The sequence below is a fragment of the Thiohalocapsa halophila genome (assembly GCF_016583825.1).
Taxonomy (GTDB): domain Bacteria; phylum Pseudomonadota; class Gammaproteobacteria; order Chromatiales; family Chromatiaceae; genus Thiohalocapsa; species Thiohalocapsa halophila.
Genome location: NZ_NRRV01000022.1, coordinates 1 through 56,283 on the forward strand (window position 1 = coordinate 1; position 56,283 = coordinate 56,283).

Sequence of the window (56,283 nt, forward strand, 5' to 3'; positions counted from 1 at the left end):
GGCGAGGGGCGAAGGGGTAGCGTCCGTGCCTCGACCCTCGCCACTCGTCACTCGTCACTTCCTCAGGCGACAGCCTGCACCGCCCCCGACAAAGCGGCGGCATCAGCATGCGGCAACGGGAGATAGACCGCACCCATCTCGTGGGCGAGCTTCTCGGCGTCGGGGCGCGGGCGGGGTGACATGTCCACCACCAGGGCCTTGAGCTCGGCGGTGCGGAAGGCGCGGGCCGAGGCCAGCGCGTCCTCGGCGGCCTGGGCGCGGCCGCCGATGCCCTCGCGGGTGACATTGGCGCGACCGTCGGTCAGCAGCACGACCACCGGCGTCCCGCCGCGGCGCTGCACACCGTCGGCCAGCTCCACGGCGGCGTCGATGCCCGCGGCGAGCGGTGTGCCGCCGCCCCCCGGCAGCCCGGCGAGGCTGCGCTTGGCCCGCACCAGGGAGCGCGTCGGCGGCAGCAGCAGCTCGGCGCCCGGGCCGCGGAAGGCGACCATGGCCACCCGGTCCCGGCGCACGTAGCAGTCCGCCAGCAGCAGCTCCACGGCGCCCTTGGCCTCGGCGAGGCGGTGCAGGGCCGCGGAGCCGGAGGCGTCGACGACGAAGATGGTGGTGGTCTCGGAGCGCTGCTTGTAGCGGGTGATGCGGAAGTCGTCCTGGCGGACTTCCACCAGGACATCGCCCCCGCCTGATCCCAACCGGGCCTGCTGCTCGCGCTCCTGGCGCCGCAGCCGCTGCCAGGGGGCCGCCGCGCGCAGGGTGTCGATGACGGCGAGGCGGCTGCCGGCGCCCGGCTCGCCGCGGCGGGTGCCGGCGGGGCGCCCGCGCAGGGAGCCGCTCTGGCTCGCGCCGGACTTGCCGCTGCTGTTCGAGCGGGTGCGCAGCGCGCCCATCTTGAGCATGGCCAGCAGGTTGTCCGGGATGGCCGCCTCGGCGGACTCCAGCACCACGTCCTCCAGCGGCTTGTCGATGTCCTGCTCCGGGGTCTGGTCGTCCTGCTGCTCGTCGTCCTGGTTTTCTTCCGGGGGCGGCGGCTCTTCGGGCTGCTGGTCCTCGGGCGTATCCGGCATGGGCAGCCGGGTGGCGCGGGGGGCGAAGACCAGCCGGGCGGCGGTGCTGACGTCGTCCGTCTCGACGGCGTCGCGGCCGTCCAGCGCCGCGGCGGCGCAGGCGATGCGCTGGGCGAAGAGGCTGGCGCGCAGGGAGTCGACGCCGAGCGCCAGGGCCGTGGCGCAGATGGCCTCCAGTATGTCCGCGGGCACCGTGACGCCGGGCAGGCGCCGGCGGGCGCGCTGGATGCTGCCTGCGTCCTGATCCGGCGGCATGGCCGCGTTGTAGGGGATGTCGTTTAAGTCCAGCAGGACGGCGAAGCGGTCCTTGAGCGTGGTCGGCACCTGCTCTTCGTCGTTGGCGCCTTCGTCCAGGGCGACGACGCCGAAGCGCGTGGGCGTGCGGGCGGTGATGCCGTCGCGCTCCACCAGGACCTCTTGGGTGTCCAGCACGGCGCTCAGGTGCGCGGCCGTGGAGCGGGCGACGCGCTCGGCCATGGCCAGCATCACCACGCCGCCGTCGGCCTCCGCCAGCAGGCCGCGCTCGGCGACGGGGCGCCCGGCGTGCAGCGTGGCGGCGAGGTCCAGCCCGCCCAGCAGGCGGCCGTCGGCGATGTGCAGGGGCACGCGGCGGAAAGGCTCGTCCGCCGGCAGCAGCTCGCGCAGGAATTCCAGCCAGAGGTCGCGCACGGGACCGGGCAGGGCGCGGACATTGATGCCGCCGGCGGCCACCGGGTCCACGGCGAAGAGCGCCGCGGCGAGGCAGGCGTCGTCCCAGCGGGCGGCGAGCTGCGCCCGGCGCTGCGCCTCGGCCTGCTCGGCCTGCTCGACTTCGGCCGGTGGGGCGGCGGGCGTCGCGGCCGCGTCTGCCGGCGGCTGCCCGGGCGGCAGCTGCCCCGGCGCCGGGGCGGTGGCGCTCATGCCCCGAACAGCTCCTCCACCGCCCGGTTGACGCGGGTGGTGGAGCCGGCGTCGTCGAGCACGTTGCGGCGCAGCCGGTGGCGCAGCGCCGGCGGGGCCACGTGCTTGAGGTGCTTGTCCTCGACGCTCTCGTCGCCCTCCAGCGCGGCATAGGCGCGGGCGGCGCGGATCAGGGTCAGCTCGCCGCGCAGCCCGTCGGTGCCGAGCTTCATGCACAGCTGCGATGCGCGCTCCAGGGTGGCGTCCGGCACCTCCACCTGATCCAGCGTGTCCTTGGCCTTGAGGATCTGGCGGCGGATCTTGCCGTCCTTGCGCTTGTGCTTCTCGATGAAGGCGGCGGGGTCGCGCTCGAACTCGTCGCGCAGGCGCACCACCTGCATGCGGCTTTTGAGATCCTGCGGCGTTGACACCTCTACCGACAGGCCGAAGCGGTCCAGCAGCTGCGGGCGCAGCTCGCCCTCCTCGGGGTTGCCGCTGCCCACCAGCACGAAGCGCGCCGGGTGGCGCACGCTCAGGCCCTCGCGCTCGACCACGTTCTCGCCGCTGGCGGCCACGTCCAGCAGGGCGTCCACCAGGTGGTCCTCCAGCAGGTTGGCCTCGTCGATATACAGAAAGCCGCGGTGGGCGCGGGCCAGCAGGCCGGGCTCGAAGCGCTTCTCGCCGCGGGTGAGCGCGGATTCCAGGTCCAGGGCGCCGATGACGCGGTCTTCGGTGGCGCCGAGCGGCAGGTCCACCACCGGCACCGGCGCCTTGCGCACCTTGAGCTTGCCGCCGTTGGCACGCGTGTCCCGGCAGGCGTCGCAGAGCGCGGCCTCGGGTGCTTCAGGATCGCAGTTGTAGGCGCACTTCTCGACCACCCGCATGGGCGGCAGCAGCGCCGCCAGCGCCCGGATGGCCGTGGACTTGCCGGTGCCGCGGTCGCCGAACACCAAGACACCGCCGATGCTCTGGTCCGTCGCCGCGATCAGAATCGCGAGCTTCATCTCGTCTTGGGCGACTATGGCGGAGAACGGGAAGGCGGCCGGCATAGGGATGGTCCTGGGTGAGCGTCCGGGGGCTGGTCCGGGGCGTTGATGCGGAGAGTTGTTCCGAGCTTGGGCTGCACTGGCACCGGCTGCGGCGAGCCCGCGGCCGACGCGGACCAGACAGCGCGTCTGGTGACAGCAACGCTGGAACCTATCCCGCAGCTTTTTTCCGGTCAAGCGGGCGGCGGGTTTTGCTTGCGTTGGCGCAGTCGGGGCAGCCACCGCCCAGCCGGCGGGGCGACCAGCGGCGCCGGCTCGGGCCGGAGCAGTGCCAACGGGCAATGCGCGCCCCTTATCCTGATTGATTGCTTGCTTGTCCGACAGCTTGCAGGCCGCACGCCGATGCGGACATACTCCGCCAGCGCCCGCGCCGCCCGCCGCGGTTTGCGACTACGGCCGATGCCTGCGCCGCCGCCGAGCCCGCCCCTCAAACACCTGCCCAGCCCCCGCCACTGGCGCCCCAGCCGCTGGAGCCCCGGCCGCTGGAGCCGGCCGCGGCCGCACGGCTGCGGCCGGTCTGTCGGGGTCTGAGCGGTGCAGTCTGTGACCCTGCACATCGCCCGTGGGGCGCCGGCGCTGGCACAGCTGGCGGCGGCGGCAGCCGTGCTGGATGCAGACGAGCAGGCCCGGGCGGCGCGCTTTCGCCTCGATGCCGACCGCGAGGCCTATCGAGCGGCCCATGTGCTGCTGCGCTATGCGCTGTCGCGGGAGGCGGCCCCGGCGCCGGGGCATTGGCGCTTTCGCCGCGGCGCCCATGGGCGCCCGGAGATCGACACGGCCGCCTGCCCGGATGCCGGGGCGCTGCGCTTCAACCTCAGCCACACCCGCGGGCTGGTGTGCTGCGCGCTGACCCGGCATCAGCCCTTGGGCGTCGATGCCGAATGCGCGCGCGCACTGCCGGATGCGCAGGCCATCGCCGAGCGTTTCTTCACTCCCGACGAGGCCGCTGCCATCGCCGCCGCAGGCCCGCCGGGCTCCGACGCGCAAGCGCTGGCCTTTCGATCCGTCTGGACACTGAAAGAGGCCTATGTCAAGGCCCACGGGCTCGGGCTCGCCATGGGCCTTGCGAGCTTCGGCTTCCGGCTCGTTGGCGCAGCGCCCGCGCGGATTCGGCTGCGCCACGCTGAGGCAGCACAGAAAGACCCGCCCGCGGCGCACTGGCGCTGCCTGCTGCTGCATCTCGACGGGCGCCGCTGCGCCCTGGCGGCGGCGGTGCCGGCGGCGGGCGGGGCGCGGTTTCGGGTCTTGCTGCACGGCGCCGATGCCGAGCCGGAGGTCGGGCTCGCCGCCTGTACCCCGGGGACAGTGCTGCTGCCGGTGGAGCGCGTCACCGACGCGGCGCGCATCCCCTGACGACAGCCCTCACGGGCCGCGGCCGCCGGCATGGGTGCGAATGGCGCTGATCAGGTCCTCCGGCGGGCCGCCCTTGGTGAGATAGGCGGCGGCACCAGCGGCGAGCATGGCGTCGGCGACATCCCGGTCCACGTGCATGGACAGGCCGATTACCGTGATCTTCGGCGCCGCGGCAAGCACTCGGCGTGTGGCCTCGATGCCATCCATGCCGGTGCCCAGGTTGATGTCCATGATGATGACATCGGGCTTCAGCTCTGCAGCCAGGGCAAGGGCCTGCGCACCGGTTTCCGCTTCGCCCGCCACCTCGATGTCCGCCTCTACCCGCAGCAGACCGGCGATACCTTCTCGGACGATGCGATGGTCGTCGACGATCAGCACCCGCCAGCGCGGCGCTTGCTGGTGCACGGCGTAGGCACCGGCCCCCGTGCGGCTTGCGCTTGCTTGCAGGTCCGCCGCGGCCGGGAGCCTGTCACCCCCGGGCACGAAGAGCGTCACGGAGGCCCCGAGTCCGGGGGCGGTGACGAGGCCGCGCTCCTGCAATACGGGTGGACTCAGCTCCACGGTCAGCGAGCGCGACGCGGCGAGCGCCTCCGCCAATGTCTCCCCGACAGCCTGGGCGGCCGCACGCAGGGCCTCGGTGCCGGCGGTGCGGGCCAGCTGGCCCGTCTGTATCTGCGCCGCGACGATGAGCTGCTGAATATGATCGTGCAGGATGGTGGCGAGGCGCTTGCGCTCGCGCTGCTCGGTCTGGGTCAGCTCGGTGGCCAGCGCCCGCAACTGCGTCGCTTGGCGTTGGACCTCGGCGGTGCGCTCGGCGACGCGGGCCTCCAGCGTGCGGTTCAGCTCGGCCACGGCCTGCTCCGCCACTTTGCGTCGGGTGATGTCCAGCACGGTGGCGATGACACCGCGGGCCGGCTCTTTCGGGTCGACCAGCGCCAGACACAGGGCCACGTCCAGGATGTGGCCGTCCTTGCGCTTGAGCTGTGCGTCCACGCGCACCACGGGCTCCTCACAGAGCCGCGGATAGACGGTTTCGCCGATGGCCTCGAAGGCGGCAGCGGACGGATGCAGCATGCGCAGGGACTGGCCGATCAGCTCCTCCCGCGCATAGCCAGTCATTGCGCAGAGCCGGTCGTTGACCTCGCGCAGCTCCCGGTCCACCGAGAAGCCAATGCCCATGGGCGAGGCGTGGAACAGGACTTCGAAGCCGAGCGTATCCACGAGGGCGCCCCCCGGCTCGCTCAGGCTCGGCCGCGCCGCCGAGAGCGCTGCTGGATCGGCGTCTGGGCCGGTGTCACGGCCTTGCCGAAGCGACGGCTCGGGGCTGACGGATTGTTGCGGCTCGATGCTCCCGCCGCGGCGGCTGTCCTGGCTGCTCATTGGGCTCTGGGTGCCGGCAGTATCGGGATAGAGCATAACCCCAACGCGCGTCTCTGGATAGCCGGCTCGGCAGCCTTGCGGGTCTGCTCCTGAGGAGGGACCGCCTTATTGGCCATCGCCAAAAACCGGACCGAGCCGGCTCGGAAAATCCGTTGTCTGCGGACAATGATTCCGTTGTTGCAATGAGCGCAGCGGCCGCACTTCACCGCACGCCGACGGCGACATAGCGCGAAGTACCGACGCACCGCGCTCCCGGCGCGCTCCCGGCTGTCGGCGCCAGACCCTGACAACGATAAGCCCCGGAGTGGAGAGGAGCCATCCCAATGCCAAGACGATCTGCCCTTGCTGCCGGCATGGCAGCGACCCTGACCCTGCCGGTACTCGCCGGCGACCTGCGCGCGCCGGAGGACGTGCTGCAGACGCTGATCGACGACAACGAATCAGCCTATCTGACCCAGAGCGAGCAGAACATCATGATGATGCCGGACAACGCCGCGCTCTGGACCGCCGAGGAGGGCAAAGAGCTCTTCTTCGAGGCGCGGGGGCCGAACAACGAATCTCTCGAGACCTGCGACCTGGGCAAGGGGCCGGGCGTCGTGGACGGCGCCTATGTGGAGCTGCCCCGCTTCTTCGAGGACACCGGCCGCGTCATGGACCTGGAGAGCCGGCTGGTCTACTGCATGACCAGCATCCAGGGCTTCGCGCCCGACGACCCCGAGGTCAAGCAGCGCCATGGCTCGGACTCGGACATGATGAAGCTCCAGACCTTCATCGCCAGCCGCTCCAGCGGCCTGCCCTGGAATCCGCCCATGGATCATCCGCTGGAGCAGGCCATGCGCGATGCCGGCGAGGTGCTGTTCTACCGCCGCGCCGGGACCTCCGACTTCAGTTGCAGCACCTGCCACACCAACACCGGCAACCGCATCCGCGCCTCGGTGCTGCCGAGCATCAACCAGCCGCACGAATGGACCAAGGCCATCTCCTGGCCCGCCTTCCGCGTTGGCCATCAACAGGTGCGCAGCAGCAACCACCGCATCCGCGGCTGCTATTGGCAGATGCGCCAGCCGCAGAGTATCCCGGGCTCCGAAGCAGCCATCGCGCTGATGTCCTTCTGGACCGACGCGGCCCGCGGCGCGCCGGCGATCCTGCCGGACAAGAAGCGTTGAGCACCGGTAACAGCCAGGAGATCCCAGCGATGACCAACCGACACCTCGCACTGACCGCCACCGCGGCGCTGCTCTTCATGCTCGCCACCGCCACCACGGCGGCACCGCCGGCACCAGAGGCCGCCTACACCGCCATGAGCCCGGAAGAGCTCGCCGACTACCTGATCTTTGAGGCCGGCGGCTTCGACCTCGACGCCCAGACCCAGGACGGCGGCACCGCCCGCGAGCGCATGACCCAAGACCGCACGCAGAAGGTCTGCTCCGCCATCGCCCGCAGCGGCAAGGACCTCGACCGCGCCACCGCGGCCAAGATCAGCGCCCTCGCCGACGACTCCATCGAGTATCCCGACGGCGGCGTCGAGCTCGGCGACTGGAAGCGCGGCGAGGAGATCGCCCGCTCCGGCTACGGCTACCGCATCGGCCACCGCGTGGACGACCACGACAGCCGCACCCCCGGTGGCAACTGCTACGCCTGCCACCAGCTCGACCCCAACGAGATCGCCTACGGCACCGTCGGCCCGAGCCTCACCGGCTACGGCCGACTGCGCGGCGCCAGCGACGCGATGCTCAAGCACACCTACCAGATCCTCTACAACCCGAACCTGTTCTTTCCGTGCACGACCATGCCGCGCTTCGGGCATCACGGGACCTTGACCCAGGCCCAGATCGCGGACGTCATGGCCTATCTGCTCGACCCGGAATCTCCGGTGAACCAGGAGCCGCCGAAGACGGCGGACGCAGAGCAGGCGGCGGCGGACTGAGCCCCTACCGCCCACGCACGCGGCCCACGCACGCCGCTCACCGACGCGGCTCACCAAGCCGGCGCCCGCGTCGCTACGCAGGCGCCGGCTCGGCTTTCGCGTGGGGCGGGCTGCAACGGGCGTGTCCACCCGCGTAGCCGCGCCGGGCCGGCTTGACGCGGGCGCTCGCGCGTGTCCGAATCGCGCGCACGCCGAGCGCAGCGGAACAAGCGGAGACGATGGACAAGCTCTGGAAGCAGATCACCCCCTCCGACTACGCGTGGGAGCAGGCCGGCCTGGACTTCCTGCGGCGTCAGCTCCCGGACCATGAGCCCTACCGAGCCTGGGCCAACTTCGAATTCATCGCCCAGGATGGCTCCATCAACGAGGTGGACGCCCTGGTGCTGACCCCTAAGGGTCTGTACCTGGTCGAGATCAAGTCCCATCCCGGCGAGATCAGCGGCGACGCCGGCAGCTGGCTCTGGACCTTCCAGGATCGTCGGCGCGTGCTCGACAACCCGCGCCTGCTCGCCGACCGCAAGGCGAAGAAGCTGGCCTCGCTGCTCAAGACGCAGCGCGCCGCACTGGCCGGCAGCGGCAGAGCACGCATCCCGTTTATCACCTCCCTGGTGTTTCTGTCTGCGCACGACGTCGTCAACCGGCTTCAGGGGCCGGCTCGGCTCCAGGTCTGTACGCGCAAGAATCTCCTCAACACCCTGACCCATCTCGACGGCAACGGCCGCGACAAGAACATCGACCGGCCCACGTCCAAGCTCGTCGCCCGGGCGTTGGAGGAGGCCGGCATCAAGGAGTCCCAGCGTGCCCGGCGGGTCGGGCTCTACGAGCTGGGAGAGCTGCTCGACGAGGCCGACCACTTTCAGGACTGGCTCGCGACCCATGCCGAGACCGGTCTCAAGCGCCGCATTCGCATCTATCTGACCCGCGGCAAGCCCGAGTCCGAGGCCCAAACCTTACAGAAGGCGGCCCGACTGGAATTCCGCCTGATCGAGGGGCTGGAGCATCCCGGCATTCTGCGGGCGCGCGAATACCAGCAGCACGACCAGGGGCCGGCCCTGGTCTACGAGCACGACCCGGCCGCCGAGCGGCTGGACCACTATCTGCTCCGGCTCGGTCCCGAGCGGCGGCTCGACGCAGCCGATGCCCTGGCGCTGATGCGCCGCCTGGCCGAGGCCGTGCACTTCGCCCATGCCCATCGTCTCTATCACCGGGCGCTGAGCCCGCAGAGCATCTATGTTCGGCCCGAGCCCGACGGCAGCCTGAGTGCCAAGATCGCCAACTGGGCCACGGCGCAACGGGCCGCCGAGCGCGAGAGCGTCCAGCAGTCGGTGCTCAGCCACATGAGCCAGATCATCCAGGAAGAGGCTGGCCCCTACCTCGCGCTGGAAGCCCACTCGGCCATCGACCAAATCGGCGCCGGTGCTGGCTGCGGTGCTGGCTCCGGTGGTGGCTCCGGTGGTGGCTCCGACGCCGGAGTCGACGGCGTCTATCTGGATGTGTTCTCCCTCGGCGCCATCGCCTATCTGCTGTTCACCGGCAAGGCGCCGGCCGGCAACGACCTGGAGCTCCAGGACAAGCTCGGCCGCGGTACCGGGCTGCAGGTGACCGACGTGCTGAACGGGGCCTCGCAAGAGCTTCAGGACCTGGTTCAGTACGCCACCCATCCGGACCTCGGCGCCCGCATCGGCACCATCGACGAATTTCTGCGCTTCCTGGATGACGTCGAGAAGGAGCTGACCCGCCCCGACAGCGAGCGGCGCGAAGACCCGGCCGGCGCCGGCCCCGGCGACACCTTCCCGGGCGGCATCGAGGTCAAGCGGCGTCTCGGCCGCGGCGCCAGTGCCGTCACCTTCGTCGTTCAGCAGCTCGGTGCGCAGCGGGGCGAGCAGCGCGTGCTCAAGCTCGCCGCAGACCCGGAGCACAACCCCAGTCTGCGCCACGAGGGCGAAACCCTCGCCAAGCTCCGCCACCAGGCCGTCATCGCATTGCACGACAGCCGCGAGCTGCTCGGTCACCAGGCGCTGATCATCGACTACGCGGCCGAAGGCTCGCTGGAGCACCGGCTGCGACACGAGGGCGCCTTCCAGCTCGAGCTGCTGCAACGCCTGGGCGACGACCTGCTGAGCGCCCTCTGCCATCTCGAAGAGCGCGGCATCGCCCACCGTGACATCAAGCCCGGCAACATCGGCCTGACGATGCAAGGCAATCGCCTGCACCTGGTGCTGTTCGACTTCTCCCTGTCCCGGGTCGGCGACGCCAACATCACCGCCGGCACCGCTGCCTACCTGGACCCCTTCATCCGCGATCCGGGCCGCCGGCGCTGGGACGACTACGCCGAGCGCTTTGCCGCGGCACTGACCCTCTATGAGATGGCCACCGGCACGCTGCCCGCTTGGGCCGCCCAAGAGGGCCTGCCGCGGCTCATCGACGGCGCGCTGGAGATCGATCCCAATCTGTTCGATCCCGGCATCCGCGACGCCATGGCCGTCTTCTTCGCCAAGGCCCTGGCGCGCGATGTCAAGGACCGCTTCGGCAATGCCGAAGACATGCGCCACGCCTGGAGCCGGGTCTTCCTGCCCGCGCAGCAGCAGACCACCCGCCATCCCGCGGCCGCCGCGGACGCGCACGCGTGCGAGCCGGCGTGCTCGACTGCCGAGGCCCAGCCCGACACCCAAATCGGCCTGCTGCCCCTGTCCGCGCAGGCGCTGGACACCCTGAGCCGCCTCAACGTCAACACCGTGCGCGACCTGCTCGCCCTGCCCCGCAACGAGCTGGTGCGCATGACCGGCGTCGGCATCCAGACCCGCCGCGAGCTCTCGCAGCTGATCGCCCAGCTCCGCGACAGCTTGGGACAGCCACTTGATGCGGCGCCGCCGCCCGCCGACAGCGGCAAAGCAGCCGGCGACGCCGCCGCGGCCGGCCATCCGGCGAGCGTCGATCAGCTCTTCCGAGCCATCCTGCCGCCGGCGTCCAAGGCCGGCGACGCCGAGCGCCGCCGCTTCCTGAGCGAGTACCTGGGGCGGCTCGACAGCGACCGTCAGCCGTCGGACCTCGGCGTCCACTGGCCGACGCTGGTCACCCTGGCCGCCGAGACGGGTCTCGAGCCGGGCCGGGTGCGGGAGCTGCAATCCCGCGCCGTCGCCCTGTGGGCTAAGCACAAGCGCATCACCGAGCTGCGCCACGACATCGCCGCACTGCTGGACGATCACGGCGGCGTCATGACCGCGATGGAGCTGGCCGAGGCCGTGCTGTTGCGCCGCGGCTGCGTGCAGGCCGCGCCGCTGCGCGAGCGCTGGGCCCAGGCCGTGGTCCGCGCCGCCGTCGAAACCGAGCTGGAGCGCCAAGCATCCCGCTGGATCATTCGCCGTGCCGGCCGCCGCATTCTGGTGGCCGACAACCGCGAGCTGCGCGGCGAGGAGCTGGCCGACTATGCGCAGGCCCTCGGCGAGCTGGCCGACGAGTGCGCCGATAAAGACCCGCTGCTGTCGCCGGTGCGGACCCTGGAGCTGATTCGGGCGGTACCGCCCCCGGTCTCCGATCAGCACGCATTGGCCGGGCTCAGCAACCACCGCCTGCTGCGCCTGGCCGCGGCCGCCTCCCAGCACGCGGCGCTGTCCAGCCGCGCCGAGCTCTATCCGCGCGGGCTCGGCGCCGAGCGCGCCATCGAGCTGGCCCAGGGCGCCCTGCTCGGGACCCGCGCCCTGTCCGTTGCCGAGGTGCACAACCGCGTGCAGGGCCGCTATCCCGACGCGCAGCCGCTGCCGGGGCGCCCGGGGCTCGATACCCTGATGCGCGGGCTCGATCTCGGCTTCGAGTGGAACGGCGCCTTCACCTTTCCCGACGGCACCCGCGGCGCCTACTGCCTGCCCCACGCCGGTCTCACCGCCGTGACCAGCCTGTACGACCCGAGCCGCGTCGGGACCGTGCTGTCCGGCTCGTCCGCGGGGCTGGACCCCACCGGGGCCGAAGCGGCGCTCGTCGCGCAGCGCCACCAAGAGCAGTTCGACGCCACCCTGCGCACGGCCCTCGCCGAGCATCGCTTCCTGGCCCTGACCGTGCGCCCGTCCAGGGCGCGGCTCGCGGCCGAGCAGCTGGTGGCGCGCTTCGGGCTCGAGCGCATCAGCTTCGATGCGCTGCTGCTGCGCCACCTGCACCAGCTCTGCGACGGCATGGCCCGACCGCCGGACTGGCAGGTCGTGCTCCGGGCGGACGCGGCGGACCCGGGCAGCGTGGACCGCGCCCGCCTGCTGGGCCTGGTAGGCCGCGTGCTGCCGGCCCTCACCAACGAGATCCTGGGGCCCGACGGCGCCGCCGCCGGCCCGGTGCTGCTCACCGACACCGGCCTCATCGGCCGCTACGGTCTCGTGGACGACTGGCTCGCCGAGATCCGCCGGCGCCTCGCCGACGGCGAGATCCCGCACGCGCTGCTGCTGCTGATCGCAAGCGACAGCACCGGCCCCGGCGCCAGCCTCGAGGGCGTCAGCGTGCCGGACGGCCCCGGCCGCCGCGAGCATGCGGCGATTCCGAGCCAATGGCTGCGGGCGGTATCCGCTGATGTTGCCGCTGGGTCCGCGTGACGGGCATCGGCGCCCAGATCGGCTCACACGGCGCGGATCGGGCCGGAATAGCGGGCCACCAGCGCGTCGCTGGTCAACAACAGGATGCCCTCGACCACAGCCTGAGCGACCAGGATGCGATCAAAGGGATCCTTGTGGATGGGCGGGAGATCGTTCACTGCGACGGCATGCCGGCTGTCGATGGGCAGTTCCTGGTAGCCATTGTCGAGCAGGCCGCGCCGCAGCAGCCGTGGATCGACGCAAAAATCCGCCCGGCCGAGCCCGCGTTTGATGGCGATCTCCCATAGGCTTGCGGCACTGAACAGCGGCTGGTTGTCAACGTCTTCCATCAGCGCCCGCGCCTGCGCAGACAACCGTTCAGGCTGCCCCGCGGCCCACAGGAGTAGATGGGTGTCGAGCAAGAGGTTCACGGCTCGGCATCGCCACCGAACAGGGCCTCGATCTCCGGCCCGCCCATGCGGTCGAAATCGTCGGGAACGCTGATATCCCCGCGCAGGAAGCCCAGCCGTCGCTCCTGTTGCGGTGCCGGCGATTGCAGCGACACCACCTTCACCAAAGGCTTGCCGGCCTTCGCGATGATGAATGGCTCGCCCCGGGCCGCCTGCTCGACCAGACGGGACAAATGCGTCTTGGCCTCATGGATGTTGATTTGCTGCATGTCCGTACCTGTTGAACTAGACCCTATAAGTCTAGTCCGTCTGCACGGGTGCAGCGAGCCTTGTCTCGCGCCGAGGCTCTGCCTCGGCACGCCGTCCGGCGGCTCTGCCACCCGGGGCCGGCGCGTGGAGCGGCTGCGCTGAGCGGCGACGAGCCTGCGCGCATCGAGGCGCGGCCGGGCAGGGCCGACCCATCCCGGTCGCCGTGAAGCGGCTTTTCCTGGACGCGAATGTGCTGTTTGCCGCGATGCCGGAAACGCCCGACCGCGCGTGACATCCAGCGTCTGGCCTTCTAAGATGACTATAAAAATGACCATCAGGGAACCGTGATGTCCGAAACCTCCATCGCCGAGGCCAAGGCGCAACTGACGCGCCTCATCCACCGCGCAGAACAGGGTGAGACCGTGCACATCACCCGGCGCGGCAAGCCCGTCGCCGTCCTGTTGGCCAGGGACGAATACGTGCGTTTGCTCGAAGGACACGGGCAGCGGAGCTTCTGGGCGCTCGTCACGGAGATGCGGGAAGATCCCGAGTTCGAGCCGGTCGATTGGCCCAAGGAGACCGTGGATGCCTGGCGTGATCGTCGCCCGGCGCCGGTATTGGAATGGCCCGAGTGAGCTATCTGCTCGACACCAATATCCTGTCCGAGCCGGTCGTCGCGCGTCCCAACGTATCGGTGATGGGCAAGCTCGAGGCCAATGACGGATTGCTCGCGATCTCCGCCGTGACCTGGCAGGAGGTCCTCTACGGCATGCACCTGCTGCCCGCGGGCAAGCGCCGGGATCAGGTCCAGGACTATCTGTTCCGGCGCATCCGGCCCACGTTGCCGATCATCGGTTTCGATGAGAACGCCGCCCAATGGCAGGCGGAGCAACGCGCACGGCTTCGGCAAGAGGGCAGGATGCCATCCTGCCCGGACTCGCAAATCGCCGCGATCGCCGCCGTGAACGACCTAGTGCTGATCACGCGCAATGTCGACGACTTTGCCGCTTTCCAGGGGCTTCGCATGGAGAACTGGTTCGTCGGCGCCTGACGTTTGCGCGCCCTGCGGTCTTCACGTTGTTTCTGACCTGTTACTTGTCCCCGTCGGCACTCGAATACAGGTAACCCAGTACAGCCAGGCGCCGCCAATAAGATCTGCCGCATCTGAATCAAACATGTCGAGGACCAAGCATTCATGAGCATCGAGATCCAACTCCCTGATCCCGCCGCCGAGACTGCGGGACGCGTGGCTTCACGACTGGGCATATCGATCGCCGACCTATGCGCGCTCGCGGTCCAGGAATACGCCGAACGTCACGACCCGCAGTCCATCACGGATCGGCTTGATGCCGTCGTAGCCGACGCTGGCGCCACCGAGCCGGCCTTCGCCCAGCGCGCGGCGCGCCGCCTCGCCGATCACGTCGAGTGGTGAACGCACAGGGGGCGTGATGGTTCCCTCGCTCCAGCGAGGGAACCCATCGCCCGACGCTCCAGCGTCGCCCGCGCAGACGGGCCGCCGGAGCGGCCCGGGACGCATTCCGCCGCTGGAGCGGCGGAACGAGAAGGCTGAAGGAGAGACCGCAGCATGATCGACCCCCAGCGCCTCCTCGCCGACCTCCAGGGCCTGCTGCCCCGGCTGGAGCAGGACATCCTGGACTTCACGCAGGCGGACCCGGCGCGGGAAGCGGCGCTGCGGGAGGAATACCGCCAGGCCAAGACCGCGGCGCGCACCGCCGAGCACTTCACGGACTGGCGCGCGGCCCAGATCACCCAGGCCGCCGCGGCCTGGGTGCTGACCTGCGTGTTCGTGCGCTTTCTGGAGGACAACGGGCTGCTGGACGCGCCCTACCTGTCCGGCCCCACCGACGGCGCCGAGCTTGGTCACACAGGGGGCGGGCTGGCCCAGGCGCGGGACCGGCTCACCGTCTACTTCGACGCCCATCCCACCCATGCCGAGCGGGACTATCTGCTCTGGGTGTTCGAGTCGCTGGCGCCGCTGCCGGCCATGGCCGAGCTGCTGGACCGCGCCCACAACCCGCTGTGGAACCTCCCCGTCTCGGCGGACGGCGCCAAGGCCCTAATCGACTTCTTCCAGCGCCTGGACCCGGAGACCGGCGCCATTGCCCACGACTTCACCAGCGCGGACTGGGACACCCGCTTCCTCGGCGACCTCTACCAGGACCTCTCCGAGTCCGTGCGCAAGCGCTATGCGCTGTTGCAGACGCCGGAGTTCGTCGAGTCCTTTATCTTGGACTACACCCTGACCCCGGCCCTGGCCGCCTTCGGCCTGCCCGCGGTGCGGCTCATCGACCCCACCTGCGGCTCCGGGCACTTTCTGCTGACGGCGTTCCGGCGCCTGTTCGACGCCTGGCAGCGCCGCGAGCCCGCCACCAATGCCCGCGCCCTGGCCCAGCGCGCGCTGGACGCCGTGCACGGCGTCGACATCAACCCCTATGCCGTCGCCATCGCCCGCTTTCGCCTGCTGATCGCGGCCATGCAGGCGAGCGGTGCGAGTCAGCTCAAGGACGCCCCGGACTTCCAGCTCCACCTCGCCGTCGGCGACGCCCTGCTGCACGGCCCGCGGCACGAGTGGCAGGGGCAGGGCATTCAGCGCAACGCCTTCGACGACGGGCTGGAGCATCATTTTCAGGTGGAGGACAAGGCCCGGCTCGACGCCATCCTCGGCCGCCGGCACCACGTGGTGGTCGGCAACCCGCCCTACATCACCGTCAAGGACAGGGCGCTGAATCAGGCCTACCGGGACAAGTACCCCACCTGCCACATGAAGTACTCGCTCGGTGTGCCCTTCACCGAGCGCTTCTTCGACCTGTGCCTCTCAGGGGGTGATGGCTCCCACGCGGAAGCCGGGGAGCCCAGCCCGCGACGCTCCGGCCTCGCGTCCGCGGAAACGGGCCGCGGGAGCGGCCCGGGACGCGTTCCCACGCCGGAGCGTGGGAACGATCAGCCATCTGCCAGACCCGCCGGCTTCGTCGGCCTGATCACCGCCAACAGCTTCATGAAGCGGGAGTTCGGCAAGAAGCTCATCGAGGACTATCTTCCGGCCAAGGCCCTCACCCACGTCATCGACACGGCCGGCGCCTACATTCCCGGCCACGGCACGCCGACGGTCATCCTGCTCGCCCGCAACGAGCGGCCCACCGGCGGCGACATCCGCGCCGTGCTCGGCATCCGCGGCGAGCCGAGCACGCCGGACGATGCGGCGCAGGGCCAGGTCTGGCGGTCCATCGTCGAATTGCTGGAGAGGCCGGGGAGTGAGAACGAGTATGTGAGCGTCGTGGACCAACCACGGGAGTCCTACGGAAGTCATCCATGGAGTTTGGGGGGCGGTGGCGCCACGGACTTGAAGCAGGTGGTTCAAGCCGCGGCCGAAACCATTATCGGCGCCACCGCAGAGCACGTCGGCATCAGCGCGGTTACCGGCGAAGACGAGCTGTTCATCGTCGGAAGCGCCAGCAACGCACGGCGTTTGGATATCGAGCATGTTCGCGGTTTGGTCGTCGGCGACGGCATCCGCGATTGGGAGCGCAGCGCTGAGCAAGCGGTATGGCTCTACGATGAGGGGCTGGACCTCATCCCCATCCGATCATTGCCGAACACACTTCGCCACTTCTGGCCCTACCGAGCGGCGATCTCGAAGCGCAAGCGTTTCGGGACACCGATGCTGGAGCGGGGCCTTACATGGTACGAATACCAGGAGCTCTACAGCGACAAGCTCCGAACGCCGCTGACCATCACCTTCGCCTTCGTCGCCACCCACAACCATTTCGTCCTGGACCGCGGCGGCAAGGTCTTCAAGCAGTCCGCGCCGGTGATCAAGCTGCCGGCGGTTGCGAGCGAGGCGGATCACCTGGCGTTGCTGGGGTTGCTGAACAGCTCCACGGGATGCTTCTGGATGAAGCAGGTACTGCATGACAAGGGCGGTGGCGGCATTGGCGGCGGTCTGGCGAGCGAGGAATGGGAAAAATTCTATGAGCACACCGGCACCGGCCTAAAGCACTTCCCGATCGCACCGGACCCCAGCCACCAAGCCCGCAACCTCGCCACCACCCTCGACCAGCTCGCCCAGGACCTCGCGAAGCTGGACCCGGCCGAGGTCCTGGCGGCGAGCCCGGCGGACGCCGCCATCGACATCAGGTCCGCGCTGGCCGCCGCGGAGCGCGACGCAGACGGCATCCGGCGCCGGATGATCGCGCTCCAGGAGGAGCTGGACTGGTGCTGCTACCGGCTCTACGGCCTCACCGACGAGGACCTGTGCCATGCAGGCGAGCCGCCCGAAGTCGCCTTGGGCGAGCGCCCCTTTGAGATCCAGCTCGCCCGCCGCATCGCGGCGGGCGAGCAGCAGACCACCTGGTTCGAGCGCCACCGAAGCCAACCCATCACCGAGCCGCCCGAACACTGGCCCGCGGACTACCTGGACCTGACCCGGCGCCGGCTCCAGGCCATCGCAGACAACAAGTGGATCAGGCTGGTCGAGCAGCCCGAGTACAAGCGCCGCTGGAACCGCGAGCCCTGGGCCAAGCGCCAGCAGCGGGCGCTGCGGGACTGGCTGCTGGACCACCTGGAGCAGGCCGCCCGCAACGCCGGCCCGGCGCTTCTGACCTGCGCCCAGCTCACGGACCGGGCCCTCGCTCCCACGCTGTTCCAGCAGATCGCGGCCCTCTACACCGGCAGCGACACCTTCGACCCCCAAGCCCTGGTCGTCGAGCTGGTGGCGTCGGAGAGCGTGCCGCAGATGGCCGCGGCGCGCCTGAAGCCCAAGGCCATGCCGAAGTTCCGCGCCTGGCAGGAGACCTGGGACAAGCAGCGCTTGGAGGACCCCCTCGACGCCCGCACCGCACTGCCCGAGACCGACCCCGACCACCTGACGCCGGAGCACGCGGCCAAGCTCAAGGCGGAGCAGGTGGGCGACATCCCGCTGCCGCCGAAGTACGCCAGCGGCGACTTCCGCAAACCGAGCTACTGGGGCCTGCGCGGCAAGCTGGACGTGCCCAAGGAGCGCTTCTTCTCACTGCCCGGCTGCGAGAAGCCCGGCGACACCACGCCCGTCATCGGCTGGGCCGGCCTGGATCACCTGGAGCGCGCCCAGGCCATCGCCGCCTGGTACGTGGAGCGCAAGGAGCGCGACGGCTGGGACGCGGATCAGCTCATGCCCATGCTGGTGGCCATCGACGAGCTGGTGCCCTGGCTCAAGCAATGGCACAACGCCCTGGACCCCACCTACGGCACCCGCATGGGCGACTACTTCGAGGGCTTCCTGCAGGAGGAGCTGCGCGGCCTGGAGCGCCCGCGCAGTGATCTCACCGACTGGCAGCCCCCGGCCGCCACCCGCGGCCGCCGACATTGACCGCTTTTTTAATGCTTCGTGCTGAGGTATCTACAGAATTGGCCGCGCAGCTACCTTCGAACGGCCCGGAGTGAGCCATGCCTTCGATCTTCGAGCAAACAGGTCAACCCACACAACACTCGCTGGCTGACCGCGAGCTTGACCTATTCCAGAATCGCGACACAGTAATTCGTCATTTTCTTGGTGCGATCCACGAGGCTGATCCGAGACCGAAGATTATCTTCCTCGCCGGCTCGGGGGGATCCGGAAAGTCGCTTCTGCAACGCTTTCTCTTGCGCAACTGTTGCATGCGGATAGCACCTGACGAATGGAATGCGGCGTGCGCCCAGACTACTGATGCGAAAGCGTTGGTCTCGTACCTTTCTCAGACCGGGAAGCCGGTTCCCGCCGCACAGATCGATTTCGGCCAGGAGCCTAGGGAGGAAAATCGTCCAAAGGAATGCCATTCTGCCTTGCTAATGCTTAAGCGCCAGCTTGCTGGGTACGGCATTCGATTTCCCCGCTTCGACTTCGGTGCCATTTGCTATCTGAAGAAATCTGGTCTTAATTTCGGAAACAGGTTGCACGAGCTGTTCCCGGAGAACGAACTGGGCCTTGCCTCGGATATCGCCGACTTTCTGTTCGACCTCCCAATTCTAAAAACCGGCAGGGCCGTTTTTGACCTAATCGACAGACGCACAGACCAACTCCTTTCTGAAAAATTATTCGCTCGGAGGCTGGCTAAGGACGAAGCCCTTGCAATACTCGAGATGCCGGCCGAGCCGCAACTGGCAAACATGCTGCCCAAGCTTTTCGCTGAGGACGTCAATCAAGCACTGCATGACGTGGAGGAGCAACAGCGCATCGTGCTGATGTTCGATACCCACGAATCCTTCTGGGAAGGAACTGCACGCGTTTACGGTACACGGCTCGCGGGCCGCTACCTGGCCCAGGATTCCTGGCTACGAAGACTGCTAGGGCACTTGGACTTGCACGCCGGGTGTCTACCGATTGTTTCTGGGCGGGATCGGCCATTATGGGCCGACGCCGCAGACGCGCGGATTCCGGACAGCTTCCTCAAAGTTTTTACAGTTGGCAATCTCTCGGACGATGACGCGGACGTCTATCTTCAAAGCTCGGGCGTGCTAGAGGCGCCCCTGCGCAGGGCTATCGCCGAATACGCATCGGTCTGTCCCGGTCAGGTTCACCCACAGTTTTTGGCGTTATGTGCAGATGCTGCCGGTGCCGCACAACGTCACAGTAAACACCTGGACTGCGACGCCTTCGCGCGTCTTCCTTCTCTGGCCGAGCGGGAAATGGCCATGGTTCGTCGGTTTCTTTATTGGATCGAGCCCAACGTGGAGAAGGCGGTTGTCTTCCTTGCGGCCGCGCGGACGTTCGATCTCCCTCTCTATCAGCATCTAGCCGCAGACTTGTGCTTTGCCGGCACCACCCTCGACTTTGAGAGGGTCATCCCGTACTCGTTTATCGCGTGCCGCTCCCCTCCAAGTGAACTTGCCGGAGGTCGACCGGTTTACGAGATGCATCGGCTACTGAGGCGGATACTATCCAAAGTCCGCAGAGCCGAAGTCCAAGAAGCACACACGTCCCTCATTGGCTACTACAACAGAAAAGCTAAGCTTGGTGATTACTTAGCGCGCCTTGAGGCGGTTTATCACGTGAACCAGATTGCGCCTGTGAAAGGCTTGCGACAGTTGGTGTCAGCGCTTCGTTCGGAAGTAGAGATTCACCGGTATGATCGGTGCCGCACGATCATTGCACTTCTCACGGACATCCAGATCCCAGAGACGTATGACAGAGGTGACCTGTGGTACTTGTTGGCGCGCGCGAATCTCGGTTTAGGTAACCTTCAGGAGGTAGAGGAAACGCGCGAACGCTTGCCGACAGGCTCGGCTTGCCGTGCTCTAATTGAGTCGGAGCTCTTGTTGGTCAAAGGCCAGCTACAAGAGGCGGAACGCTTAACCTTCCAAGCATTGCGTTCGGCGAGCCCCGAGGATCAGGGCGATCTACTGTATCGGCTATCGGAGATAAAGCTATATCTGGGCAAATTCCGCGAGGGCGTGAAGCTCTCGCTAACTGGCAAGGCTTTGTCACGAGCCAGCACCAGTGCGCCGGATTCTGTGCGCTGGCGTAATGTTCTTGGGGAGTTTCTGTTCTATGGTGGCGACGTCGAGCAAGCAGCGCGCGAGTTCACCGGCGCACTTCAAGACTCAGAGGCTTCCGCGCTGCCGACGGATCTCGCACTGAAGGCGCGTCTCTTGTCGCATTTAGCGGGACTCATACGGGAGACACAGCATCAATGGGCAGCCGCTTTGGCTCTGCACCAGAAGGCGGCAGATCTGCGAAGGGCGACGGGCGACATCCGAGGCGAAATATGCTCGCTGCATGGGATTGGGAAGGCTTATCGGGGTTTGAAGCAATATGAGGAGGCGTTGGGTTGGCTCGGAAAGGCCGAGCGCTTCGCATCCACGCTTGGAGAGTTGGTGCTCTTGGGCAAGGTCTATTTGACGCAAGCTGAATGTTTGATCGGGAAACGGCAGTATTTCGATGCCCTGATAAGGCTCCGTCGTGCTCTCAGCCTTTTTCGGCACTGCGATACGCCCTATGACATTGCGCATACGATGCTGGTTTTGGCGGAGTATTGGCGACAGCGTGGACGACACTTGCGATGGCACGTGTTTCTGGAGGAAGCCCGGCGTATGATTGAAGCGGGGCAATTCTATGCACTCTACAAAATGTTCCCTGCTGCAAGGCTAATACAGCCGGAGGTAATCGCCACGGGTATTAGGTATTACGCACTAGGAGATGCACTAGGAGTACCCTGGGAAGGGTGTTCTCGCCGTGATGTTAACTCGAAAGAAATTGGCATGTTCCCCCGGAGAGAAGACTGGGAGAGTGGGGCAACGTCCGATGATACTGCGCAGCTGCTGGTCCTTGCAGAGCTGCTGGCAGAATCCGGCTGTGAGGTGACCGCGCGGGAATTCGTAGTTCTCCTGGCGAGGGAATTGCCGAACATGCGAGGGGTTGGGCCCAGCACACGTGCGGCAGTCCAGGCGTTTATCGATACGGGCCGCGTGGGCGCAAATGGAGGATGCACCAACGGGGCTGCGATGCGCGCGTTGCCAATAGGGTGGATTGTTCCATGTCATAAGGCGAGCCTGCGAAGGGAGGTGGTATATCGGCTTTCTAAGGTAACCCATGGCGATATGCATGCTGTCGCGAGCGCATGCGTTATCGCTGCGATGGCTAGCTTGTCGGTTGAAAGTGCTTCACGTGACGCAGTTGTTGCCGCAGGCCGAGGAGAGAGTCGATGGTTACGCAGGCATGGGTGGCTTAGTGAGCAAGCCGAAAGGGCAATTCTGAGTGGCAGGCGTTCTCTGTATGAAACGATTTCCGAGAATTCCGAGCTGGATCCAGTGCGAATGGTGAGCGAAGTGATCCGGATAATTGTGGGGGCGCGCTCACTGGAGGATGCCTTACTGGAAAGCGTGCAGAACGGTGGTGATACGGATACTAGGGCAGCATTGGTTGGCGGCATCCTCGCCCCGATCTACGGCCCGACTCCTGGGGTCTTGGCATGGCAAGAAAAAGCGAGGCTGCCAGATGCGGAGCGAATCGCTACGGTCGCGCAAAGACTGTGCGCGGAGCGTTGTGGACACTACCGGTAGAGTGTGGGTCGTGGGCTCCATCGGATGGGACAGGGTGTACGCAGTTGATGCGGTGCCAGCGAGAGGGGGTTTTGCAGAAGCCAGGAGTTTCGAGGTTAGGCCTGGGGGAACTGGGCTCAACACGGCAGTCGGGCTTGCCAGTGCGGACGTTGACACCCTACTGGTAGGTTACGTTGGGCGGGATGGAACGGGAGATTCCTTACTACAGTGGCTGGAGACATTGGGTCTCGAGACATCCTACATTCAAAGGTGGCAGGTGCCGACGGCAGAAGTAGCAATACTAGTGGATTCCGAGGGCGAGCGTACCATGGTGGGCGCACATGAGGACGCACTGGGGTCGCTTAATTTCCCGTGCGCGAGAGTTAGCAGGGGGGACATTGTATTTTTTTCCGCTGCTGCTCCCGCAAAGCCGTCGGTCCTGGAGGAGCTACGGAATTCCGGAGCAGTCGTAGTGTCCGTGCCAAGTGGCGTTGAGGCGCTGGAGGCAGCTGACTATCTGCTGGGCTCTGAAGAACAGTTTGAAGAAAATGGGGGCATTTCGAGCTACGCAGCCGCAATGCGAAATGCGGTTGCCTGTAAGGAGGTGATCGTGACTCATGGAGAGGAGGGCGTTCGAATGCTCTCACGAAAAGGTGAAGTACATATACCGGCCGAATCGGTTTCTGTAAAAGACGCGACCGGTGCAGGAGATGCTTTTGCTGCCGGCATGCTGGCGGGTTTGGTCAGAGGCGAGAGTATCGAGCAAAGTGTACGGCTCGGTAACAGATGGGGCGCAAGCGCGGTTGCGAGAGAAGGGTCAACACCTCCGGAATGGGCCGATGTGTTCGGAGAAGAGATTCGATGAATTTGGCGACCTGTCCAGCAATGGTAGAGGAGTTGTGGCTGCGGAGAAACGTGGTGAAGTGGCTCAGTGTGTCAGCCTGACTGACTGGGCGGTGGCTTCAGCGGCCGGTTCCGCGGAGCGAACGTCGGAGCCAGCCGAGACATGTTCCGGCACAGCGCGGCGCTGTATACCGGCAGCGACACCTTCGACCCGCAGGCCCTGGTGGTGGAGCTGGTGGCGGAGGACAGCGTGCCGCAGATGGCCGCGGCGCGCCTGAAGCCCAAAGCGATGCCCAAATTCCGCGCCTGGCAGGAGACCTGGGACAAGCAGCGCTTGGAGGACGCCATCGACGCCCGCACCGCGCTGCCGGACACCGACCCCGACCACCTGACCCCGGAGCAGGCGGCGCAGCTCAAGGCCGAGCAGATCGGCGACATCCCGCTGCCGCCGAAGTACGCCAGCGGCGACTTCCGCAAACCGAGCTGGTGGGGCCTGCGCGGCAAGCTGGACGTGCCCAAGGAGCGCTTCTTCTCACTGCCCGGCTGCGAGAAGCCCGGCGACACCACGCCCGTCATCGGCTGGGCCGGCCTGGATCACCTGGAGCGCGCCCAGGCCATCGCCGCCTGGTACGTGGAGCGCAAGGAGCGCGATGGCTGGGACGCCGATCAGCTCACGCCCATGCTGGTGGCCATCGACGAGCTGGTGCCCTGGCTCAAGCAATGGCACAACGCCCTGGACCCCACCTACGGCACCCGCATGGGCGACTACTTTGACGGCTTCCTGCTGGAGGAGCTGCGCAGCCTGGAGCGCCCGCGCAGTGATCTCACCGACTGGCAGCCCCCGGGCGCCACCCGCGGCCGCCGGCGCAGATGAGCGTGCGCCCGGGCTGATCGTTCCCACGCTCCCGCGTGGGAACGCGTCCCTGGCCGCTCCAGCGGCCCGTGTGAAGGAAGGAGGACATTGATGGGCCGCAGTCGCTACGTCATCACTGAGCCGGACAAGCCGCATTTCCTGCGCGAAGCTGATCGCCCTGCTCGAGCAGCATCGGGTCGTGCGACTCCTGGAACGGCTCCGCTTCGCCAAGAAGCGCCACACGACGGACCGGGAGTACCAGTTCCGGCAAGAGGGCTCACATGACGAGGTGATCTTGCGGAAGAAATCCGAGAATCTACGCGCCGCGCTCGAGCTCGCCTGAGCTGGCTTGCGACGTGCGTCTGCTCAGCTCGGCTGCCAAAGCGATTTCAAATAAGGTTGCAGGGAATCGGCTTGCGCCTCGGGCAGGACGGTCGAATTTCGGATTTGCCAGGCGGCGGTCTCGTGGCTCACTTCGAACCTTTGTGCGAGATCATCCAGCGCGGCCTCTATCGCGGCTTGGCGAGTCTCCTCGGTATCAGCAGACTCGAGCTGTTTTCTGGTGATCTCGCGGGCTCGTGACCGTGGGAGCAGCAATTCGGCGGCAAAGGCATTGGCACGCTTTTCGACGTCCTGCGGCACGCGACCACCGAGCACCTCGACCGCGGGCAGTGCTCCTTGGGTATCGATCAAGAGATGGCATAGCTCATGGGCAAGGCTCACGCGGCGCCCCGTCGGGAACCTTGAGCGCAGTCCCCGAGTGTTGATGAAGACCATCGGCTGGTGCTCTTGGCTCAAGACGGCGATTGCGTCGAGCGCTTCAGTCGGCAGGTGAATGTCTTTGACAGTGACCTGCCAGGACCCAAGCAATCCCTCGGGATCGGCCCGGTCGTCTCCCAAGTTGAGCTTCTCGCGCAGATAACCGGCGAGCCGGTAACCCTGCACATAGGGCTCATCCGCTTCGTGTGTCGCCATGACCTCTGCGGCCAAGCGTCGCGGGTGCGAGAGCCCCCGTGCTGCACCGGCGGGGACCTGCGCCAATTCGGCAAGTAAGGCGCGCAGGGCGTCTTCGGTGAGATACGGCCCTGCCATCCTCGCCGCGGCCTTCAGCCGATAGGGGACATTGGCATCAGTGATTGCACCTGGCCAGACCTGTTCCAGGGTTTCTTGATCCAAGCCGGTGGCGGCCTCCAGGCGTGATAGGGTCTGGAGCTGATCACGCGCCTGCCAGCGTTCCAGCGCGAGCTTGGACCGAGTATCATCGAGGTCGGACAGTCGATACGCGATCCGTTCACTCAGAGCCTCAAGCGTGCTCATGCTGTCCGCATAGCGCAAGGCCCATTCCTTCTCCCTGGTTGCGGCCCGCATTTGATGTCCGTGCCGCAACAGCAAGAGACTCGGTGGGTATGCGCCCTTGAGGGCTTGACCCAAGTCGTGAGCCAGCAGAAAGTCGTCGAGCTGTTCTTCCTCTTCTTCGACCTGTTCTTCCGGTAGGCTGCGCCAGCGCAGCCTGGCTCTGCCGCGGAGCTCGCCGAGATGTTTTGGGGCCTCGAAGAGAGTCGCGAAATCGATGGGGTGGGTCTCTTCTTCTTCGAGATAAGGCCAGGCGATTGCAAGATATTCGAGGAGATCGATCCAGCTCCAGCGGATGCCTTGCGGTCGCCCTCCGTTGCCCGCGGGATTCCCCCAGATCAGCGTATCCCGCACCCAGAGCTGAAGGTCGCCCCAGGTACGCGCGACGGGACCGTTGGTGCCGTAGTCGTCAAGCCAGCTGAGCACACACCGGAGCCCATCGGCGCCGCCGATGACGAGTGGGTCGTTTAGAACTTGCGGTTCAGCCATCGCTTCAGCTCTTTGCTATCGCCGCGGGATTGTGCGCGCTCTGTGAGTTGGCGCTCAATCTTCAGTGGAATGTGCTTTGCCTGCACCGGCCAGCCGTGCCAGGTCAGACCGCCGTCCGACGTGCGTGCCTGGTACACGGCACCTGCGTAGTAGCTCCAAAGCCGAAAGGGCTGGTCAGGTTGCCGCTTCTTGTATTCCGGGATGGCGTCCTCGAGCAGGGCGGCGGCCTGCTCCAGCGAAAAGCCCCTCGGGCACTTGCCGACTTCCAGCCCGTTCTCCCATGTTCGTGGATCTGCGGCCCTCCCGACTCCTTCCCGCGCTCACCCCGCTAGGGGGGCCGGCCACCGACCTCCCCAACCGAACACCACCCAAGCGCTCTTCACCGTCCTCAATGGCGATCTACCGCGCTGTTCACCGAAGATGCGCGGGTGTGGACCGCCATCGACAGCGTGCGCCCATCCCGGGCCTGGCCGCCGAAAGCTGGCGCAGCGTCTGGACGGCCTGCGCGCAATACCGGCTTCTGCTAGCCTCTGCCCCCAGCGGTACCGAGTCCAGCGCGGAACGCACACGGACAACCCCATGACGACCCTGATCAAAGACCTGATCCCGATCCCGGAGCGGGTGCAGCGCAACGACTTCGTGCTGAACCTGGCCCATGGCCTGGAGCCGGAGGCTGTGGCGCAGACGCTGGCCGACTATGTAGTGACGCCGCAGCTGGCGCGCTGCTTCGAGGATGCGCTGGGGTTCATCAAAGACGCCATCGGCGAGGGCCCGGGCGGGACTCAGCCCCGCAACAAGGGCGCCTACACGCACGGCAGCTTCGGCAGCGGCAAGACGCACTTCATGGCGGTGCTGGACTTGCTGCTGCAAGGCAACCCGCAGGCCCGGGCCATCCCCGAGCTGGCGCCGGCGGTGGCCAAGCACAGCGACTGGATGCAGCGCTACAACATCCTGCTGGTGCCCTACCACATGATCAACGCCCCGAGCATGGAGGCGGGGGTGCTCGGCGGCTATGCGCGATGGGTGGCGCGGCATCATCCAGAGGCGCCGGCGCCGGGCTTCTACGTGGCCGACCGGCTGTTTGCGGATGCCGAGAGCCTGCGCGGCCATATGGGCGACACGACCTTTTTCGCCGCGCTGAGCGCGGCGCGCGCCGACCCTGGTCTGGGCGATGCCGCCGGCGGCTGGGGTGACGCCGCCGGCGGCTGGGGTGACGCGAGCTTCGACGCCGTCGTGCGCGGCGAGGCCAGTGACGACGACCGAGCCGCGCTGGTCTCGGCCCTGGTGGGCACGCTGTTCAAGTCTTATGCCGATGTGGCAGCCAGCCGGGGTGCGGGCTACGTGGACTTCGACGAGGGGCTGCGCATCCTCACGCGCCACGCCAAGGCCCTGGGCTACGACGCGGTGATCCTGTTCCTGGACGAGCTCATCCTGTGGCTGGCGACGCGGCTGTCGGACCAGAGCTTCATCAGCCGCGAGATTCAGAAGATCGTGAAGCTGGTGGAGGCGAGCCTCCCGCGGGAGCTGCCGATGGTGAGCTTCATCGCCCGTCAGCGGGATCTGCGGGAATTCGTCGGCGACCAATACAGCGGCATGCAGCAGGAAATCCTGAGCGATGCCCTGCAGTATTGGGAGGGTCGCTTCCACACCATCACGCTGGAGGACCGCAATCTGCCGGTGATCGCCGAGCGCCGCCTGCTGGCGCCCGTGGATGCGGCTGCGAAGGCACAGATCGACGCCGCCTTCGCGCAGACCGAGCGCATGCGCGAGGAGGCGTTCAACCTGCTGCTGACCAGCCAGGGCGACCGCGAGATGTTCCGCAGGCTCTATCCCTTCAGCCCGGCGCTGGTGCAGGCCCTGGTGGCGCTGTCGTCGGCGTTGCAGCGCGAGCGCACGGCGCTGAAGGTAATGCTGATGCTGCTGGTGGAGCAGCGCGATCGGCTCGCCCTGGGCCAGGTCATCCCGGTGGGGGACCTCTACGACGTCATTGCCTCCGAGGCGGAGCCCTTCTCTTCGCTGATGCGCGCGCACTTCGACAACGCCAAGCGGCTGTTCGAGCGCAAGCTGGTGCCGATGCTGGAGGGCGAGCACCAGGTGCGCTTTGCGGAGCTGACCGACCTGCCAGCGGACGACGCCCGGCGCATGGCGTTCACGAATGACCTGCGGCTGCTGAAGACCCTGGTGCTGGCGGCCCTGGCGCCGGAGGTGGAGAGCTTCAAGCAGCTCACGGCGACCAAGCTGGCGGCGCTGAACCACGGCACCATCCGCTCGCCGGTGCCGGGGCGCGAGGCGCAGACGGTGCTCACCAAGTGCCGCAAGTGGGCCGGGCAGGTGGGCGAGATCAAGATTGCCGACGATGTAAGCCCGACCATCGGTCTGGCCCTGTCCGGCGTGGACACCGAGGGCATCCTGGAGCAGGCCCGCATCAACGACAACGACGGCAACCGCCGCCGGCTGATGCGCGAGATGGTGTTCGACGCCTTCGGCATCCGCGACGATGGCCAGCTCTTCGTGGAGCACGAATTCCTGTGGCGGGGCACGCGCCGGCGCGTGGAGGTGGTGTTCCAGAACGTCATCGAGATTACGGACGACAGCGTGCTCGAGGCCCGCGGCGAGCAGTGGAAGCTGATCATCGACTTCCCGTTCGATGCCGGCGGGCATACCCCCTCCGACGATCAGGCGCGGGTGCGCGAGTACGAGGCCGCGGGCGGGCAGTCCCTGACCCTGTGCTGGCTGCCGTATTTCTTCAGTGAGCCCATGCAGAAGAGCCTGGGCAAGCTCGTGGTGCTGGAGCAGGTGCTCAAAAGCGACGACAGCTTCAGCCGCTACAGCGGTCATCTCAGCCCGCAGGACCGGGCCAGCGCGCGCACGCTGCTGGACAACCAGCGCAGCCAGCTGCGGGCGCAGCTGAAGGACACCCTGATCGGCGCCTACGGCGTGGCGGAGCCGGCGCCGGGGTCGCTGGCAAACGTGGGCTTGCTGGAGACGCAGATCATGTCCCTACAGCCGGGCTTCAGCCCGCGCCCGCCCCGGGGGACGACCATGGCCCAGGCACTGGAGCAGCTGCTGGGGCAGGCACTGGCGTTTCAGTATCCGGATCATCCGGAATTCGAAGAGGAGGTGCGCACGACGGAGCTGGGCCGGGTCTTCGGCGAGCTGCGCCGGGCCTTCCATGCCGCCAATGGTCGCATCGAGGTGGACAGCCCACTGCGGCCGCTGATGCGCCGCATCGCCCAGCCCTTGGGCCTCGGTGAGATGCACGAGCGCCACTTCATCTTCAAGCCGGACTGGCCGCAGCACCTGAGCCGCGAGGTGGCGAAGGGCGCTGGCCAGACTGGGGGCGACAACGGCGGCGACATCACCGTGGCGCGGCTGCGCCGCGCGATGGACCAGCCGCGGCCGCGGGGCCTGCCGGTGCCGGTGCAGAACCTGCTGATCATGGTCTTTGCCGAGCAGGGGCAGTATGCCTTCACCCTGCATGGCGGGCCCTTCGAGCAGGTGACCCTGAAGGAGATCCGCGACGACCTGGTGCTGGTGAAGCAGGCGCTGGCAGACCCGGCGCGCTGGCAGCAAGGGCTGGCGAATGCCGGGGCACTGTTCGGCGTAACCGTGAATCCGCTGCGCACGGCCAACAACCAGAACGCACTTCACAACGAGGTGCGCGACGCGGTCGCGACCAGGCTGCCGCCGTGTCGGACCCTGGTGGATGACCTACAGACGCAGCTCGGCGCCTTGGGCCTGCCGCAGGATGGCAACCGGCTCGCCAACGCCCGGCTCGCGGTGCAGGTGCTGGAGGGGCTTCAGGGCAAGGAAGGGCCGGCGCTGGTGGAGGCGCTGGCCGACATCCAGCCGGTCACCAGCATGCAGGCCCTGGCCAAGGGCATTGCCTCGGCGAGCCGGGTCAGCCATACCCTGGCGGACAACAACTGGGCGCTCCTCACCAAGGTCTGGAGCGGAGACCATCCCGACGGCCATCGCATCAAGCAGTCGGTGGCCGCGGCGCTTTCGGCCGATGAGCTGGTCACCGAGCTGGCCGCGGCACTGAAGCGGGCACAGGCGGAGGCGACGCGTCTGTTGACGGCGCCGCCGCCGGAGCCGGAGCCGGAGCCGCCGGTCGTGCCGCCGCCGAAGCCAGCGGTGGACCCACCCGCGGGCAAGAAGGTCGTCAAGGAAGGTGTCGAGAGCGGTCTCTCGGCGAACGAGGCGAAGCGGGTGCTGGATGAGATCGCGCCGCTGCTCCGCGACGGCGTGACGGTGGATCTGAGCTATCGGATCGTCGGCGACGACTGAGGCGACCCTGATGGTTCTAGGCGGTTCTAGGCGGCTCCAGGCTCCAGCCCGAGAGCCCGGCCCGCGCAGCTCCGGCCTCGCGTGGCCCGGGCCGCGGGAGCGGCCGGGGATGTACTCTCATGCTGGGGCGTGGGAGCGATCATTCTTCCACCCGTTTCGGACGCTGCTGCACAACGCCCGCTCACCCTCGTTGCGAAGCTCTGCTTCGCAACGTTCGGACGCCCGCCGGCCGTCAGGTTTCGGCCCGCGCTTCCCGCACCGCATCGAGGATGTCCTGCGTACTTGCGTCCGTGCGAATGCCGGGAACATCGAACGGTGATGCGGCAGGTCGCTGCTTGACGGACAGTGAGAACACAGTGCCGTCGCGGCGGCGGATCTCGATCTCTTCCTCCTGTGCCAAATCGAGGATCTTCGCCAGATTCTGCCTTGCTTCGGAGTAGGTGAATGCCTTCATGGTCGCGATCTCCAGCCCGTGGCTAGTCGAGCAGCGTGATCTTCAGTTGCGCGGCAACCTGCTCCATCCCATCGAGGCCGCGGTCGGAGCGGGCGGACACCTGGCGGTCTGGACACTGAGTGAAACCGCGGGTGACCGGGGCGGATTGCTCGATCCGGCTGGTTAGGTGTATAAGCGCATAAACATCTAGCTGGGACGCCTCCATGACCCGTTGGAACCTTGCCATCTCACCGGAAACCGACCAGGCCGTGCGGCTGTTCCTGGCGCGCCACGGCCGAGCGCGTAAGGGTGATCTGTCCCGCTTTATCGAAGAGGCGGTGCAGGCGCGTATCCTGGAGATCTCCACGCAGGAGGCCAAGGCCGAGAACGCCGCTGTGGACCCCGCCGAGCTGGAAGCGATGGTTCAAGAGGCCCTCGACTGGGCCAAGCGCTGACGATGCATGTCGTGCTGGACACCAATGTGCTGTTCAGTGCGCTGATCTCGTCGCACGGGTGTCCGCATGCGATCTATCGCGCCTGGCGTTCCGGCCGCTTCTGATAGCGATGGCGGAAGCCGGCGATGTGGATTACCTCGTCACCGGCGATCGCCGCGCAGGCCTGTTGGAGCGCGGCCATGTCGGGCGAGCCCGGATCATCGAGCCAGCGGCATTCTGCCAGACGGTGCTCTGAAGGAGGCTGGCGTTGATGCACCTGGACGATGCGGCCCTCCCGAAGCCCATCCTGGCCCAGGTCCGCGCCATCCTGAGCCGGGATGCGGACGCGGACCGGATGGCGCTGGTGTGGCCGCACCCGATCCGGCCTGCCGATGCGCTGCAGCGGGTCGACGGCACCGAGCTGCGTGTCGTCTGGTGCGCCTCGCAGCTGGCGATCCGGGAGCTGCTGGTTGCCCATGAGCGGGAGCAGGCATCGGGCGAGCGGCGCCTGGTGCTGCTGTCGCCCTTCGACGAGCGCGGCCTGGCCCAGGACGTGCTCGCGCGGCTGTGGGGACATGCCCCGAAGCGGATCAGTGCCTGGCGCACCCTTCAGCAGCTGCTGCACCTGCGGGAGATCGACCCGCGCCTGACCACGAAGGACTATCGCTGGATCGGCGACTGTCTGCTCGACAAATACGAGTGCTACCGCGACCGGGTCCCTATCGGCGACGTACTGGACTTCGACCTCGCGTGGCGGGCGCTGGCGACGGCGCTGCTGGACCTCGACTGCGAGAGCGTGGATTTGGACGTGCTGCTGGATTGGTCACGGCGGGCGGACGCGGCGGCGCTGGTCGCGGCACTTCCGGAACCGGTGGAGCGGCACCTGGAGGACTGGCTGCGCCCGCGGCTCGGACCGCAGGTGGATGTGATCCTGGCCCTGTGGCGCAACGGACAGGCCGGCGAGATGCTCGCCAGCGGCTTGGTTTGCGCACTGCTGTATGCCCAAGAGCGCCGACCGGGCCGGCAGGCGATGGATGCGCTGCTGCTGGCGCGCGGGCGATTCAGCGAGCGCTTGCTGGGTGGGGCCGCGATTGCCGAAGCGACCTTGGCGGCGTTCGGGTCGGCAGCAGTGGCGCACCTGGAGCGCTCGCTGGCCGCGAATCCGCGGCTCGACATCGGCCCGGTGCTCGACGCCGCCGAGCACCTGCTGGCCAGCCTCGACCTGACGCACCTGGCCGCGGACTCCGACCTGCTGCCCAAGGGCTACGACCTGCGCGTGGCGGCCTTTACCCAGGCCCTGAAGCGCTTGCTGGACCAGCCCCGGGAACAGGTCCTGGAACAGGCTGCGCAGCAGCCCCCGAAGCAAAACGGGCACGCCAAGGCCATGGCGGCGAGCTTAGACGCGCTGGCGCGGCTCGAGCGTCATCGGCTTGCCGATCAGCGCGGTGGGGTTCGGGCGCAGCAAGTGCTGACGGCGCGCATGGCCCTGCGCGCCTGCCAATGGCTGGCAACGGACACCCCGGGCGATGCAACGCCGGCGGCGGCCATCCAGGACTACGTAGCCAACGGCGGCTGGCTGGATTGGGCCCGCAGCAAGCTCTGGCGCGGCGATGCCCACGCGCCTTTGAGCCGCCTCTATCAGCGCCTGTCGGCGCGGCTCGCGCAGCGGCGGGAGGCCTTCAACCAGGGCTTCGCACGGCACCTGCCCGCCATCGCCCGCGGCGAGCGCATCGCCGACGGGATCGTGCCCATCGAAGATACGCTGTCGGAGCTGATCGCACCGCTGGCGGGCGAGCGCCCGGTGCTGCTGGTGGTGCTCGACGGCATGAGCCAGGCGGTCTACCGGGAGCTGGCGGAGGATCTGCTGCGCCACTCCTGGCTGGAGATGCAGCCCGCCGAGGCCGCTGCGGATATTTGCCTGCTGGCCGCGCTGCCCACCATCACTAAGCTCTCCCGCTATGCGCTCCTGTCCGGCAACCTCGGCGCGGGTGTGCAAACCGACGAGAAGCAGGCTTTTGCGGCCCATGCGGCGCTCAAGCAGGTCTCGAGCCCCAAGGCACCGCCGCGGCTCTTCCACAAGGCGGATCTCACGGAGCCGGGTACCGGGGCGCTGGCGGGTGGCGTGCGGGCGGCCATCGCCGCTGAGCAGCCGCGGGTCATTGGTGTCGTGGTGAACGTGATCGACGACCAGCTGAGCAGCAATGCCCAGCTGGGCGTGCCCTGGTCCCTGGCCTCCGTTGCGGTGCTGCGGCAGATGCTGGAGGCGGCGAAGGAGTCCGGGCGCCTGGTGGTGCTGACCAGCGACCACGGCCATGTGCTGGACCACGACATGCGTCTGGTCCAGACCGCCACGGAGGCGGAGCGCTACCGGTCCCCAACGGAGCTGCCACCGGGCGCCGAGCCGGCGTCGGAGGAAGTCCTGATCCAGGGGCGGCGCGTGGCTTTGCCGGATCACAGCGTGATGCTGCCTTGGTCGGAGCGGCTGCGCTATGGGGCGCAGAAGATGGGCTACCACGGCGGCGGCGCCCCGCAGGAGGTGCTGGTGCCCTTCGGCGTCTTCCGCAGCGTCGAGGATTTGCAGCCGGTGGCGGGCTGGCAGGAGATGCCGCGCCGGCAGCCGCACTGGTGGGCGCTCGATGCCGGGGTGTCCATCGCCGAGCCCGCGGTCACGGCGGCGGCGCCGTCGACCAAGGACACCAAGGGCACCGGGGCGCCCGCGGCCGGTCAGCTCGCGCTGGATTTCGCCGGCGACAAGCCCGCAGCCCCCGCCGACGAGACCGGCGCTGCCGTGTGGATCGACGCGCTGCTCGCCTCGCCTGTCTATGCGCGCATGAAGCGCCGCAGCGGGCGCGTGCCGATCACCGACGAGCAGTTGCGCCGCCTGCTCGGGCTGCTGGCACAGGGCGGCGGGCAGCAGATGATGGAGGCGCTGGCGCAGGGGCTCGGCATTCCGGGCATCCGCCTGCCGGGCCTCCTTGCCGGGGTGCAAAAGCTGCTGAACCTGGACGGCTATCCGGTGCTGTCCGTGGACAGGGCGGCGAAAACCGTGAAGCTCGACATCGCGTCGCTGCGGGTCCAGTTCGAGCTCGACTGATGGCCATCAGCAGTCAGCGCCGGGCCGATATCATCGATGCGCTGCGGCGCGGTACGGTGCCCGAGTACGGGCTGGACGCCCTGGCGGTGGGCCTGGACCCCTTCGCAGCGGCCTTCGATGCCGAGCTGGAGCGGGCCAGCCGGGGCCGCGGCCAGTTCAAGGCCGTGCGCGGCGAGTACGGCAGCGGCAAGACCTTTCTCGCCCGCTGGCTGCGCGAGCGCGCCCATGAGCAGGGCTTCGCCTGCGCCGAGGTACAGATCTCCGAGACCGAGACCCCGCTGCACCGGCTGGAGACCGTCTACCGCCGCCTGATGGAGCGCCTGACTACGGCGGACACGCCCTCCGGGGCCTTTCGCAATGTCATCGAGTCCTGGTTCTTCACGCTGGAAGAAGACGTGCTGACCCAGGACGACCTGGACCCGGACGATGCCGAGGCGCTGATCGCGGCCACCGACGCACTGATGGAGAAGCGCTTAGGCTCCGTGGTGCGCTCGGCGCCGGCCTTTGCCCTGACCCTGCGCGCCTACCGCCGGGCGCTGCTCGAAGGCGCCGACGACATCGCCGACGGCCTGCTGGCCTGGATGGCGGGCCAGCCCAATGTGGCCGCCAAGGTGAAGCGCTATGCGCAGATCAAGGGCGACATCGACCACTTCGGGGCCCTGAGCTTCCTACAGGGCGTGCTGACCATCCTGAAAGATTCCGGCCATCCCGGCCTGCTGCTGGTGCTGGACGAGGTCGAGACCCTGCAGCGCATGCGCGCGGACGTGCGCGACAAGAGCCTGAACGCGCTGCGCCAGCTGATGGACGAGATCGACAGCGGCCGCTTCCCCGGGCTGTACCTGCTGATCACGGGCACCACGGCCTTCTTCGACGGGCCCATGGGCGTGCAGCGCCTGCCGCCGCTGGCGCAGCGACTGGCCGTGGATTTCAACACCGATGCGCGCTTCGACAACCCCCGGGCGGTGCAGATTCGCCTGAAGGGCTTCGATGTTCAGTCACTGTGCGAGGTGGGCTGCAAGGTGCGGGACCTGTACGCAGCCGGCTGTGGGTCGGCACGGGTCGGGCAGGTCGTCGATGACGCGCTGGTGGCCTCCCTGGCCGCCGCCGTCACCGGCCAGCTCGGCGGCAAGGTCGGCATCGCCCCGCGCGTGTTCCTGAAAAAGCTGGTTGGCGACGTGCTCGACCGCGTGGACCAGTTCCACGACTTCGACCCGCGGCAGCACTATGCGCTGACCCTGGACGAGCGGGAGCTGACGCCGGTGGAGCGTGCGGCAGGGTCCGCCGGCGGTGTGGACGATATCGAGCTGGATCTTTGAACCGCGGTGGATGCTCGTGGATGCGTCGAGGTCGGGCACCGTGGCGTCCAGGACCATCTCGCCAGGAGAATCAGGTCAACGACGTGGGTCCGGCACCGGCCCGCAGTGCATGCAGCCAATCGAAGATCCGCTTCGCTGCGCCGCGGGCTGGACGCGCGCCGTCAGCATGTCCACCCGGGCACCAATGGCACTGTATCAGGGTCGGGTCGGCGGCTCTGGCTACGGCCTCACCCACAGGCGCTCGAAGGCCTGCCCATCGGCGGTGCGCAGCATGTCGAAGTCCCGCCGATCCGTGGTCAGCACTTGCCGGGTGCCCTCGACACCGGCCAGCCAGACCAGTGTGGCATCGGCGAGGTCGATATCGTGCTCCGCGAAACGCTCGATCACCGCGGCAATGGTCATCAGGTCGGTTCTGTCGATCTGGCGCAGCCGCAGCGCACCCCGCTCGATCCACTGCAGCAGCGCCCGCTTGCCGCGCGGATTCAGAAAGAAGCAGGTCTCGACAACCGTTGGCCAGACGCTGACCAGTGTCGTGCGACGCCCGCACGTCAGCCCCGCCAGCGTGGTCTTCGCGCTGTCGTGCAGTGTATCGGTCTGGTCGAAGAGCGCGACCAGAAAGCCGGTATCAACCAGGACGGTACTTCTCATGCAATCGCTCCCAGATCTGACGACGCAGCGGGTCCGTCGGCGGCTCCGCCGCCGCGCCCTGATCGAACAGATCCTCCCCCAGGTCAAAGGCATCGGGCGCGGGCTCGAAGCCACGAAGCCATTGCTCCAGGCTTTGCTTAACGGCCTCGCTCTTGGTGAGGCCAAGCCGGCCACAGACGCTCTGCAAACGGTCTTCGGTGTCCTTATCGAGACGGACGGACAGCATGATCAGATCCTCGCGGGGTGGCTTCTATGTATGACTGTCATACGAACATAACGATTGCGAGCGCGCAACCCCCGGGCTTGATGGTGTTCGGATATGCGGGTCGGTCGGCTGGGCCGGTCTGTGCTGATGGCTCCCACGCTGCAAAGATCGGGCAACTATTCGCCGTCAAGCCTATCAGGTAGTCTCGTCGACGGTGGGGCCGAACTGAGATGAGCACATTCGACCAGCTGCATCCGGCGCTGCAGCACCACATCGTCAACACCCTGGGCTGGCGCTCGCTGCGGCCGCTGCAGGCGGCGGCCATCGCACCGATCCTGGCCGGCGAGCACGCGCTCCTGTTGGCACCGACGGCCGGCGGCAAGACCGAGGCGGCCATCCTGCCGGTGCTGTCGCGGAGCTTGAGCGAGCACTGGCAGGGTCTCGGCGTCTTGTACCTCTGTCCGATCAAGGCGCTGCTGAACAACCTGGAGCCACGCCTGGCCCACTATGCCGGACTCCTCGGGCGCCGTGCGGCGCTGTGGCACGGGGATGTCGGGGCGTCCCGCAAGGGTGGGCTGCTGCGCGAGCCGCCCGATATCCTGCTGACGACGCCGGAGTCGCTGGAGGGGATGCTGGTCTCCCGCCGCGTGGATCATCGGCGGCTGTTCGGCGGACTGCACACGGTCGTCATCGACGAGCTGCATGCCTTCGCCGGCGATGATCGGGGCTGGCATCTGTTGTACCTGCTGGAGCGCCTGAGCCGCATCGCCGGCCGGGAGCTCCAGCGCCTGGGCCTTTCGGCCACCGTCGGCAATCCCCAGTCGCTGTGCGATTGGCTCGCCGGCGGCTGCGAGCGACCGCGGCGGGTGCTCGATCCGCCGGCCGAGGCCAACGGGGTCACGGCCGGCGGCGGCGCAGCCGACAGCGACGTGGCGCTGGATTGGGTCGGCAGCCTGGAGAATGCCGCGCTAGTGATCTCGCGGCTGCACCGGGGCGAGAAGCGCCTGGTCTTCTGCGACAGCCGGGCGCGGGTCGAGCAGCTGGCACTGGCGCTGCGGGCGCTCGAGGTGCAGACCTTCGTCTCCCATAGCTGCCTCAGCCTTACGGAGCGCCGGGCGGCGGAGGCGGCCTTTGCTGCCGGCAGCGATTGCGTCATCGTCGCCACCAGCACGCTGGAGCTCGGCATCGATGTCGGCGACCTCGACCGCGTGATCCAGATCGACGCGCCGGCGACCGTGGCGTCCTTCCTGCAACGCATCGGCCGCACCGGGCGGCGGGCGGGGAGCCGACGCAATTGCCTGTTCCTGGTGACGCGGGAAGACGCCTTCCTGCATGCGGCAGCCCTGCTGCAGCTTTGGACCGAAGGCTATTTGGAGCCCGTGACGCCGCCGCCGCTGCCGCTGCACATCTTCGCCCAGCAGATCATGGCGCTGGCTCTGCAGGAGGGCGGCATCACGGCCGCCGACTGGCCGTACTGGCTGGGGCGGCTGCCGGGGCTGGCGGAGGTGGAGGCCGGTCAGCTCGCTGCCCTGCTCGCGTATATGCTCGACACGGGCATCCTGCATGGAGACCAGGGCCTGCTCGGCATGGGCGCCGAGGGCGAGCGGCGCTTTGGCCGCAAGCATTTCCTGGAGCTGTTGTCGGTGTTCCTGAGCCCGCCGCTGGTGCGCGTTTGTCACGGTCGCCAGGAGATCGGTGAGGTTCACCAGTCCACGTTCATGGTGAAGCAGGACGCTCCGACAGTGCTGACCCTGGGCGGGCGCGCGTGGCGCGCAAAGCACGTGGATTGGCCGCGCCGCAACGCTTATGTGGAGCCCACGGACGAGCCCGGCCGCTCGCGCTGGCAGAGCGTCGGGCAGCCCCTGCACTTTGCGCTGTGTCAGGCGATGATGCGGGTCCTGGCGAGGGACGGTGAGCCAGTGCGGCTCTCGCGACGGGCGCTCGATTTCATGCAGCGCTTGCGCGAGCGCTACGCCTGGGTGGCGCCGGAACAAACGGTGCTGATCCGCCACGACGATGGCGCGGTGCGTTGGTGGACCTTCGCCGGCAAGCTCGTCAATGCCGCGCTGGCCCATGCTCTAAGGGAGCAGGCGGCGACCGTGCGGCCCGATAACCTCTCCATCGGCTTCGACGGCGGCGTCGACGTCGCCGAGCTGCGCACTGTGATCGCGCGGGTCTTGAGCGCGCCGCTCGACGGGGTCGCGGTGCCCCTGGACGAGGCCTTCATCGCCGAGCTGAAATTCGCCGCCTGCCTGCCGCCCGCTGCGCGCGAGCAGGTGCTTGCCGCAAGATACGACCTCCGGGGCCATCTCGAAGCCCTGTCAGCCTACCCCGTGTCAGTGGCCCGGCTCAGCGGCTGAGCCGGACACCGGCGCTTTTACCTGGCTCCGCGGCCGCGAGCCTGGCGGCGGGAGGGTTGCTCACCGCCGCTCAGGTCTGATCCCACATGACGTTCTTCTCTTCCCGTGCGGCGGCCTCCAGCAGCTCGAGCAGCGGCAGGGCACGCTTGGCCAGGCTCACGCTCTCGCTGCGGGCGGCGTCCTCGTCGTCGTCGTCCCGGTGGGGATTGAGCGGCGCATTGGGGTTGTGAGCCACGGCTGCGCGGAGCGTCTCCAGGGCCTTGGGCACGTCTTCGGCGAGGATGGCACCGGGGATGGTGCCGCTGTGGCCCATCATTTTGATCAATGCCTTGGCGACGTCGCCGAACATGGTGATGTCCGCATAGGCGGGGGTCTTGAAGGTGATGAGCATGGCGTTTCTCGTGAAGTCGGTGGCGCGGCGCGGGCGAGGTATCAGGGCATCAGCATAGCGCCCGGCGGGCGGGCATGCTGGCGTCGGTGGGCGGGCATGCTGGCGTCGGTGGGCAGCCTTGTGCAGCACGGGCGGTCGGCGGCCCTGCGCGGCTGCCGAGCGGAAAAACCGCTGCGCGCATGGGGCATGGGCGCAGCGCGGCGGTACACTGCCCGGGCCGAATCGCCCGCGCCACTGCCGAGGAGCCCAGCATGCAAACAGGCCCGCGCCAGCTCGTCACGCCCTTTCGCCCCATCCCGCTGGAGGTGCCGGAGGGCATGGCCCCCAACGAATTCTTCAACAGCGCCGAGAACCTAAACGACCTGGTGCACAACAATGGTCTGCTGAGCAATCCCGAGCACCTGCTGCTGTACCGCAAGGCCCTCGGCCATTCCGGCACCTTCGACTGCTCCATCATCTACAACACCGCCCGGGAGATTCTGAACCCGCTCGGCCGGCCGGTGCGCCGCACCCAGGTGCCGGAGCGGGTGCGCCGGGTCTGGAACCGCATGAACGCCGTCATCATCGGCTACATGCTGGAGCAGTGGCCGGAGCCGGCGGAGGCCCTGGTGCTGGCGGGCGAGGCGAGCCTGGACGCCACCTGGCCGCTGACAGCGCCCGGCGTGCCCAGTATTCGCATGCTGCACAATCATTTCATGGTCTTTCCGCAGGCGGATCTGCGCAGCGCCGAGCCCGCCGACCCCAGCAACCCCAACCTCACCGACGGCGGCCAGCACAGCCTTTTTCAGGCGCACATGCGCGATGTCTACCGGGCCTTTTTCGCCACGGCGCTGGAGCTGGAGCTGCTGTGCCCGGCGGGCGGCGAGGATTCGGCGCTGGCCCTGACCGGCTATCCCCAGGGCCTGCCCTGCTGGGAGATCCGCGGCGGCGCCGCCGCCCTGCGCGACATGCGCTTCTGGCACGAGTACGATGCCCTGCTGATGGGGTTCCTGGACTTCTACCGCAGCTTCTTCAGCCAGGTATCCAGCCGCAATGCGGACCTGCTGCCGGACCTGTACTTCCCGGCCGCCGTCGAGCGCATCCTGCTGGCCAACGACGCCTTCATGGGCACGGCCAAGACGATCCGCGAGCGCTGCATCCACGAGCCCGCCTATGCCAATGCCATCCGCTGGGAGCCCGCCTTCAAGCAGCTCATTTATCGCGGCGACGACGGCCGGCTGTTCGTGACCATCAGCCAGAACTCCATCGGCAACGCCATCACCGAATTGCTGGGTGTCGTGGTCAAGCGGGTGCCGGATGCCGAGGCCTACGCCGGGCTGGAGCCGGCGCTGCTCGCGCACCTGCACCGGGTGCGCGAGCGGCTCGCGGCGGCGGACCTGGGGGAGATCCTGGGCGTCGATTGAGCCATGGCATCATGCGCACCGGCGTCCCGCGCAGATCCCGGTGCAGGCGCCCGCGCGGTGCTTTTGGGTTCTCGAGCCGCCGCACACACCTGCTAAGCTGTCGCTTGCAGGCAGCCTGGCACCGCTCGCTGCGCGCGGCCGGGGACTGTCCAAACCGGAGGCAAGCCATGGCGACCACCGCCGAGCACATCCGCGAAGACGCCGCCCGCTTCGAGCCGGCACCGGCGGAGCAGCGCGTGCTGCTCCAGCACGCCACCTGGACCGATTACCAACGCCTCGACGAGCTGCGCGGCGAATCGGCCGTGCCGCGCCTGACCTTAGCGCCCTCATTGCCGAGTGCATAGCGGCGCCCAGCCAGACGGCGGCGGTGCGATTGCTCCGCGAACGGCTCGCGCCTTGATCGCCCGGGTGCAGACGCTCGGCGCCGGTGTGTGAGCCGCGTTGACGCAGTAGAGCGCTACATGCGCTCAGTGAAGCCGTTGCGGCCGTAGGATTGTCCTCGCAGGAAGGGTGGAGCCGGTGCGCTACGCTGCGCGACGACGCCTATCCAAGACCTACGAGCCCAGATGCGAGACCCCGCCGACACGCGCATTCTCGGAGCCCGCTCCAACCCGCTGCGGGTGCTGGCGGCGCGGCTGGTCGCCCATGTGCTTGGTATCCTGGCTTACTCCTGCTTGAGCCCCGTGGTCATCAGCTACACCATCCTGGTCCTGGGGACCCTCGGCCTGGGCCTGGTGGTCGGCGGCATCAACGAGCAGGGCTCCAGCATCCGGGACATCCTCGGGCACCTGTTCTCCGTCGCTGACGGTGCTTGGGTCGAGTTCGTGTGGCGCGGCGACCTGTCCTTCGAGCAGAACGCGCTGCGGCTCTTCGGTGGCTTGGGGTTCTTGCTCTGGCTGATGGAACAGGCCATCCGGCCTTGGCGGCGCGCGCCGCGAGCGCAGCGCCGGCCCACGGATCAATTCAAACGGCTCTGGTCGAGGCTCGGCGTGTTCACTGCGGTGCTGTGCACCGTCACCCTGGCTGCGGCGCTGATCATCGGACCCGGCGGACAGGACTTGACCCTGGGCTGAGCGCTTCAGGCCGTCATGACGCTGTATCTGATGGGTGCGCTGCTATTGCTCGGGTCCACCCCGGCGCTTGCCGGATGGCTCTTCCTCCAGCACGCCCGCAAACGGGTGGCGGCGGCCATTATCGGCGCTGAGCCGCCGAGCGCCGCAGCAGCGGACTGAGCAGCAGCGCCCGCTGCGCAGCGACCGCCGCCAGCCAAGCACACCCCGAGCCGACTCGACTCGGCAACAGCGCACCCGTATGACAGGGGTCAGACCCTCGCGGTACGCGTCGTCAAGCTGGCACAGGTCGTGATACCCGAGATGCATGGCTGTACCGCTGGGGGTGCCGCGGCAGCGCGATCGGCCTGCTCCCTCTACATGCGTTGAATCCTATATCTTGCAAAGCACATATAGGATAATGGCTGATGCCGATCGACATCGACCCGCGCGTCTGCCGCCGCGGGCCGACAACCGCGGGAGCCCCTGATGCACGACCCCTCTACCTGGCTCGGCGACCTGGTTGCCTATGCCCTGTTCGGCCTGGTTGCCGACTCCGGCGCCGGCGCGGCGCTGCACTGCTTCGTCATGGATGTCCCCAGCATGTTTGCGCTCTTGGTCCTGGCCATCTGTGCCAGGAGCCTGCTGCACACACCGATTCTTGCCGGAGCGGGTCTGCGAGGGCGTGCGCGGCCACCTAAGGGAGAGTGCCGATGACCACCCAGTGTGATCGGCGTGACCCTGTTCGTGAACTGGGCGGTGAAGCCGTTCTCGATGGCGCTGCTGGCCTGGCTCTTCGCTTCCAAGGTGAGCAGATCCTGTCCCAGCCGCTGATCATCCTGATGCTGGCGGTGCCGATCCTGGCGAGCCGGCCGCGGAGCTTTGATGGGCAGCCTCGCCACCCTGTACCATGCCCTCGCCGGCGCACCGATGCTGGCGCAGCCGGGCGCCCCACCTGGGACCCGGCGAGCACCTGACCCAGGCGCTGCCGCCTGGCCGCGGCGCCTGTGATCCTCGGCTGGCTGGCGGCAAAGCCCGAGGCGGCGCCGGCTGCACCAGCCGGTCCGGGCGCGCCAGGGGCCCCAGCACCTGCCGGTATCGGCCGTGCCGGGATTATCCTCGCGCTCGGTCTCGGTACAGTGCCGAGCCTGGTGCCGCTCGACGGGCTGCCCCTTGCCGCAGCTTCAATGAGAATCCCTCTTTATGGCAGTGATCACCCATCGCCGGCTCTGGCTCCTCATCGCCGGCGCCAGCGCGGCACTCGCCCTGGCGAGCATCCTGTTGACGGAATGGCTGGCGCTCGCGCCCTGCCACCTGTGCATCTTCCAGCGCCTGCTCTACATGCTGATTGCGCCGCTGGCGCTGATCGCAGCCCTGACCACCGGCCTCGCGCGGCGCATCAGTGGCGCGCTGACCGCCTTGGCCGCCGCGGGCGGGGCGGCCACCGCCGGCTATCAGACCTGGCTGCAAGGCCAGCCCGAGGGGAGCGTTTCCTGCATCGGCCCCGATATGGGCCCCATCGAGCAATTCGTGGAATGGCTCGGCATGCAACAGCCGACGCTGTTCATGGCCACTGGCTTCTGCGAAGACGAGGGGCTTGTCATCTTGGGTCTGTCATTGGCCGAATGGGCGCTGCTTTGTTTTGCCCTGATCTGCCTGTCGGCCCTGTGGCTGCTGCGACCGCAGCGCCGGGGTGCCGGTCGAGACTGAGCGCAATCGCCCATTCGAGCCGCTACCGTCACCCGGCAATGCACCGCCGCATCACGCTGGCCAATTATTATCGTTGCGGAGAACCAACATGCCGATGACACGCAGAGACTTTCACGTCGGCCTGGCCGCCCTTGTCGCGGCGGCCATCATGCCGGGTGCACGCGCCGATGACGACCTCGTCGAAGGCCGAGACTGGCGCGCCATGTCGCCGCCGCAGTCCAGCGCGGACCAAGCGCAGATCGAGGTGCTCGAATTCTTCTCCTATGGCTGCTCCCATTGCGGCTCGCTGAATCCGCTGATCAAGGCATGGGCCGAGCAATTGCCCAACGACGTGGCCTTCCGGCGCGTGCCGGTCACCTTCGGTCGCGCGGCCTGGGCCAACCTCGCGCGCCTGTACTACGCGCTCGAGCTGGACGGGTCACTCGCGCAGCTGGATCAGGCCGTCTTCGACGCCGTCACCCAAGACCGGGTGAACCTCTACACCGAGAAAAACATCCTGAAATGGATCGACCAGCAAGGACTCGACGCCGATGCTTTCGGCAAGACCTTCAACAGTTTCGCGGTGGAGGCCGCACTCGGGCGTGCACGGGACCTGGAAGCTCGCATGCGGGTGGACGCGGTGCCCCGCATCATTGTGGACGGACGCTATGTGGTCGTCGGCGAAGGCGTGCGCGGTTACGAGGACCTGCTCCGCATCAACGACGCGCTGGTGCAGCGGGCCCGTGCGGCGCGTCAATGATCGATAATCTTCATTGCCCGCCGCGCGCCTTCGTTGCCTTTTGGGGTGACCTGGCTCTCCCTGCTGCTCAGCGTCACCGGCATCGTGCCCGATGTCGCACCGCATGGACGCGTCGCCAACCGGTACGCTCGGTCCGATGTCGCTTCGCGCTGGGCATCTGCTCGAGCGCGCGTGCGCGACCAAGCCCCATCGCGCGGCCTCAGCCGAAGTTGATTCGCGCCTGCAGATTCGCCCGCGAGTCGGCGTTCAGCAGGCATTCGTCCAAGTCAATGCGCCCGGCGCGGTAGAGCTCGAGCAGGGCGTTGTCGAAGGTGGTCATGCCGCCTTCTGCCGTGCCTGCCATGGCCTCCTGAATCTCGTCGATGCGCCCCTCGCGGATGAGGTCGGCGATGTGCGGCGTATTCACCAGGATCTCGATGGCGGCGATGCGCTTGCCCTCCACGGTGCGGACCAGGCGCTGGGAGATGATGGCGCGCATATTGAGTGACAGGTCCAGATACAGGGTCTTGTGCAGCTCCTGCGGGAAGAGGCTGATGATGCGCTGCATGGCCTGGTAGGCGTTGTTGGCATGGAGCGTGGACAGGGCCAGATGGCCGGTGCCGGAGAGCTCGATGACCGTCTCCATGGTCTCGCGGACCCGAATCTCGCCAATGAGAACGACGTCCGGCGCTTCGCGAAACGAGCTCTTGAGCGCCGCCGCATAGGACTTGGTGTCCAGCCCCACCTCGCGCTGGTTCACGACGCAGCCCTGGTGCGGGTGGACGTACTCCACCGGGTCTTCGATGGTCAGGATATGGCCGGAGCTGTGCTTGTTGCGATGGTCGATCATCGCCGCCAGGGTCGTCGACTTGCCGGAGCCCGTGGCGCCCACCATCAGCACGATGCCGCGCTTGTGCATGACAAGCTCCTTGAGCACTGCCGGCAGCCCCAGCTCGTCGCAGGAGAGGATCCTGTTACTGAGATAGCGGATCACCATGCCGACGTGCCCGCGCTGGTGGAAGGCGTTGACGCGAAAGCGCCCGCGCTCTTCCAGCCCCACGGCGAAGTCCAGCTCGCGCTCGGCCTCGAAGACCGCGATCTGGTCCTGGTCCATCAGCGCCTGCACCGCCTCCTGGCACATGTCCGGGGTGTAGACGGTGCTGCCGATGTCGTGCAGCCGGCCGTCGATCTTGATGCGCACCGGACAGCCGGCGGTGACGTAGATGTCCGACGCCTCTTTGCGGATCATCATCTCCAGATAGGGCGTGAAATCCATGGCCGGCTGCCCGCCCCTCAACTACGGCCGAAGCTCATGGATGAGCTGCCGTCGTCCTCGTCTTCGCCGACGATGGAGAGCCCGTCCACGTCGCCGAGCACATCGTGCTCGTCGGCGTCCTTGCCCTCCAGCTTGATCCGGAGGCGCAGCTCGTTCATGGAGTCCGCCGAGCGCAGCGCATCTTCGTAGGTGATCTGGCCGGCCTCGTAGAGATCGAACAGCGCCATGTCGAAGGTCTGCATGCCGGACTCCTTGGAGCGCTGCATGATTTCTTTGATCTCGTGCACCTTGCCCTTGAAAATCAGGTCCTGGATCAGCGGCGAATTGATCATGATCTCGACCGCAGCGATGCGCCCGCCGCCCACCTTGGGCAGCAGCCGCTGGCTGACGACCGCCTTGAGGTTCAGCGACAAGTCCATCAGCAGCTGCGCGCGGCGCGCTTCAGGGAAGAGGTTGATGATCCGGTCCAGCGCCTGGTTGGCGTTGTTGGCATGCAGGGTCGACAGGCACAGGTGGCCGGTCTCGGAGAAATTGATGGCGTGCTCCATGGTCTCGCGGGTGCGAATCTCGCCGATCAGGATGACGTTCGGCGCCTGGCGCAGGGTATTGACCAGGGCATTGTCCCAGCTCTCGGTGTCCACGCCGATCTCGCGCTGCGTGATCAGGCAATGGTCGTGCTTGTGCACGAACTCCACCGGGTCTTCGATGGTGATGATGTGGCCGCGGGTGTTGGCGTTGCGATAGCCGAGCATGGCCGCGAGCGTCGTGGACTTGCCGGAACCGGTCCCGCCGACCACCAGGATGAGCCCGCGCTTGGTGAGCACCAGATCGCGCAGGATGGGCGGCAGATTGAGATCCTCGATCTTGGGAATATCCGTCGGGATGATGCGCAGCACGGCACCGGTGCGGCCCTGCTGGACGAAGACGTTGACGCGAAAGCGCCCGATACCCGCCGGGTTGATGGCGAAGTTGCACTCCTTGGTGGCATCGAACTCGCGGATCTGGTGGTCGTTCATGATGGAGCGCACCAGCGTGGCGGTCTGGTCCGGCTTCAGCGGCTGGTCCGTCAGCGGCGTGAGCTTGCCGTCGATCTTACACGCAGGCGGGAATTCCGCCGAAATGAAGAGGTCCGAGCCCTTGCGCTGCAGCATCGTGCGCAGGCAATCCAGCATGTACTTGGCGGCCTGTTGGCGGTCCACGTTGCGTCCTCCGTCATGCTATTGCGATGCGGCCTGTTCGCCCCTCGTTCCGCACTCGCCAACGGGGCGGGCGCCCAGAGCAAGGGCAAAGGCGCTTCGGAAACATACAACGCAGCCGGCCGTCTTGCCGCGACCGGGGGCACAGGATTCGCACCCCGGGGCGGGACGCGCGCACCAGTCGGCGGTGGGCATGATGGTCCGCCCGGGCCGCCATGGCGCCTGTCGCGGCGCTCCGCGTGCGTCAAGATTTGGCTGCCGGGGACATCATTTGGTCACAAAAGCGGAATTTCGCTGTCAAGAACATATCCTAGGATGTCGGGATTCAAGACAAATCGACCTGACAGGACAACCAGCCATGAACGAGAAGCGCGATTACGCCGCCCGACACTGCCTCCAGGTGCCCGTCTACATCCGCTACGGTCGCCGGCCTTTCCTCGGCGCTTGTGCCAGGGATCTGTCGGTGAGCGGCATGTTCCTGTCGGTGCAATCCCTGACCCTGCCGACCGGTACTCTCATCGAGCTGGAGCTCTCCTGTCTCGGCCGCGACTGGCTGATCCCGGCCGTGGTCGTGGGCGGCGACAATACGGGCATCGGCGTGATGTTCCGTGAGCCCCAGGCCGAGCTGTTTCGGGGGCTGATGCAGGCCACGGACATGCTCCCGCCCGTCACCGCAGCCGCTGCCGCCACGGCAACGGGGAGCTGCACCGCCGTCAGGTCCGGCGTCTCGGCGACCTCGGTATAGGCGGCGCCGGCGGGGCGGCGATGGCGCACCAGCCGCCGCCCGTCCAGGTCCACCAGCCAGGCCTCCGGGATGCCCGCTCGCGCGTAGCGGGGCAGCTTCACGTCGCGGTCATAGGCGAGGCTGCTGTCGGCGACTTGGATGATGAGCAGCAGATCCCGGGGCTCAGGATGGCCGTTGCGGTAGTAGTCCGGGCGCGGGCGCAGCAACGCGATATCCGGCAGCGGCTCGGTGTGGTCGTCGAGCCGGACCGGGTCCTGGACGGAGACGACGGCGGTCGGCCCCAAATGCTCCTTCAGGAGGTTGGACAGCAGTTTGACCGTACCCGCATGCGGATGCCCGATCGGCGGCATTTCCACGACCTCCCCGTCGATGAGCTCGGTGCGCAGCTCCGGCCCGAGGATGCCGGCCTCGCCCATGCGGTGATAATCCTCGACACTGAAACGAACGGCTTGGCCGAAGCTCGACGCCCGTGGCGGTACGGTTGCGCTGACTGTCATGGCGTTGGCCCGGATAGGTTTTTCGCTGCGTCCTCGTCTCTGGCGTGCGCCCTGTCGATACCGCAGGCGTCATCACGCCAGCGGGGGGAATGCTAAGAATACACGGCATCCGGCAGCCAGGTGGCGAGCCCCGGAAACAGCGCCAGCGCCGCGAGCATCAGCAGCTGCAGCACGATGAAGGGCAGCACGCCGCGGTAGATCTGGGGCGTGGTGACCTCCGGCGGCGCCACACCGCGCAGGTAGAACAACGAGAAGCCGAAGGGCGGCGTCAGGAAGGAGGTCTGCAGATTGATGGCGATCATCACGCCCAGCCAGACCGGGTCCAGCCCCATGGCCAGCAGCACCGGGCCGACGATGGGCACGACGACGAAGGTGATCTCGATAAAGTCCAGGATGAACCCGAGCAGGAACATCACCAGCATCACCAGCGCCACGGCGCCGACCACCCCGCCCGGCAGATTGGTCAGGAAGTCCGTCACCGCCTCGTCGCCGCCGAAGCCGCGGAACACCAGCGAGAAGACGGCCGCGCCGATGAAGATCAAAAACACCATGCTGGTGACCACCGTGGTCTGGCGGACCACCGCGGTGAGCGTGCGCAGATTCAGCTGGCGCTGGAAGGCGGCCAGCAGCAGGGCACCGACGGCACCCACCGACGCCGCCTCCGTGGGCGTGGCAATGCCGTAGAGGATGGAGCCGAGCACCGCCACGATGAGCCCGAAGGGCGGCAGCAGCACGCGCACCACCCGCAGCCAGAAGCGCCAGTCGTGCTCCGGGCGCTCCGCGGCGGGAATGGCCGGCACCGCGGCGGGCCGGAAGATGGCCACGCCCACCATGTAGCCGATGTAGGCCCCCACCAGCAGCAGCCCCGGAATGAGCGCGCCGATGAAGAGATCCCCCACCGACACGGTGTCCGGCGAGAAGATGCCCATGTCCAGCTGCGCCTGCTGGTAGGCCGCCGAGAGCACATCCCCCAGCAGCACCAGCACGATGGACGGCGGGATGATCTGCCCCAGGGTGCCGGAGGCGCAGATGGTGCCGGCGGCGACGCTCGGGTCATAGTTGCGCCGCAGCATGGTGGGCAGGGATAAAAGCCCCATGGTCACCACGGTGGCGCCGACGATGCCGGTGCTCGCCGCCAGCAGCATGCCTACCACGGTCACGGAGATACCGAGCCCCCCGCGCATGGGCCCGAACAGCAGCGCCATGGTATCCAGCAGATTCTCCGCCACCCGGGAGCGCTCCAGCATCACGCCCATGAAGACGAACAGCGGCACGGCGATGAGCGTCTGGTTGGTCATGACGCCGTAGATCCGGTTCGGCAGCGCCTCGATGAAGGCGTGGTCGAACAGGCCAAACCACTCGCCGATGAAGGCGAACACCAGCGCCGTGCCGCCCAGCGACAGCGCCACCGGATAGCCCAGCAGCAGCACGGCGCCGACGGCCAGGAAGAGCAGCAGCGGCATCAGCTCAGCCATCGGGCGGCACTCCCCCGACGGATTCGCCCTGCGCCGATCCCTTGCCTGCGGCGGCGGCCCCCTGACCGATGGCCGCCCGACTCGGCGCCGCCGGCGGGGCAGCCGCGTCCACGCCGGCCAGGAAGAGTCCGCTGCGCAGCACCCAGACAACGCCCTGGAGCAGCAACAGCACGGGCATTACCACCAGCAGGGTCTTCAGCCAGTAGACATAGGGCAGGCCGCCCGCCTCCCGCGAGCCCTCGCTCACGGCCCAGGACTCGCGCACATAGTCCCAGGAGGCCGTCAGGATGAAGAGACAGACCGGGATCAGCAGAAACAGGGTGCCCAGCAGGTCCACCCAGGCGCGACCGCGGGGCGAAAAGCGCTGATAGAAGATGTCCACCCGCACATGGCCGTTTTGCTGGAGCGTGAAGGCGGCCCCCAGCATGAACAGCATGGCGTGCATGTAGGTGACGGACTCCTGAAGCGCAATGGAGCCTTCATCGAAGCCGTAGCGCAGCACCACCACCAGGAAGGTCACCAGCACCATGGCCAGCGCCAGCCAGGCGATGACGCGGCCGACCCAGTGGTTGACCAGGTCAAGCCAGCCGGCGAGCCGCAGCAGCCGCGCCTTCAGTCCCGCTTGCGCCAATGGCCCGTCTTCCGCCATGCGCTGCGATCACCCCCTGCTGCCGACGGCCCCCGGCCGGAGACCCGGGCGGCCACTGCGGCACCCGTCGTCACCAGCTGAACAACAGCCATTGCGGCAGCGCGAGGTTCGGCTCGCGGCTGTCCTGGACATCCAGGGTGCCGTCGCCGTCGGTGTCCATCAGGTAATAAGGCGGGCCGGCGATGGGCTCGACCTTGACCATGTACACCTGGCCCTTCACCCGGTACTCGTAGATGACCTCTTCATCGGTCTCGATGATGGTCACCTCCGGCTCCACCCGCTCGCCCTGTGTCGGCGGGACAGGCACCGCCGGCGCGGACAGGAAGGGGCTCTCCTCCTCTGGCTGGGCGGGCGACTGGGCGGGCGGCTGGGCGGCGGCCGTGGCGCAAAGGCCGAGCCCGATGCAGCCGCCGAGCAGCAGCGGCAGGACAATGGCAGGCGGCGGGAAGCGGAAGGCTTGCATGGCGGTCCGGATGCAGCGTGCGAGTCGCCGTAGTGTATTACGGATGGGCGCCGGACGGGATGGGGGGTCGCAGTGCCAGTGACCCGCCGGGCGGCAGTCCCAGCGGCCTGCGGGCGCCTCGGCGTAGGTCGGGTCGACTTCAGGAGGCCCGACAATCGGGCGGCGACCGCCAGCGCAGCGCCGGGCTTCGTGCCTCAGCCTGACCAGATGGATGAAGCTCGGTCCGGTGAAGGGCCTCAATAAAACCGCGGCGTATAGACCCAGCAGCCGCCGTCCGCCCGCTCGATGCGCCGGGTGCGGGACGAGCCGACGATGACCAGGGTGCGCATGTCCACCTGCTCGGGCTGCAGCTCGGCCAGGGTGGTCACGGTGAGCTGCTCGCGCGGGCGGCCCACATCCCGGCCGAGCACAACGATCGTCGCCGCCGCCCGCTGCGCGCGGATCACCGCCAGCGCCCGTGCGAACTGGTCCGGCCGGGCCTTGGAGCGCGGGTTGTACAGGGCCAGCACCAGGTCCGCCTCGCACACCAGGGCGAGGCGGCGCTCGATCTCGGCCCAGGGCTTCAGGTTGTCGGACAGGGACAGGGCGCAGAAGTCGTGCCCCAGCGGCGCACCGGCCAGGGCCGCCGCGCCCTGGGCGGCGGAGACGCCGGGCAGGATGCGCAGCTGCACCCCATGCCAGGCGGGGTCGTCGGCCTGATCCAGCACCTCCAGCACCGCGGCGGCCATGGCGAAGACGCCGGGGTCGCCGGAGGAGACCATCGCCACCCGGGCGCCGGCGGCGGCCAGCGCGAAGGCGTGGCGGGCGCGGTCCAGCTCCTCGCGGTTGTCCGAGGCATGCACCCGCTGATGCGCGGCGAAGGGGCCGGCGAGGTCCAGGTAGGTCTGGTAGCCGAGGACATCGGTGGCGGCGGCCAGCACCGCGCTCACGGCCGGGGTGCGCTGGGCAGCGCTGCCGGGCCCGAGACCGACGACGGCGAGGCTGCCGACGTCCGGGTCTGTCTCGCTCACGCGCCCTGCCACTGCTCGCCCGGCAGCAGCAGCATGGAGAAGTAGGGCACCGACGCCGGGTCGATCTCCGCCAGTGGCACGATGCGCTCGCCGTGCATGGTGGCGCGCTCCACGTAGAGCGCCCGGTGGGCGAGTCCCAGGCGCGTCAGCACCCGGCGGACCTTCTCGAAATTGCTGCCGAGCTTCATGATGGCGGCGGCGTCGGCGTCCGCGAGCCGGCGCTCCAGCTCCGCCTCCGGCAGGGTGCCGGCGAGCACCAGCATGCTCTGGTCGCGGTACACCAGCGGCGTGCCCACCGCCGCGGCGCTGGCCACCACCGAGCACACCCCCGGCACCACCTCCGCCCGGAATCGCCCGGCGAGGCGGTCGTGCAGGTACATGAAGGAGCCGTAGAAGAAGGGATCGCCCTCGCACAGCGCCGCCACGTCGCGGCCGGCAGCCAGGTGGCCGGCCACCAGGTCCGCGGCGCGGTCGTAGAAGCGGCGCATGGTGCCCTCGTAGTCGAACGGCGGCGCCGGGATGCGTCCCGTCACCGGGTACACCAGCGGCAGCAGGATCTGATCCGCCCGCAGGTGCTCCTCCACCGTGGTGTAGGCGTTGCCCCGCTTCCTGGGGCCGGCGTAGTAGGCCACCACCGGGGCCGCGCGCAGCAGCCGCAGGGCCTTCAGCGTCAGCAGCTCCGGGTCGCCGGGGCCGACGCCGATGCCGAAGAGCCGGCCGAGGGCCTGCTCGGGCGTGCCGCCCCGGGCGCCGTCCGCGGCGGGTGCGCCGGACTGGCGGTGGCTCGGACCGTCGGGGCGGGCGTCGAAGGGGCTCATGCGGCGTGCGGCCCCGCGGCTGCCGGCTCCCGGCCGAGGGCGTTGACGGCGGCGGCGGCCATGGCGCTGCCGCCGCGGCGACCGCGCAGCGTCACATAGGGCACGCCGCGGCTGTCTGCGGCCAGCGCCTCTTTGGACTCGGCGGCGCCGACGAAGCCCACCGGAAAGCCCAGGATCAGCGCCGGCCGCGGCGCGGCGTCGTCCAGCATCTCCAGCAGCCGGAACAGGGCCGTCGGCGCATTGCCGACGACCAGCACGGCGCCGGCGAGCTGCGCCCGCCACAGCTCCATGGCCGCCGCGGTGCGGGTGTTGCCGAGGGCGCGGGCCAGCGCCGGCACCTGGGGGTCATCCAGGGTGCAGACCACCGGATTATCCGCCGGCAGCCGGCGGCGGGTGATGCCCTCCGCCGACATGCGCCCGTCGCAGAGGATGGCGGCGCCGGCGGCCAGCGCGTCACGGCCGGCGCTGCCGGCATCCGGCGAGAACAGCAGGTCGTCGATGACGTCCGGCATGCCGCAGGCATGGGCCACGCGCACCGCCAGCGCTTCCAGGTCCGGCGGGATACGGTCCAGGTCCGCCTCGGCGCGGATGATGGCGAAGGATTCGCGGTAGATGGCGTCGGCGTCGCGGTTGTATGGCAGCATCGGCGATGGGCTTCGACGGCGGCGCGGGTCGGCGGCTCGGGCTCGAGTAGGGGCTGGCACTCGGGCCCGAGCGCGTCGGTCTGCGCGGAAACGTTTAACTGTACCGGCTGGTGGCGGACTCCACCAGTGGGGCACACCGGAGAACAAAGGGATTCATGTCAACGAATGCGCAATCTGCCCCAACGGCGGGCGGCGGCCCCTGGCTCAGCATCGTCGGTATCGGCGAGGACGGGCCGGCCGGCCTCGGCAAGACAGCCCTGGGCGCTATCGCCGCGGCCGAATGGGTCTTCGGTGCGCGGCGCCATCTGGAGCTGCTGCCGACGCACCTGGACGGCCAGGGCGCGCAGCAGCGCCGCGAGCCCTGGCCCCAACCCTTCGACCTCGCCTTCGAGCGTGTGTTCTCCCTGCGGGGATCGGCGGTGTGCGTGCTCGCCAGCGGCGACCCCATGTGGTTCGGGGCGGGCGCCAAGCTCGCCGCGAGGCTCGCGCCCGGCGAGTACCGGGTGCTGCCGGCGCTGTCCTCGACGCAGCTGGCGGCGGCCCGGCTCGGCTGGCCCCTGCAGGATGCGACGGTACTGCGGCCGGTGTCCGCAGACCCGCCGCTGGCCCCAGAGCTGGCCCTGACCCGGGTGCGCCTGCACCTGGCCGACGGGGCCCGGCTGCTGATCCTCTCCGCCGACGCGCGCACACCCGGACTGCTGGCCGAGCTGCTGCGCGGCGACGGCTGGGGGGCGAGCGTCCTGACGGTGTTCGAGCGCCTGGGCGGCCCGGCGGAGCGGCGGCGCGAGGCCGCGGCGGACCACTGGGCCGAGTCGGATATCGATCCCTTAAACCTCATCGCCGTGGTGTGCCGGGCGCCCGCCGGCTGGAGACCCCGACCGCGCCGGACCGCCCTGCCCGACGACGCCTTCAGCCACGACGGCCAGCTCACCAAGCGCGATGTGCGGGCCCTGACCCTGAGCCGGCTGGCGCCAGGCCCGGGCGAGCTGCTGTGGGACGTGGGCGCGGGCTGCGGCAGCATCGGCATCGAGTGGATGCGCTCGGAAGACGGCTGCCGCGCCCTCGCCATCGAGCCCGATGCCGGGCGCCGCGGCATGATCGCGCACAACGCCGCGGCGCTCGGCGTGCCGGAGCTGGTGGTGGTGGCGGGTCGGGCGCCGGACGCCTTGGCGGACCTGCCGGCGCCGGATGCCGTGTTCATCGGCGGCGGGCTCACCGCCGCCGGGATCGCCGAGCGCTGCTGGGCGGCGCTGCGCCCGGGCGGGCGGCTGGTGGCCAATGCCGTGACGCTTCAGAGCGAGGCGGCCCTGGCGGCGCTGCGGGCGGAGATCGGCGGCGCGCTGACTCGCGTGCAGGCGGCAGACGCCGCCCCGCTCGGGCGCTTCGACGGCTGGCGCCCGGCCATGCCCATCACCATCCTGGCGGCGACCAAGCCGGGGGACGAGAGCCTCGTCGAGACCTAGCGCTAGGTGTCGGGCTTCGCTGTCGCTCAGCGCCGACCTACGGCCAGAGCCAGATCAACCACAGGCCGGCCTCTGTGCTGGCATTGCGTCGTTGGGCGGGCCTTTTTTCATCCGCGTTGGCGTTTGCACGGTGCCGGGTCATTGCGCCCCCTGCGGGAACTCCCAGACGATGGGTCCGCGTCGGGTCAGGTCGCGGCCGGGCTCGCCCGGCGCCTTGTCATAGCGCAGCAGTTGCATGACGTCGGCGCTGACCCTGGGGTTGGTGGTGAAGTAGGAGTGGCCGAAGGCGTCCGTGCGCTTGCCCTCGTAGACGATGACGTCGACGTCGCCGAGCTTGTCCAGGTAGCGCTGGGAGTCCTCGGGCACGTCCTCGGGGCGCAGGTTGCCGACCCGGCTCTCGCTGCGGAACAGGATGCGCGAGACGAGCAGGGCGCGGTCCTGCGGCGAGGAATAGATGGTAAAGCGCCCGCGCATCGGGTCCGGCAGCCGCCCGCTGGGCCAAACGCTGAACACGTCCGGGTCGGACGCAAAGGCAGTGACCGTTTGGGTGGCCACCTCCACGTCGATGTCCGGCGAAAAGAGCACCAGGTTGTCCACCTTCAACACATCCGCCGGCTCCTTGCCGGCGGAGACCACCTCGCTGAACAACTCCCGCAGGGCGCCCAGCAACAACGCCGTGCCGCGGCTGTGGGCCAGCAACTGCAGGCGCTCGACGCCGGGGGTGGTGGCCAGGGTGCGGATGGCCTTCTTCAGGTGGTTCCGGGCGTAGTCGGCGGACTCGGTGGTGGACGTGTAGGAGATCAGGAAATTGCCGGTGGACGACGCCGGCCAGGTGAAGAAGGCGCACACCGGCTCGCGGCCCAGAAAATGGCACAGCTCCGCGGCGGTGAAGGCCGAGGTGGCGAAGGTCTCGTTGAAGCCGTGCACATAGAGCATGACCTCCTTGCGCGGCGAGCGCACGAGGCGCGCCTGGACCTCCTCCTGCAACTGCCGCCGCGCAGCGAGGTGCTGGGCCAGGGTGCCGTCATCCCGGTATCTATTGCCGTCGGGGCCGAGGCGGATGGCGTAGGGCTCTTCGGGGAAGGCGCCGAGGCGCTGCACCCGACCCAGCGACAGATCCATGTCCCGCGTGCGCTCGGCGAGCCGGCTTTCGCGCTCGAGCACCGGCCAGGTCACGTCCGGGCCGATCTCCACCCGCGCGGAGCCGAACTCGATGCGCTTGGCCCGGTCCTGGCCATAGGGCAGATCGCTCTGCGGGTCCGTCTGCGGGGCGCGGTCGGTGAGGTAGAGCAGGTCCACGTCGGTGCTGGCGCTGCGGACATCAGCCGGCAGGGTCACCACCGGCTCACCGTCCGGCGCCTGGTAGACCACCGGTGTGGGCATCAGCTGCCGGGGCTTGCTGGCGCAGCCGACGGTCAGCAGGCTGACTACCGTGATGACGATGAGTCGTTGCACTCGGCGTGGCATGGTCTGTTCCTGGGGTTGATTGCCGGACGACGCGGCGCTTGCGGTGCATAGCCATCTCGCACCGGCGTCGCAAGCCCCGGATTCTACGGCATCCGTGAGGTGCGGCGGCGCGCAGACTGTGAAGGTGCGCGGGCGGCGGGCCCGATGCCGCCAGCCATAGCGGTCCGGATAGGGATTTGCCGCTGGCTCAGCGGTCGCGGCGCGATCAATGGGCGGCCATCGCATGTGCCGGCCCTTTCGCGGCCGGCCCCGAACCGGGGCCGGCTTTCGGGTTAGCATGCCGGCCCAGTCGAGCCCAGCCCAGACCAGACCAGAGCAGCCCCGCTCGCTTAGAGAGAGCCGCAGCCGCATGAGCAAGCCCGCAGAGCCGAATGCCGCCGCCGGCGCCGCTGACGGCGGCAACCGCAGGGCGGCGGCTGCCGGGCGCTGGCGCGACGCGCTGACCGCCTTCCGCGACCGCCGCGTGGTGACCATGCTGTTCCTCGGCTTCTCGGCCGGGATTCCGCTGCTGCTGATCTTCTCGTCCCTGTCGCTGTGGCTGCGGGAGGCCGGCGTGGAGCGCAATGCGGTCACCTTCTTCAGCTGGGCGGCGCTGGGCTACTCCTTCAAGTTCGTCTGGGCGCCGCTGGTGGACCGGCTGCCGCTGCCCTGGCTCACCCGGCGCTTCGGGCGCCGGCGCGGCTGGCTGCTGCTGGCGCAGCTCGCCATCGTCACCGCCATCCTGCTGATGGCCTCCATCGATCCGGCACAGGGGCAGGAGGCGCTGGTGCGCATGGCGCTCGCCGCCGTGATGCTCGGCTTCTCGGCGGCCACCCAGGACATCTGCATCGACGCCTTTCGCATCGAATCCGCGCCGCCGGCGCTCCAGGGCATGCTCTCGGCGTCCTACATCGTCGGCTACCGCATCGGCATGGTCACCAGCGGCGCCGGGGCGCTGTTTCTGGCCTCGGCCTTTCTGTCCTCACCGGAGCATTACTCCTTCGAGGCCTGGAGCCTGACCTACAGCATCATGGCGGGCACCATGCTGGTGGGCATCACCACGACCCTGCTGGTGCCGGAGCCGGTGCGCAGCCGCCAGGTGGACTATCCCTACCCCGCCATCGCCTATGCCCGGCTGG

At 68.3% G+C, this 56,283-nt stretch carries 48 protein-coding genes and 1 pseudogene (1 of these 49 only partly in view); 28 read left to right on the top strand and 21 right to left on the bottom strand.

Annotation, left to right across the window (positions count from 1 at the left end; all coding sequences use genetic code 11):
• Nucleotides 1–62: 62 nt before the first annotated feature.
• Together CKO31_RS10545 and bchI are read right to left on the bottom strand one after the other, a co-directional pair.
• On the bottom strand, nt 63–1,964 hold the full coding sequence (locus CKO31_RS10545; protein ID WP_200236848.1) for a magnesium chelatase subunit D: 1,902 nt from the start codon (nt 1,962–1,964) through the stop codon (nt 63–65).
• Nucleotides 1,961–2,992, bottom strand: coding sequence for a magnesium chelatase ATPase subunit I (gene bchI / locus CKO31_RS10550; RefSeq protein ID WP_200236850.1), 1,032 nt, complete (start codon nt 2,990–2,992; stop codon nt 1,961–1,963). The genes CKO31_RS10545 and bchI overlap by 4 nt, the downstream gene beginning before the upstream one ends.
• Before the next feature lie 540 nt (nt 2,993–3,532).
• Here bchI and CKO31_RS10555 point away from each other — a divergent pair.
• The gene (locus CKO31_RS10555; protein ID WP_200236852.1) at nt 3,533–4,342 is read left to right on the top strand and encodes a 4'-phosphopantetheinyl transferase family protein; all 810 of its coding nucleotides are present in this window, start codon (nt 3,533–3,535) and stop codon (nt 4,340–4,342) included.
• Nucleotides 4,343–4,351: 9 nt separating this feature from the next.
• Here CKO31_RS10555 and CKO31_RS10560 read toward each other — a convergent pair whose 3' ends face one another.
• Nucleotides 4,352–5,722 carry a response regulator gene (locus tag CKO31_RS10560; RefSeq protein ID WP_200236855.1) on the bottom strand — a complete coding sequence of 457 codons (1,371 nt, stop codon included), beginning with the start codon at nt 5,720–5,722 and terminating at the stop codon, nt 4,352–4,354.
• A 323-nt stretch (nt 5,723–6,045) separates the two neighbouring features.
• Between CKO31_RS10560 and soxA the strand changes: the two genes are divergently transcribed.
• The 3 genes from soxA to pglW all read left to right on the top strand — a co-directional run bounded on the left by soxA (nt 6,046) and on the right by pglW (nt 12,223).
• The gene (soxA, locus tag CKO31_RS10565; protein ID WP_200236856.1) at nt 6,046–6,888 is read left to right on the top strand and encodes a sulfur oxidation c-type cytochrome SoxA; all 843 of its coding nucleotides are present in this window, start codon (nt 6,046–6,048) and stop codon (nt 6,886–6,888) included.
• Between the two features lie 29 nt (nt 6,889–6,917).
• A complete protein-coding gene (gene soxX / locus CKO31_RS10570) occupies nt 6,918–7,649 on the top strand; it encodes a sulfur oxidation c-type cytochrome SoxX (protein WP_242475288.1) in 732 nt (243 codons plus the stop codon).
• A gap of 218 nt (nt 7,650–7,867) precedes the next feature.
• A complete protein-coding gene (pglW, locus tag CKO31_RS10575; RefSeq protein WP_200236859.1) occupies nt 7,868–12,223 on the top strand; it encodes a BREX system serine/threonine kinase PglW in 4,356 nt (1,451 codons plus the stop codon).
• A 23-nt stretch (nt 12,224–12,246) separates the two neighbouring features.
• On the opposite strand, the gene CKO31_RS10580 is transcribed toward pglW, so the two are convergent.
• Both CKO31_RS10580 and CKO31_RS10585 read right to left on the bottom strand, forming a co-directional pair.
• The gene (locus tag CKO31_RS10580; RefSeq protein WP_200236861.1) at nt 12,247–12,633 is read right to left on the bottom strand and encodes a type II toxin-antitoxin system VapC family toxin; all 387 of its coding nucleotides are present in this window, start codon (nt 12,631–12,633) and stop codon (nt 12,247–12,249) included.
• Nucleotides 12,630–12,881 carry a type II toxin-antitoxin system Phd/YefM family antitoxin gene (locus CKO31_RS10585; RefSeq protein ID WP_200236863.1) on the bottom strand — a complete coding sequence of 84 codons (252 nt, stop codon included), beginning with the start codon at nt 12,879–12,881 and terminating at the stop codon, nt 12,630–12,632. The genes CKO31_RS10580 and CKO31_RS10585 overlap by 4 nt, the downstream gene beginning before the upstream one ends.
• Nucleotides 12,882–13,208: 327 nt before the next feature.
• Between CKO31_RS10585 and CKO31_RS10590 the strand changes: the two genes are divergently transcribed.
• From CKO31_RS10590 to CKO31_RS10625, 8 genes are all read left to right on the top strand, one after another.
• Nucleotides 13,209–13,496: a type II toxin-antitoxin system Phd/YefM family antitoxin gene (locus CKO31_RS10590; protein ID WP_200236864.1), complete on the top strand. Its 288-nt coding sequence runs from the start codon at nt 13,209–13,211 to the stop codon at nt 13,494–13,496.
• Nucleotides 13,484–13,912 (top strand): type II toxin-antitoxin system VapC family toxin, encoded by a 429-nt coding sequence (locus CKO31_RS10595; protein ID WP_200236867.1) that lies wholly within the window; start codon nt 13,484–13,486, stop codon nt 13,910–13,912. Before CKO31_RS10590 ends, CKO31_RS10595 begins: the two co-directional genes overlap by 13 nt.
• Before the next feature lie 144 nt (nt 13,913–14,056).
• Nucleotides 14,057–14,293: a hypothetical protein gene (locus CKO31_RS10600; RefSeq protein ID WP_200236869.1), complete on the top strand. Its 237-nt coding sequence runs from the start codon at nt 14,057–14,059 to the stop codon at nt 14,291–14,293.
• Between the two features lie 153 nt (nt 14,294–14,446).
• Entirely contained in the window at nt 14,447–18,226 is a 3,780-nt protein-coding gene (gene pglX / locus CKO31_RS10605; RefSeq protein ID WP_200236871.1) for a BREX-2 system adenine-specific DNA-methyltransferase PglX, read from the top strand.
• A 77-nt stretch (nt 18,227–18,303) separates the two neighbouring features.
• Complete coding sequence (locus tag CKO31_RS10610; RefSeq protein ID WP_200236873.1) at nt 18,304–21,894, top strand: ADP-ribosylglycohydrolase family protein; 3,591 nt, start codon at nt 18,304–18,306, stop codon at nt 21,892–21,894.
• Entirely contained in the window at nt 21,830–22,738 is a 909-nt protein-coding gene (locus tag CKO31_RS10615; RefSeq protein ID WP_242475289.1) for a carbohydrate kinase family protein, read from the top strand. Before CKO31_RS10610 ends, CKO31_RS10615 begins: the two co-directional genes overlap by 65 nt.
• Nucleotides 22,739–22,879: 141 nt before the next feature.
• Nucleotides 22,880–23,590: a DUF7008 domain-containing protein gene (locus CKO31_RS10620; RefSeq protein ID WP_200236878.1), complete on the top strand. Its 711-nt coding sequence runs from the start codon at nt 22,880–22,882 to the stop codon at nt 23,588–23,590.
• A 178-nt stretch (nt 23,591–23,768) separates the two neighbouring features.
• The gene (locus CKO31_RS10625) at nt 23,769–23,912 is read left to right on the top strand and encodes a hypothetical protein (protein WP_200236880.1); all 144 of its coding nucleotides are present in this window, start codon (nt 23,769–23,771) and stop codon (nt 23,910–23,912) included.
• 23 nt (nt 23,913–23,935) lie between these two features.
• On the opposite strand, the gene CKO31_RS10630 is transcribed toward CKO31_RS10625, so the two are convergent.
• Entirely contained in the window at nt 23,936–25,411 is a 1,476-nt protein-coding gene (locus CKO31_RS10630; RefSeq protein ID WP_200236882.1) for an ImmA/IrrE family metallo-endopeptidase, read from the bottom strand.
• Between the two features lie 579 nt (nt 25,412–25,990).
• Here CKO31_RS10630 and CKO31_RS10635 point away from each other — a divergent pair.
• A complete protein-coding gene (locus tag CKO31_RS10635) occupies nt 25,991–29,701 on the top strand; it encodes a DUF6079 family protein (protein WP_200236884.1) in 3,711 nt (1,236 codons plus the stop codon).
• Nucleotides 29,702–29,933: 232 nt separating this feature from the next.
• Here the strand turns inward: CKO31_RS10635 and CKO31_RS10640 are convergent, their stop codons facing one another.
• Nucleotides 29,934–30,155, bottom strand: a complete 222-nt coding sequence (locus CKO31_RS10640; RefSeq protein WP_200236887.1) for a prevent-host-death protein — start codon at nt 30,153–30,155, stop codon at nt 29,934–29,936.
• Between CKO31_RS10640 and CKO31_RS10645 the strand changes: the two genes are divergently transcribed.
• A complete protein-coding gene (locus CKO31_RS10645; protein ID WP_200236889.1) occupies nt 30,154–30,321 on the top strand; it encodes a hypothetical protein in 168 nt (55 codons plus the stop codon). The genes CKO31_RS10640 and CKO31_RS10645 overlap by 2 nt on opposite strands.
• Before the next feature lie 37 nt (nt 30,322–30,358).
• Nucleotides 30,359–30,589: a ribbon-helix-helix domain-containing protein gene (locus tag CKO31_RS10650; RefSeq protein ID WP_200236892.1), complete on the top strand. Its 231-nt coding sequence runs from the start codon at nt 30,359–30,361 to the stop codon at nt 30,587–30,589.
• Nucleotides 30,590–30,662: 73 nt separating this feature from the next.
• Here the strand turns inward: CKO31_RS10650 and CKO31_RS27880 are convergent, their stop codons facing one another.
• A complete protein-coding gene (locus tag CKO31_RS27880; protein WP_200236894.1) occupies nt 30,663–30,845 on the bottom strand; it encodes a hypothetical protein in 183 nt (60 codons plus the stop codon).
• Here CKO31_RS27880 and pglZ point away from each other — a divergent pair.
• Both pglZ and brxD read left to right on the top strand, forming a co-directional pair.
• The gene (gene pglZ / locus CKO31_RS10660) at nt 30,840–33,662 is read left to right on the top strand and encodes a BREX-2 system phosphatase PglZ (RefSeq protein ID WP_200236897.1); all 2,823 of its coding nucleotides are present in this window, start codon (nt 30,840–30,842) and stop codon (nt 33,660–33,662) included. The two genes, CKO31_RS27880 and pglZ, sit on opposite strands and share 6 nt — an antisense overlap.
• Nucleotides 33,662–34,978: a BREX system ATP-binding protein BrxD gene (gene brxD, locus CKO31_RS10665; protein ID WP_200236899.1), complete on the top strand. Its 1,317-nt coding sequence runs from the start codon at nt 33,662–33,664 to the stop codon at nt 34,976–34,978. Before pglZ ends, brxD begins: the two co-directional genes overlap by 1 nt.
• A 219-nt stretch (nt 34,979–35,197) precedes the next feature.
• Here the strand turns inward: brxD and CKO31_RS10670 are convergent, their stop codons facing one another.
• A complete protein-coding gene (locus CKO31_RS10670) occupies nt 35,198–35,626 on the bottom strand; it encodes a type II toxin-antitoxin system VapC family toxin (RefSeq protein WP_200236901.1) in 429 nt (142 codons plus the stop codon).
• Nucleotides 35,604–35,852 (bottom strand): ribbon-helix-helix protein, CopG family, encoded by a 249-nt coding sequence (locus CKO31_RS10675; protein WP_200236903.1) that lies wholly within the window; start codon nt 35,850–35,852, stop codon nt 35,604–35,606. Before CKO31_RS10675 ends, CKO31_RS10670 begins: the two co-directional genes overlap by 23 nt.
• 209 nt (nt 35,853–36,061) lie before the next feature.
• Between CKO31_RS10675 and CKO31_RS10680 the strand changes: the two genes are divergently transcribed.
• A complete protein-coding gene (locus CKO31_RS10680; RefSeq protein ID WP_200236905.1) occupies nt 36,062–38,191 on the top strand; it encodes a DEAD/DEAH box helicase in 2,130 nt (709 codons plus the stop codon).
• Nucleotides 38,192–38,261: 70 nt separating this feature from the next.
• Here CKO31_RS10680 and CKO31_RS10685 read toward each other — a convergent pair whose 3' ends face one another.
• A complete protein-coding gene (locus CKO31_RS10685) occupies nt 38,262–38,582 on the bottom strand; it encodes a DUF1840 domain-containing protein (RefSeq protein ID WP_200236908.1) in 321 nt (106 codons plus the stop codon).
• Nucleotides 38,583–38,833: 251 nt separating this feature from the next.
• Here CKO31_RS10685 and CKO31_RS10690 point away from each other — a divergent pair, with 251 nt between their 5' ends.
• The 7 genes from CKO31_RS10690 (at nt 38,834) to CKO31_RS10720 (ending at nt 43,483) form a co-directional block, all read left to right on the top strand.
• The gene (locus tag CKO31_RS10690; RefSeq protein WP_200236910.1) at nt 38,834–39,985 is read left to right on the top strand and encodes a hypothetical protein; all 1,152 of its coding nucleotides are present in this window, start codon (nt 38,834–38,836) and stop codon (nt 39,983–39,985) included.
• A 167-nt stretch (nt 39,986–40,152) separates the two neighbouring features.
• The gene (locus CKO31_RS10695) at nt 40,153–40,329 is read left to right on the top strand and encodes a hypothetical protein (protein WP_200236912.1); all 177 of its coding nucleotides are present in this window, start codon (nt 40,153–40,155) and stop codon (nt 40,327–40,329) included.
• Between the two features lie 222 nt (nt 40,330–40,551).
• Entirely contained in the window at nt 40,552–41,058 is a 507-nt protein-coding gene (locus CKO31_RS10700) for a hypothetical protein (RefSeq protein ID WP_200236914.1), read from the top strand.
• Nucleotides 41,059–41,073: 15 nt separating this feature from the next.
• Nucleotides 41,074–41,217 (top strand): hypothetical protein, encoded by a 144-nt coding sequence (locus tag CKO31_RS10705; protein ID WP_200236915.1) that lies wholly within the window; start codon nt 41,074–41,076, stop codon nt 41,215–41,217.
• A 306-nt stretch (nt 41,218–41,523) separates the two neighbouring features.
• Complete coding sequence (locus CKO31_RS10710; protein ID WP_200236917.1) at nt 41,524–41,751, top strand: hypothetical protein; 228 nt, start codon at nt 41,524–41,526, stop codon at nt 41,749–41,751.
• Between the two features lie 486 nt (nt 41,752–42,237).
• Entirely contained in the window at nt 42,238–42,744 is a 507-nt protein-coding gene (locus tag CKO31_RS10715) for a disulfide bond formation protein B (RefSeq protein ID WP_200236919.1), read from the top strand.
• An 88-nt stretch (nt 42,745–42,832) separates the two neighbouring features.
• Entirely contained in the window at nt 42,833–43,483 is a 651-nt protein-coding gene (locus CKO31_RS10720; protein WP_200236920.1) for a thiol:disulfide interchange protein DsbA/DsbL, read from the top strand.
• 199 nt (nt 43,484–43,682) lie between these two features.
• On the opposite strand, the gene CKO31_RS10725 is transcribed toward CKO31_RS10720, so the two are convergent.
• Together CKO31_RS10725 and CKO31_RS10730 are read right to left on the bottom strand one after the other, a co-directional pair.
• The gene (locus CKO31_RS10725) at nt 43,683–44,738 is read right to left on the bottom strand and encodes a PilT/PilU family type 4a pilus ATPase (RefSeq protein ID WP_200236922.1); all 1,056 of its coding nucleotides are present in this window, start codon (nt 44,736–44,738) and stop codon (nt 43,683–43,685) included.
• Between the two features lie 17 nt (nt 44,739–44,755).
• Nucleotides 44,756–45,937 carry a PilT/PilU family type 4a pilus ATPase gene (locus tag CKO31_RS10730; protein ID WP_322789123.1) on the bottom strand — a complete coding sequence of 394 codons (1,182 nt, stop codon included), beginning with the start codon at nt 45,935–45,937 and terminating at the stop codon, nt 44,756–44,758.
• Between the two features lie 355 nt (nt 45,938–46,292).
• Here CKO31_RS10730 and CKO31_RS27635 point away from each other — a divergent pair, with 355 nt between their 5' ends.
• Nucleotides 46,293–46,679, top strand: a complete 387-nt coding sequence (locus tag CKO31_RS27635; protein WP_369075126.1) for a PilZ domain-containing protein — start codon at nt 46,293–46,295, stop codon at nt 46,677–46,679.
• Here the strand turns inward: CKO31_RS27635 and CKO31_RS27640 are convergent.
• The 7 genes and pseudogenes from CKO31_RS27640 to CKO31_RS10765 all read right to left on the bottom strand — a co-directional run.
• A pseudogene (locus CKO31_RS27640) lies at nt 46,643–47,176 on the bottom strand (Uma2 family endonuclease); the annotation flags it as partial. The gene CKO31_RS27635 and the pseudogene CKO31_RS27640 sit on opposite strands and share 37 nt — an antisense overlap.
• Before the next feature lie 92 nt (nt 47,177–47,268).
• Nucleotides 47,269–48,651 (bottom strand): TRAP transporter large permease, encoded by a 1,383-nt coding sequence (locus CKO31_RS10740; protein WP_200236924.1) that lies wholly within the window; start codon nt 48,649–48,651, stop codon nt 47,269–47,271.
• Nucleotides 48,644–49,300, bottom strand: a complete 657-nt coding sequence (locus CKO31_RS10745) for a TRAP transporter small permease subunit (RefSeq protein WP_200236926.1) — start codon at nt 49,298–49,300, stop codon at nt 48,644–48,646. Before CKO31_RS10745 ends, CKO31_RS10740 begins: the two co-directional genes overlap by 8 nt.
• Nucleotides 49,301–49,370: 70 nt before the next feature.
• Nucleotides 49,371–49,763 carry a DUF2782 domain-containing protein gene (locus tag CKO31_RS10750; protein WP_200236928.1) on the bottom strand — a complete coding sequence of 131 codons (393 nt, stop codon included), beginning with the start codon at nt 49,761–49,763 and terminating at the stop codon, nt 49,371–49,373.
• 236 nt (nt 49,764–49,999) lie between these two features.
• A complete protein-coding gene (cobJ, locus tag CKO31_RS10755; protein ID WP_200236929.1) occupies nt 50,000–50,773 on the bottom strand; it encodes a precorrin-3B C(17)-methyltransferase in 774 nt (257 codons plus the stop codon).
• Nucleotides 50,770–51,591: a precorrin-2 C(20)-methyltransferase gene (locus tag CKO31_RS10760; protein ID WP_200236931.1), complete on the bottom strand. Its 822-nt coding sequence runs from the start codon at nt 51,589–51,591 to the stop codon at nt 50,770–50,772. The genes cobJ and CKO31_RS10760 overlap by 4 nt, the downstream gene beginning before the upstream one ends.
• Entirely contained in the window at nt 51,588–52,235 is a 648-nt protein-coding gene (locus CKO31_RS10765; RefSeq protein ID WP_200236932.1) for a precorrin-8X methylmutase, read from the bottom strand. The genes CKO31_RS10760 and CKO31_RS10765 overlap by 4 nt, the downstream gene beginning before the upstream one ends.
• A gap of 155 nt (nt 52,236–52,390) precedes the next feature.
• On the opposite strand from CKO31_RS10765, the gene cbiE reads away from it, so the two are divergent.
• Nucleotides 52,391–53,698, top strand: coding sequence for a precorrin-6y C5,15-methyltransferase (decarboxylating) subunit CbiE (cbiE, locus tag CKO31_RS10770; RefSeq protein ID WP_200236934.1), 1,308 nt, complete (start codon nt 52,391–52,393; stop codon nt 53,696–53,698).
• A gap of 138 nt (nt 53,699–53,836) precedes the next feature.
• On the opposite strand, the gene CKO31_RS10775 is transcribed toward cbiE, so the two are convergent.
• Entirely contained in the window at nt 53,837–55,165 is a 1,329-nt protein-coding gene (locus CKO31_RS10775; RefSeq protein WP_200236936.1) for an alpha/beta hydrolase, read from the bottom strand.
• Between the two features lie 349 nt (nt 55,166–55,514).
• On the opposite strand from CKO31_RS10775, the gene CKO31_RS10780 reads away from it, so the two are divergent.
• Nucleotides 55,515–56,283, top strand: the beginning of a protein-coding gene (locus CKO31_RS10780; RefSeq protein WP_200236938.1) for an AmpG family muropeptide MFS transporter. 830 nt of this gene lie beyond the right edge of the window; 769 of the gene's 1,599 nt are visible here — the first part of the coding sequence; its start codon is at nt 55,515–55,517; the stop codon falls past the right edge of the window.

What these genes read in the sequence shown, in the direction of transcription:
- CKO31_RS10545 (WP_200236848.1), bottom strand. Translation starts at nt 1,964, where the DNA reads ATGAGCGCCACCGCCCCGGCGCCGGGGCAGCTGCCGCCCGGGCAGCCG.
- bchI (WP_200236850.1), bottom strand. Translation starts at nt 2,992, where the DNA reads ATGCCGGCCGCCTTCCCGTTCTCCGCCATAGTCGCCCAAGACGAGATG.
- CKO31_RS10560 (WP_200236855.1), bottom strand. Translation starts at nt 5,722, where the DNA reads ATGAGCAGCCAGGACAGCCGCCGCGGCGGGAGCATCGAGCCGCAACAA.
- soxA (WP_200236856.1), top strand. Translation starts at nt 6,046, where the DNA reads ATGCCAAGACGATCTGCCCTTGCTGCCGGCATGGCAGCGACCCTGACC.
- soxX (WP_242475288.1), top strand. Translation starts at nt 6,918, where the DNA reads ATGACCAACCGACACCTCGCACTGACCGCCACCGCGGCGCTGCTCTTC.
- pglW (WP_200236859.1), top strand. Translation starts at nt 7,868, where the DNA reads ATGGACAAGCTCTGGAAGCAGATCACCCCCTCCGACTACGCGTGGGAG.
- CKO31_RS10585 (WP_200236863.1), bottom strand. Translation starts at nt 12,881, where the DNA reads ATGCAGCAAATCAACATCCATGAGGCCAAGACGCATTTGTCCCGTCTG.
- CKO31_RS10590 (WP_200236864.1), top strand. Translation starts at nt 13,209, where the DNA reads ATGTCCGAAACCTCCATCGCCGAGGCCAAGGCGCAACTGACGCGCCTC.
- CKO31_RS10595 (WP_200236867.1), top strand. Translation starts at nt 13,484, where the DNA reads ATGGCCCGAGTGAGCTATCTGCTCGACACCAATATCCTGTCCGAGCCG.
- CKO31_RS10600 (WP_200236869.1), top strand. Translation starts at nt 14,057, where the DNA reads ATGAGCATCGAGATCCAACTCCCTGATCCCGCCGCCGAGACTGCGGGA.
- pglX (WP_200236871.1), top strand. Translation starts at nt 14,447, where the DNA reads ATGATCGACCCCCAGCGCCTCCTCGCCGACCTCCAGGGCCTGCTGCCC.
- CKO31_RS10610 (WP_200236873.1), top strand. Translation starts at nt 18,304, where the DNA reads ATGCCTTCGATCTTCGAGCAAACAGGTCAACCCACACAACACTCGCTG.
- CKO31_RS10615 (WP_242475289.1), top strand. Translation starts at nt 21,830, where the DNA reads ATGCGGAGCGAATCGCTACGGTCGCGCAAAGACTGTGCGCGGAGCGTT.
- CKO31_RS10620 (WP_200236878.1), top strand. Translation starts at nt 22,880, where the DNA reads ATGTTCCGGCACAGCGCGGCGCTGTATACCGGCAGCGACACCTTCGAC.
- CKO31_RS10630 (WP_200236882.1), bottom strand. Translation starts at nt 25,411, where the DNA reads ATGGCTGAACCGCAAGTTCTAAACGACCCACTCGTCATCGGCGGCGCC.
- CKO31_RS10635 (WP_200236884.1), top strand. Translation starts at nt 25,991, where the DNA reads ATGACGACCCTGATCAAAGACCTGATCCCGATCCCGGAGCGGGTGCAG.
- CKO31_RS10645 (WP_200236889.1), top strand. Translation starts at nt 30,154, where the DNA reads ATGGTCGCGATCTCCAGCCCGTGGCTAGTCGAGCAGCGTGATCTTCAG.
- CKO31_RS10640 (WP_200236887.1), bottom strand. Translation starts at nt 30,155, where the DNA reads ATGAAGGCATTCACCTACTCCGAAGCAAGGCAGAATCTGGCGAAGATC.
- CKO31_RS10650 (WP_200236892.1), top strand. Translation starts at nt 30,359, where the DNA reads ATGACCCGTTGGAACCTTGCCATCTCACCGGAAACCGACCAGGCCGTG.
- pglZ (WP_200236897.1), top strand. Translation starts at nt 30,840, where the DNA reads ATGCACCTGGACGATGCGGCCCTCCCGAAGCCCATCCTGGCCCAGGTC.
- brxD (WP_200236899.1), top strand. Translation starts at nt 33,662, where the DNA reads ATGGCCATCAGCAGTCAGCGCCGGGCCGATATCATCGATGCGCTGCGG.
- CKO31_RS10670 (WP_200236901.1), bottom strand. Translation starts at nt 35,626, where the DNA reads ATGAGAAGTACCGTCCTGGTTGATACCGGCTTTCTGGTCGCGCTCTTC.
- CKO31_RS10675 (WP_200236903.1), bottom strand. Translation starts at nt 35,852, where the DNA reads ATGCTGTCCGTCCGTCTCGATAAGGACACCGAAGACCGTTTGCAGAGC.
- CKO31_RS10680 (WP_200236905.1), top strand. Translation starts at nt 36,062, where the DNA reads ATGAGCACATTCGACCAGCTGCATCCGGCGCTGCAGCACCACATCGTC.
- CKO31_RS10685 (WP_200236908.1), bottom strand. Translation starts at nt 38,582, where the DNA reads ATGCTCATCACCTTCAAGACCCCCGCCTATGCGGACATCACCATGTTC.
- CKO31_RS10690 (WP_200236910.1), top strand. Translation starts at nt 38,834, where the DNA reads ATGCAAACAGGCCCGCGCCAGCTCGTCACGCCCTTTCGCCCCATCCCG.
- CKO31_RS10695 (WP_200236912.1), top strand. Translation starts at nt 40,153, where the DNA reads ATGGCGACCACCGCCGAGCACATCCGCGAAGACGCCGCCCGCTTCGAG.
- CKO31_RS10700 (WP_200236914.1), top strand. Translation starts at nt 40,552, where the DNA reads ATGCGAGACCCCGCCGACACGCGCATTCTCGGAGCCCGCTCCAACCCG.
- CKO31_RS10705 (WP_200236915.1), top strand. Translation starts at nt 41,074, where the DNA reads ATGACGCTGTATCTGATGGGTGCGCTGCTATTGCTCGGGTCCACCCCG.
- CKO31_RS10710 (WP_200236917.1), top strand. Translation starts at nt 41,524, where the DNA reads ATGCACGACCCCTCTACCTGGCTCGGCGACCTGGTTGCCTATGCCCTG.
- CKO31_RS10715 (WP_200236919.1), top strand. Translation starts at nt 42,238, where the DNA reads ATGGCAGTGATCACCCATCGCCGGCTCTGGCTCCTCATCGCCGGCGCC.
- CKO31_RS10720 (WP_200236920.1), top strand. Translation starts at nt 42,833, where the DNA reads ATGCCGATGACACGCAGAGACTTTCACGTCGGCCTGGCCGCCCTTGTC.
- CKO31_RS10725 (WP_200236922.1), bottom strand. Translation starts at nt 44,738, where the DNA reads ATGGATTTCACGCCCTATCTGGAGATGATGATCCGCAAAGAGGCGTCG.
- CKO31_RS27635 (WP_369075126.1), top strand. Translation starts at nt 46,293, where the DNA reads ATGAACGAGAAGCGCGATTACGCCGCCCGACACTGCCTCCAGGTGCCC.
- CKO31_RS10740 (WP_200236924.1), bottom strand. Translation starts at nt 48,651, where the DNA reads ATGGCTGAGCTGATGCCGCTGCTGCTCTTCCTGGCCGTCGGCGCCGTG.
- CKO31_RS10745 (WP_200236926.1), bottom strand. Translation starts at nt 49,300, where the DNA reads ATGGCGGAAGACGGGCCATTGGCGCAAGCGGGACTGAAGGCGCGGCTG.
- CKO31_RS10750 (WP_200236928.1), bottom strand. Translation starts at nt 49,763, where the DNA reads ATGCAAGCCTTCCGCTTCCCGCCGCCTGCCATTGTCCTGCCGCTGCTG.
- CKO31_RS10760 (WP_200236931.1), bottom strand. Translation starts at nt 51,591, where the DNA reads ATGAGCCCCTTCGACGCCCGCCCCGACGGTCCGAGCCACCGCCAGTCC.
- CKO31_RS10765 (WP_200236932.1), bottom strand. Translation starts at nt 52,235, where the DNA reads ATGCTGCCATACAACCGCGACGCCGACGCCATCTACCGCGAATCCTTC.
- cbiE (WP_200236934.1), top strand. Translation starts at nt 52,391, where the DNA reads ATGTCAACGAATGCGCAATCTGCCCCAACGGCGGGCGGCGGCCCCTGG.
- CKO31_RS10775 (WP_200236936.1), bottom strand. Translation starts at nt 55,165, where the DNA reads ATGCCACGCCGAGTGCAACGACTCATCGTCATCACGGTAGTCAGCCTG.